Source organism: Flavobacterium sp. UBA7682, from assembly GCF_002482945.1.
Taxonomy (GTDB): Bacteria; Bacteroidota; Bacteroidia; order Flavobacteriales; family Flavobacteriaceae; genus Flavobacterium.
In genome coordinates, this window is record NZ_DLGY01000020.1 from 1 (window position 1) to 57,671 (window position 57,671).

The 57,671-nt window shown below is 37.1% G+C and carries 54 protein-coding genes (1 of these 54 running past the window's edge); 30 read left to right on the plus strand and 24 right to left on the minus strand.

Translation table 11 applies throughout. The annotated features are described in order from the left end of the window. Positions 1-218 precede the first annotated feature (218 nt). Together katG and B3C16_RS04950 are read right to left on the minus strand one after the other, a co-directional pair. A complete protein-coding gene (katG, locus tag B3C16_RS04945; RefSeq protein ID WP_291129415.1) occupies positions 219-2,402 on the minus strand; it encodes a catalase/peroxidase HPI in 2,184 nt (727 codons plus the stop codon). A gap of 188 nt (positions 2,403-2,590) precedes the next feature. Further along, a complete protein-coding gene (locus tag B3C16_RS04950; protein ID WP_291129416.1) occupies positions 2,591-4,567 on the minus strand; it encodes an alpha-ketoacid dehydrogenase subunit alpha/beta in 1,977 nt (658 codons plus the stop codon). A 209-nt stretch (positions 4,568-4,776) separates the two neighbouring features. Between B3C16_RS04950 and B3C16_RS04955 the strand changes: the two genes are divergently transcribed. The 8 genes from B3C16_RS04955 to B3C16_RS04990 all read left to right on the plus strand — a co-directional run bounded on the left by B3C16_RS04955 (position 4,777) and on the right by B3C16_RS04990 (position 10,981). Beyond that, the gene (locus B3C16_RS04955) at positions 4,777-5,727 is read left to right on the plus strand and encodes an isopenicillin N synthase family dioxygenase (protein ID WP_291129418.1); all 951 of its coding nucleotides are present in this window, start codon (positions 4,777-4,779) and stop codon (positions 5,725-5,727) included. Between the two features lie 150 nt (positions 5,728-5,877). Beyond that, positions 5,878-6,210 carry a translation initiation factor gene (locus B3C16_RS04960; protein WP_121314283.1) on the plus strand — a complete coding sequence of 111 codons (333 nt, stop codon included), beginning with the start codon at positions 5,878-5,880 and terminating at the stop codon, positions 6,208-6,210. Between the two features lie 90 nt (positions 6,211-6,300). Further along, complete coding sequence (locus B3C16_RS04965; RefSeq protein ID WP_291129420.1) at positions 6,301-7,167, plus strand: nucleoside phosphorylase; 867 nt, start codon at positions 6,301-6,303, stop codon at positions 7,165-7,167. Between the two features lie 130 nt (positions 7,168-7,297). Then, positions 7,298-7,840, plus strand: coding sequence for a GNAT family N-acetyltransferase (locus B3C16_RS04970; RefSeq protein ID WP_291129422.1), 543 nt, complete (start codon positions 7,298-7,300; stop codon positions 7,838-7,840). 101 nt (positions 7,841-7,941) lie between these two features. Beyond that, entirely contained in the window at positions 7,942-8,793 is an 852-nt protein-coding gene (locus tag B3C16_RS04975; protein ID WP_291129425.1) for a substrate-binding domain-containing protein, read from the plus strand. 17 nt (positions 8,794-8,810) lie between these two features. Continuing rightward, complete coding sequence (locus tag B3C16_RS04980; protein WP_121314287.1) at positions 8,811-9,743, plus strand: transglutaminase; 933 nt, start codon at positions 8,811-8,813, stop codon at positions 9,741-9,743. Positions 9,744-9,810: 67 nt separating this feature from the next. Next, the gene (locus tag B3C16_RS04985; protein WP_121314288.1) at positions 9,811-10,380 is read left to right on the plus strand and encodes a DUF3575 domain-containing protein; all 570 of its coding nucleotides are present in this window, start codon (positions 9,811-9,813) and stop codon (positions 10,378-10,380) included. A gap of 10 nt (positions 10,381-10,390) precedes the next feature. Beyond that, on the plus strand, positions 10,391-10,981 hold the full coding sequence (locus tag B3C16_RS04990) for a hypothetical protein (protein WP_291129427.1): 591 nt from the start codon (positions 10,391-10,393) through the stop codon (positions 10,979-10,981). Between the two features lies 1 nt (position 10,982). Here the strand turns inward: B3C16_RS04990 and B3C16_RS04995 are convergent, their stop codons facing one another. Continuing rightward, positions 10,983-11,648: a uracil-DNA glycosylase gene (locus B3C16_RS04995; protein ID WP_291129428.1), complete on the minus strand. Its 666-nt coding sequence runs from the start codon at positions 11,646-11,648 to the stop codon at positions 10,983-10,985. An 84-nt stretch (positions 11,649-11,732) separates the two neighbouring features. Between B3C16_RS04995 and B3C16_RS05000 the strand changes: the two genes are divergently transcribed. From B3C16_RS05000 to B3C16_RS05010, 3 genes are all read left to right on the plus strand, one after another. Continuing rightward, the gene (locus B3C16_RS05000; RefSeq protein ID WP_291129430.1) at positions 11,733-13,901 is read left to right on the plus strand and encodes an endonuclease MutS2; all 2,169 of its coding nucleotides are present in this window, start codon (positions 11,733-11,735) and stop codon (positions 13,899-13,901) included. A 4-nt stretch (positions 13,902-13,905) separates the two neighbouring features. Further along, positions 13,906-14,328: a thiol-disulfide oxidoreductase DCC family protein gene (locus B3C16_RS05005; protein ID WP_291129435.1), complete on the plus strand. Its 423-nt coding sequence runs from the start codon at positions 13,906-13,908 to the stop codon at positions 14,326-14,328. Between the two features lie 62 nt (positions 14,329-14,390). Beyond that, complete coding sequence (locus B3C16_RS05010) at positions 14,391-14,528, plus strand: hypothetical protein (RefSeq protein ID WP_291129462.1); 138 nt, start codon at positions 14,391-14,393, stop codon at positions 14,526-14,528. Positions 14,529-14,565: 37 nt separating this feature from the next. Here the strand turns inward: B3C16_RS05010 and B3C16_RS05015 are convergent, their stop codons facing one another. The 3 genes from B3C16_RS05015 to aroC form a co-directional block, all read right to left on the minus strand. Beyond that, positions 14,566-15,642, minus strand: coding sequence for a T9SS type A sorting domain-containing protein (locus B3C16_RS05015; RefSeq protein WP_121314292.1), 1,077 nt, complete (start codon positions 15,640-15,642; stop codon positions 14,566-14,568). 62 nt (positions 15,643-15,704) lie between these two features. After that, on the minus strand, positions 15,705-16,961 hold the full coding sequence (locus B3C16_RS05020; protein ID WP_121314293.1) for a dicarboxylate/amino acid:cation symporter: 1,257 nt from the start codon (positions 16,959-16,961) through the stop codon (positions 15,705-15,707). 84 nt (positions 16,962-17,045) lie between these two features. Then, positions 17,046-18,107, minus strand: a complete 1,062-nt coding sequence (aroC, locus tag B3C16_RS05025) for a chorismate synthase (protein WP_291129465.1) — start codon at positions 18,105-18,107, stop codon at positions 17,046-17,048. 212 nt (positions 18,108-18,319) lie between these two features. Here aroC and B3C16_RS05030 point away from each other — a divergent pair, with 212 nt between their 5' ends. Continuing rightward, positions 18,320-18,811, plus strand: coding sequence for a hypothetical protein (locus B3C16_RS05030; protein ID WP_121314295.1), 492 nt, complete (start codon positions 18,320-18,322; stop codon positions 18,809-18,811). A 48-nt stretch (positions 18,812-18,859) separates the two neighbouring features. Here the strand turns inward: B3C16_RS05030 and B3C16_RS05035 are convergent, their stop codons facing one another. Both B3C16_RS05035 and bshA read right to left on the minus strand, forming a co-directional pair. Then, positions 18,860-19,285, minus strand: a complete 426-nt coding sequence (locus tag B3C16_RS05035; protein ID WP_291129470.1) for a hypothetical protein — start codon at positions 19,283-19,285, stop codon at positions 18,860-18,862. After that, a complete protein-coding gene (gene bshA, locus B3C16_RS05040) occupies positions 19,282-20,415 on the minus strand; it encodes an N-acetyl-alpha-D-glucosaminyl L-malate synthase BshA (RefSeq protein ID WP_291129472.1) in 1,134 nt (377 codons plus the stop codon). Before bshA ends, B3C16_RS05035 begins: the two co-directional genes overlap by 4 nt. Before the next feature lie 185 nt (positions 20,416-20,600). Between bshA and B3C16_RS05045 the strand changes: the two genes are divergently transcribed. Then, positions 20,601-20,996 carry a hypothetical protein gene (locus B3C16_RS05045; RefSeq protein WP_291129475.1) on the plus strand — a complete coding sequence of 132 codons (396 nt, stop codon included), beginning with the start codon at positions 20,601-20,603 and terminating at the stop codon, positions 20,994-20,996. Positions 20,997-21,309: 313 nt separating this feature from the next. Here the strand turns inward: B3C16_RS05045 and B3C16_RS05050 are convergent, their stop codons facing one another. The 8 genes from B3C16_RS05050 to B3C16_RS05085 form a co-directional block, all read right to left on the minus strand. Next, on the minus strand, positions 21,310-24,312 hold the full coding sequence (locus B3C16_RS05050) for a glycoside hydrolase family 3 N-terminal domain-containing protein (protein WP_291129478.1): 3,003 nt from the start codon (positions 24,310-24,312) through the stop codon (positions 21,310-21,312). Positions 24,313-24,322: 10 nt separating this feature from the next. Beyond that, a complete protein-coding gene (locus tag B3C16_RS05055) occupies positions 24,323-24,805 on the minus strand; it encodes an ABC transporter ATPase (protein ID WP_291129481.1) in 483 nt (160 codons plus the stop codon). Positions 24,806-24,838: 33 nt separating this feature from the next. Next, positions 24,839-25,630, minus strand: coding sequence for a (Fe-S)-binding protein (locus B3C16_RS05060; RefSeq protein WP_121314301.1), 792 nt, complete (start codon positions 25,628-25,630; stop codon positions 24,839-24,841). An 83-nt stretch (positions 25,631-25,713) separates the two neighbouring features. Continuing rightward, positions 25,714-26,160 carry an LNS2 domain-containing protein gene (locus tag B3C16_RS05065; protein WP_121314302.1) on the minus strand — a complete coding sequence of 149 codons (447 nt, stop codon included), beginning with the start codon at positions 26,158-26,160 and terminating at the stop codon, positions 25,714-25,716. Between the two features lie 134 nt (positions 26,161-26,294). Continuing rightward, positions 26,295-27,602: a (Fe-S)-binding protein gene (locus B3C16_RS05070; protein WP_291129485.1), complete on the minus strand. Its 1,308-nt coding sequence runs from the start codon at positions 27,600-27,602 to the stop codon at positions 26,295-26,297. Between the two features lie 10 nt (positions 27,603-27,612). Beyond that, a complete protein-coding gene (locus B3C16_RS05075; RefSeq protein WP_121314304.1) occupies positions 27,613-28,569 on the minus strand; it encodes an MlaD family protein in 957 nt (318 codons plus the stop codon). Positions 28,570-28,620: 51 nt separating this feature from the next. Beyond that, positions 28,621-29,772 carry an N-acetylmuramoyl-L-alanine amidase family protein gene (locus B3C16_RS05080; protein WP_121314305.1) on the minus strand — a complete coding sequence of 384 codons (1,152 nt, stop codon included), beginning with the start codon at positions 29,770-29,772 and terminating at the stop codon, positions 28,621-28,623. A gap of 31 nt (positions 29,773-29,803) precedes the next feature. After that, positions 29,804-30,925, minus strand: a complete 1,122-nt coding sequence (locus B3C16_RS05085) for an N-acetylmuramoyl-L-alanine amidase family protein (protein ID WP_121314306.1) — start codon at positions 30,923-30,925, stop codon at positions 29,804-29,806. Positions 30,926-31,056: 131 nt separating this feature from the next. Between B3C16_RS05085 and B3C16_RS05090 the strand changes: the two genes are divergently transcribed. The 4 genes from B3C16_RS05090 (at position 31,057) to B3C16_RS05105 (ending at position 36,243) form a co-directional block, all read left to right on the plus strand. Beyond that, entirely contained in the window at positions 31,057-33,726 is a 2,670-nt protein-coding gene (locus B3C16_RS05090; protein ID WP_414655254.1) for a putative LPS assembly protein LptD, read from the plus strand. Positions 33,727-33,749: 23 nt separating this feature from the next. Beyond that, positions 33,750-34,136 carry a RidA family protein gene (locus tag B3C16_RS05095; RefSeq protein WP_291129494.1) on the plus strand — a complete coding sequence of 129 codons (387 nt, stop codon included), beginning with the start codon at positions 33,750-33,752 and terminating at the stop codon, positions 34,134-34,136. A gap of 405 nt (positions 34,137-34,541) precedes the next feature. After that, the gene (locus B3C16_RS05100) at positions 34,542-35,102 is read left to right on the plus strand and encodes a hypothetical protein (protein ID WP_147406870.1); all 561 of its coding nucleotides are present in this window, start codon (positions 34,542-34,544) and stop codon (positions 35,100-35,102) included. A 187-nt stretch (positions 35,103-35,289) separates the two neighbouring features. Then, positions 35,290-36,243 (plus strand): Fic family protein, encoded by a 954-nt coding sequence (locus tag B3C16_RS05105; RefSeq protein WP_291129497.1) that lies wholly within the window; start codon positions 35,290-35,292, stop codon positions 36,241-36,243. Positions 36,244-36,278: 35 nt separating this feature from the next. Here B3C16_RS05105 and B3C16_RS05110 read toward each other — a convergent pair whose 3' ends face one another. The 5 genes from B3C16_RS05110 to B3C16_RS05130 all read right to left on the minus strand — a co-directional run bounded on the left by B3C16_RS05110 (position 36,279) and on the right by B3C16_RS05130 (position 44,483). Further along, a complete protein-coding gene (locus B3C16_RS05110; protein WP_121314312.1) occupies positions 36,279-36,653 on the minus strand; it encodes a methylglyoxal synthase in 375 nt (124 codons plus the stop codon). 108 nt (positions 36,654-36,761) lie between these two features. Beyond that, on the minus strand, positions 36,762-37,613 hold the full coding sequence (locus B3C16_RS05115; protein WP_121314313.1) for a BadF/BadG/BcrA/BcrD ATPase family protein: 852 nt from the start codon (positions 37,611-37,613) through the stop codon (positions 36,762-36,764). A gap of 141 nt (positions 37,614-37,754) precedes the next feature. Continuing rightward, positions 37,755-38,765, minus strand: coding sequence for a type I glyceraldehyde-3-phosphate dehydrogenase (gene gap, locus B3C16_RS05120; protein WP_291129503.1), 1,011 nt, complete (start codon positions 38,763-38,765; stop codon positions 37,755-37,757). A gap of 65 nt (positions 38,766-38,830) precedes the next feature. After that, entirely contained in the window at positions 38,831-39,817 is a 987-nt protein-coding gene (pfkA, locus tag B3C16_RS05125; RefSeq protein WP_121314315.1) for a 6-phosphofructokinase, read from the minus strand. Between the two features lie 142 nt (positions 39,818-39,959). Beyond that, positions 39,960-44,483 (minus strand): translocation/assembly module TamB domain-containing protein, encoded by a 4,524-nt coding sequence (locus B3C16_RS05130; RefSeq protein WP_291129506.1) that lies wholly within the window; start codon positions 44,481-44,483, stop codon positions 39,960-39,962. Between the two features lie 100 nt (positions 44,484-44,583). Here B3C16_RS05130 and tsaD point away from each other — a divergent pair, with 100 nt between their 5' ends. The 6 genes from tsaD (at position 44,584) to B3C16_RS05160 (ending at position 49,884) form a co-directional block, all read left to right on the plus strand. Next, positions 44,584-45,606: a tRNA (adenosine(37)-N6)-threonylcarbamoyltransferase complex transferase subunit TsaD gene (tsaD, locus tag B3C16_RS05135; protein ID WP_291129508.1), complete on the plus strand. Its 1,023-nt coding sequence runs from the start codon at positions 44,584-44,586 to the stop codon at positions 45,604-45,606. Positions 45,607-45,609: 3 nt separating this feature from the next. Further along, entirely contained in the window at positions 45,610-46,320 is a 711-nt protein-coding gene (locus B3C16_RS05140) for a 16S rRNA (uracil(1498)-N(3))-methyltransferase (protein WP_291129509.1), read from the plus strand. A gap of 76 nt (positions 46,321-46,396) precedes the next feature. Continuing rightward, positions 46,397-47,035, plus strand: a complete 639-nt coding sequence (locus B3C16_RS05145) for a DUF4159 domain-containing protein (protein ID WP_121314318.1) — start codon at positions 46,397-46,399, stop codon at positions 47,033-47,035. A gap of 3 nt (positions 47,036-47,038) precedes the next feature. Further along, positions 47,039-48,130: an AI-2E family transporter gene (locus tag B3C16_RS05150; protein ID WP_291129512.1), complete on the plus strand. Its 1,092-nt coding sequence runs from the start codon at positions 47,039-47,041 to the stop codon at positions 48,128-48,130. Between the two features lies 1 nt (position 48,131). Next, entirely contained in the window at positions 48,132-49,310 is a 1,179-nt protein-coding gene (locus B3C16_RS05155; RefSeq protein WP_291129515.1) for a class I SAM-dependent methyltransferase, read from the plus strand. 4 nt (positions 49,311-49,314) lie between these two features. Next, a complete protein-coding gene (locus tag B3C16_RS05160; RefSeq protein WP_291129517.1) occupies positions 49,315-49,884 on the plus strand; it encodes a hypothetical protein in 570 nt (189 codons plus the stop codon). On the opposite strand, the gene B3C16_RS05165 is transcribed toward B3C16_RS05160, so the two are convergent. From B3C16_RS05165 to B3C16_RS05175, 3 genes are read right to left on the minus strand one after another with little or no spacing between them, the layout of a single operon-like run. Beyond that, on the minus strand, positions 49,881-50,555 hold the full coding sequence (locus B3C16_RS05165; protein WP_291129520.1) for a M15 family metallopeptidase: 675 nt from the start codon (positions 50,553-50,555) through the stop codon (positions 49,881-49,883). The genes B3C16_RS05160 and B3C16_RS05165 overlap by 4 nt on opposite strands. Before the next feature lie 3 nt (positions 50,556-50,558). After that, on the minus strand, positions 50,559-51,863 hold the full coding sequence (locus tag B3C16_RS05170) for an NAD(P)/FAD-dependent oxidoreductase (RefSeq protein WP_291129523.1): 1,305 nt from the start codon (positions 51,861-51,863) through the stop codon (positions 50,559-50,561). 2 nt (positions 51,864-51,865) lie between these two features. Then, positions 51,866-52,186 (minus strand): rhodanese-like domain-containing protein, encoded by a 321-nt coding sequence (locus B3C16_RS05175; RefSeq protein WP_121314324.1) that lies wholly within the window; start codon positions 52,184-52,186, stop codon positions 51,866-51,868. 169 nt (positions 52,187-52,355) lie between these two features. Between B3C16_RS05175 and B3C16_RS05180 the strand changes: the two genes are divergently transcribed. The 7 genes from B3C16_RS05180 to trpC all read left to right on the plus strand — a co-directional run. Continuing rightward, complete coding sequence (locus B3C16_RS05180) at positions 52,356-52,814, plus strand: MarR family winged helix-turn-helix transcriptional regulator (protein ID WP_121314325.1); 459 nt, start codon at positions 52,356-52,358, stop codon at positions 52,812-52,814. Positions 52,815-52,819: 5 nt separating this feature from the next. Then, positions 52,820-53,452, plus strand: a complete 633-nt coding sequence (locus tag B3C16_RS05185; RefSeq protein ID WP_291129528.1) for an NAD(P)H-dependent oxidoreductase — start codon at positions 52,820-52,822, stop codon at positions 53,450-53,452. 24 nt (positions 53,453-53,476) lie between these two features. Continuing rightward, positions 53,477-54,040 carry a YceI family protein gene (locus B3C16_RS05190; RefSeq protein WP_121314327.1) on the plus strand — a complete coding sequence of 188 codons (564 nt, stop codon included), beginning with the start codon at positions 53,477-53,479 and terminating at the stop codon, positions 54,038-54,040. A gap of 262 nt (positions 54,041-54,302) precedes the next feature. Further along, positions 54,303-55,697 carry an anthranilate synthase component I family protein gene (locus B3C16_RS05195; protein WP_291129531.1) on the plus strand — a complete coding sequence of 465 codons (1,395 nt, stop codon included), beginning with the start codon at positions 54,303-54,305 and terminating at the stop codon, positions 55,695-55,697. A 9-nt stretch (positions 55,698-55,706) separates the two neighbouring features. Further along, positions 55,707-56,273 (plus strand): anthranilate synthase component II, encoded by a 567-nt coding sequence (locus B3C16_RS05200; RefSeq protein ID WP_291129533.1) that lies wholly within the window; start codon positions 55,707-55,709, stop codon positions 56,271-56,273. 73 nt (positions 56,274-56,346) lie between these two features. Continuing rightward, positions 56,347-57,345: an anthranilate phosphoribosyltransferase gene (gene trpD / locus B3C16_RS05205; protein WP_291129536.1), complete on the plus strand. Its 999-nt coding sequence runs from the start codon at positions 56,347-56,349 to the stop codon at positions 57,343-57,345. Further along, positions 57,342-57,671, plus strand: the 5' end (the start) of a protein-coding gene (trpC, locus tag B3C16_RS05210; protein WP_291129539.1) for an indole-3-glycerol phosphate synthase TrpC. It continues 456 nt past the right edge of the window; only the first 330 of its 786 coding nucleotides appear in the window; it begins with the start codon at positions 57,342-57,344; its stop codon lies beyond the right edge, outside the window. The genes trpD and trpC overlap by 4 nt, the downstream gene beginning before the upstream one ends.

Genomic DNA, 57,671 nt, shown 5'->3' on the forward strand with positions numbered 1-57,671 from the left:
TGATTGTAAACTTAAGGCAGTTTGGCAAAATGGCGGGTTCAGTGCTAAATTGAACATTTGGTTTTCAAATGAAAGTAACTGCTAAATTGAAAGTAAGTGCTTCAAAGTCCGCCACTTCCCCCGCTCGTGCGCGAATCCTTTCGCGTTAGACAACCACAAGTGACTAATAAAAAAAGCAGCTCAATGAGCTGCTTTTTTTATCAATAAACTATAACTATTTAAGCCAAATCATAACGATCAAGATTCATTACTTTGGTCCAAGCGGCCACAAAGTCTTTGACGAATTTTTGTTTGTTATCGTCTTGCGCATATACTTCAGCATAAGCGCGTAAGACGGAATTAGATCCAAAAACCAAATCGGCTCTTGTCGCTGTCCATTTGGTCTGACCGGTTTTTCTATCCACTATATTGTATGAATTTTTGCCTGTTGGATTCCAGGAATTGTTCATGTCGGTAAGGTTCACAAAGAAGTCATTGCTTAACACACCAACATTATTGGTAAACACGCCGTGTTTTGTACCACCATAATTAGTACCTAAAACACGCATTCCGCCAATCAACACCGTCATTTCCGGAGCGGTTAATCCCATCAATTGCGCTTTATCGAGCAACATTTCTTCGGGCTGTACAACGTAATCACTTTTCAACCAGTTTCTGAAACCATCGTGTAGTGGTTCCAATACTTCAAACGAATCGGCATCGGTCATTTCAGGAGTGGCATCTCCTCTACCAGGCTTGAAAGGAACTTTAACTCCGGCGGCTCTTTCAACAGCGGCAGTTCCGCCCAATACAATCAAATCGGCTATACTTACTTTTTTGCTCAATCCGGCTTGTATTTCAGTCAGCTTGGCCAATACTCTTTGCAAACGTTCCGGTTCGTTTCCTTCCCAATCTTTTTGAGGTGCTAAACGAATTCTGGCGCCATTAGCACCACCACGGAAATCAGAACCTCTAAATGTTCGGGCACTGTCCCAAGCGGTGTTAATCAATTCGGTTGGAGTTAAACCGGAATTTAAAAGCTTTCCTTTCAACTCTTCAATTTCAGATTCCGAGAGTGTATAATCAACGGTTGGAATGGGGTCTTGCCAAATCAAATCTTCTTGAGGAACATCGGCTCCTAAATAACGGCTTTTCGGGCCTAAATCACGATGGGTTAATTTGAACCATGCTCTGGCAAATACGTCTTCAAAATAAGGATAATCGTTTTGGAATCTCTCTGAGATTTTGCGGTACTCCGGATCCATTTTCAAAGCCATATCCGCATCAGTCATCATAGGGTTTCTGCGTACGCCTGGGATATGAGCATCAAAAGGTTTGTCTTCTTCATTGATGCTTACCGGTTCCCATTGCGAAGCTCCGGCCGGACTCTTGGTCTGTTGCCAATCGTGGTTCAACAATAAATTAAAATAGGTATGATTCCATTTGTCCGGAAATGTGGTCCAAGCGCCTTCTAATCCGCTGGTTATGGTATCGGCACCATGTCCTTTTCCTTTTGGATTCATCCAGCCAAAACCTTGCGTTTCTAAATCGGCACCTTCCGGACTCTGCCCTAAGGCACTCTCATCAGCATTACCGTGGGCTTTACCTACGGTGTGTCCGCCTGCAGTTAACGCAACGGTTTCTTCATCGTTCATGGCCATTCTCGAAAAGGTTTCGCGCATGTCTATGGCTGTTTTTAAAGGGTCGGATTTACCATCTACTCCTTGCGGATTGACATAAATTAATCCCATCATTACAGCAGCCAATGGATTTTCTAAATCTCTTTGTCCGGAATAACGACTACCCTCGCCACCCGAAGGTGCTAGCCATTCTTTTTCTGCACCCCAATAAACATCTTTTTCCGGATGCCAAATATCTTCACGACCACCGGCAAATCCGAATGTTTTAAAGCCCATTGATTCATAAGCCATATTCCCGGCCAATATCATTAAATCAGCCCAGGATATTTTGTTACCATATTTTTTCTTGATTGGCCAAAGTAATCTGCGTGCTTTGTCAAGATTACCATTATCCGGCCAACTGTTTAGTGGTGCGAATCGAAGGTTTCCTGTATTACTTCCACCACGACCGTCAGCTATTCGATAAGTTCCGGCACTGTGCCAAGCCATACGAATCATCAATCCACCATAATGTCCCCAATCTGCCGGCCACCAATCTTGACTATCAGTCATTAGCGTTTTAAGGTCACTTTTTAATGCTTCAAGGTCTAATTTTTTGAATTCTTCCGCATAGTTAAAATTTTCTCCAAGAGGATTGGTCTTTGTGTCATGTTGGTGCAAAATGTCAAGGTTAAGCGCATTCGGCCACCAAAAACTATTATTTGGAATCTCTGTTCCTTGTTTGACTTGTGCTCCGGAAAATGGGCATTTACCTGCACCATTGGCATTGTGGTTATTTTCCATACTGTAAATAAATTTTAGTTCTGTTATAAGTCAAATTTACCCAATATTATTTATGTAAATCATTTTTTCGATAGATAAAAATTATAGCTAAAGTTAAAATTAATTATACATTTAGAAACAAACTGTTAAAGAAAAAGGCACTAACTATTGTAGTGCCTTTGTATAAAGTTATGGTAAAAATAAATAGTTTAATAAGCTAATAATTCCAATAAAGTTTTTTCAAAACGCTCTTTGGGCAAATATTGGTCTTCCAACGCTTTTACAAAAGGAATAGCAGTTTCTAAACTTCCTACTCTTCGCACCGGCGCATCCAAATGCTCAAAACACTGTTCCATAATCATCGCTGAAATATCACTTGATACGCCACCAAATAAAGTATCTTCCTGGAGTATAATCACTTTACCTGTCTTTTTTACTGAAGTAAAAATAGCTTCAGTATCCAAAGGTTGTAATGAACGCAAATCAATCAAGTCTGCGCTAATATCTGTATGTTTATTCAAAGTCTCCAAAGCCCAATGTACTCCGGCGCCAAATGAAATAACAGTCACTTGACTTCCTTCTTTCAGTAAAGATGCTTTCCCAAAAGGAATCGTATAATAATCAGTCGGTACCTCTTGGTAAACCGAGCGGTACAATTGCTTATGTTCAAAATACATCACCGGATTCGGATCATTTATAGCTGTATTCAATAGGCCTTTGGCATCATACGGAAATGCAGGATAAACGACTTTCAATCCCGGGGTTTTGGTAAACCAAGCTTCATTAGTTTGCGAGTGAAAAGGTCCGGCCTGAGTTCCACCACCACAAGGCATACGAACTACTACATCGGCTTTCTCATTCCAACGGTAATGCTGTTTGGCCAGAAGATTCACAATCGGATTAAATCCCGTGGAAACAAAATCGGCAAATTGCATTTCTACAATCGCTTTGTGTCCATTAATAGACAAACCATTCGCAGCGGAAACCACGGCACTTTCACAGATTGGTGTGTTGCGAACTCTTTCTTTACCAAATTGCGTCACAAAACCATCCGTAATTTTAAAAGCGCCACCATACTCTGCGATGTCTTGACCCATGATAACCAAATTATCATGACGTTCCATTGATTGACGTAAGGCATTTGAAATAGCATCCACGACGCGAATATTCTCAACTGCATCGCCATGATTAAAGACTTCGAACTCATACGGTTCATACATATCATTAAGTTCTTCAGCTAAATCAGCTTCACAATCCGGTTCGGCTATGGTAATCGCCCAATGTTCATCAATTTCTGCTTTAATGGCTTTCTTAATCTTTTCGTCTTCTTCTTCCGAAAGCACACTTACTTCAAGCAGATAATCTCTGTAATTTGAAATCGGGTCTTTAATGGCCCACAGGTCCATTAACTCTTGCGGAACATATTTGGTTCCGCTTGCTTCTTCGTGTCCACGCATTCTAAAGGTCTTAAACTCTAATAAAACCGGACGTGGATTATCAACCATCGACGCTTTTAATGCTGCTATTTTGGTGTATACCTCAAGGATATTATTCCCATCAATGATATGACTTTCCATACCATAACCAAGTCCTTTATCAGCTAAGTTCTCACAACGATATTGTTCATTCGTGGGTGTCGATAAACCATATCCGTTATTTTCAATGACAAATAAAACAGGTAATTCCCAAACAGCAGCAATATTCAACGCTTCGTGAAAATCACCTTCAGAAGTGGCTCCTTCTCCGGTGAAAACTGCAGTAACTTTTCCGTTTTTCTTTAATTTATTAGCCAAAGCAATACCATCAGCCACGCCCATTTGCGGTCCCAAATGCGAAATCATTCCGATGATTTTGAATTCTTGAGTGCCAAAGTGGAATGAACGATCACGTCCTTTGGTAAAACCGGTTTTCTTGCCTTGCCATTGGGAAAACAAACGGTGTAACGGAATGTCTCTTCCGGTAAACACACCCAAGTTTCTGTGCATAGGCAAAATGTATTCGTCTTTGTCTAAAGCGGCAGTAATTCCTACTGAAATGGCTTCCTGACCAATGCCGGAAAACCATTTAGACACTTTCCCTTGACGCAACAAGATCAGCATTTTTTCTTCTATCAATCTTGGTTTAAGTAGCCTTTTATATAAATCTAATAATTGTAGGTTGGATAACTCTTTTCTATCGAAATTCATCTGGTTTATTTTAGCGTTGCAAAAGTATAAAAACAGATTTCAATCGTTGTAGTTTTTTAGGGGAAAGTCAAAGAAATCTATTTGAATGAGTAAAAACTGATACGAGAATTGTTAACAACTTTGAACTTTTCTATTCAAAAATTAGTTACATTTGTAGTTATCGTTGGAGTTTTTCCAACCTGAGTTATTAACAAAAAAGTTTTAGTAGTATGCAACAAATTCCAAGTGTTGACTTACGTGATTTCCTGTCGGATGATCCGGCACGTAAACAAAAATTTGTAAATGAAATCGGAAAAGCTTACGAAGACATTGGCTTCGTAGCACTAAAAGGTCATTTTCTTGATGACAAACTGGTAAGTGATTTATACGCCGAAGTGCGTAATTTTTTCAACTTGCCATTGGAAACCAAAGCCAATTATGAAATTCCCGGAATCGGCGGCCAACGTGGTTATGTGTCTTTTGGAAAAGAACATGCCAAAGGTCGTTCGGCTGGTGATTTAAAAGAATTTTGGCACTTTGGACAATACGTTAGCGAAGGTTCAAAATACGCCAGCGAATATCCTGACAATGTAACCGTTTCTGAATTGCCACACTTCAATGAAGTTGGGAAAGAAGCCTACAGAATGTTAGAAAAAACAGGGGTTTATGTATTGAGAGCTTTGGCATTGTACATTGGTTTAGACGAATATTATTTTGACAACTATATCAAAGACGGAAACAGTATCTTAAGACCTATTCATTATCCGCCAATTACTGACGAACCAAAAGACGGCGCCGTTCGTGCCGCTGCTCACGGTGATATCAACTTGATTACGCTTTTAATGGGCGCTCAAGGTAAAGGATTACAAGTACAAAATCACAATGGTGACTGGATTGATGCTATGGCACAACCCGACGAATTGATGATTAATGTAGGTGACATGTTATCACGTCACACCAACAATAAATTGAAATCAACGATTCACCAAGTAGTGAATCCGCCAAGAGAATTATGGGGAACCTCTCGTTTTTCTATTCCGTTCTTTATGCATCCCGTTAGCAATATGCCATTAAACTGTTTAGAAAAATGTATCGATGCCGATCATCCAAAAGGATTTGAAGACATCACCGCCGGTGAATATCTTAACGAAAGACTAGTTGAACTAGGACTTAAAAAGTAAAAAGTTAATTCAATAATTTCATTAAAGACATTGAGTTAAACACTTGATGTCTTTTTTGGTTTTTTTCGTGTAGCGGAGTACCTAAGTTTCTGAGTGCCTAAGAAAAGAACTCAGCGATTAAGTCACTCAGTCACTTAGCAACTTAAAAAAATGGACTTACAAGAACAATTAAAAAAACTCTTCCCCGACCACGAACCATCAAACGAACCGGAAGCAGTTCGCGAAGAAAATCACGAGCTATTCATTCAGGCAGCGCCCATGATTTGCAAATATGAAAAAAGAAAAGGCAAAGCCACCACCATCATCGAAGGTTACGAAGGCAGCGACGAAGATTTTAAAGTCTTAGCCAAAGAAATCAAAACCAAACTCAGTGTGGGCGGTACTTTCAAAGACGGCACCATCATTATTCAAGGCGATTATCGCGATAAAATAATGAACCTGCTTAAAGACAAAGGCTTCAAAACCAAACGCGTTGGCGGATGATTTAGAAGCAAGAGAAAAGAAAATAGATAATAGAGTTGTCGTTAGAAAGTAAAAACTCATAACTCATAACTCATAACTCATAACTCAATAATGATACAATCCTCTGAATTAATCCTAAACCCCGACGGCAGCGTTTATCACCTAAACCTAAAGCCGGAACATATTGCCCACGACATCATCTTCGTAGGTGACCAAAACCGTGTAGAAAAAATTACACAGTTCTTTGACAGCATTGAATTCTCCACTCAAAAACGCGAATTCAAAACCCAAACCGGTTATTTCAAAGGCAAAAAAATGACCGTAATGTCTACCGGAATCGGACCGGACAACATTGACATTGTCATGAACGAATTGGATGCTTTAGTCAACATCGATTTAGAAACCCGCAAACCTAAAGAACAGCTAACGTCTTTAAACATTGTCAGAATTGGAACTTCGGGTTCATTGCAAGCCGATATTCCTTGTGACAGCTTTGTCATGAGTCGCTTCGGGCTGGGATTAGACAACATGCTTCGCTCCTACCTAATTGATGACATTTCCGAAAAAGCGATGGAAGAAGCCTTCATCACTCAAACCAATTGGGATGCAAGAAAAGGCAGACCTTATGTCATCGCCTGTTCCGAAACACTCGAAAAAAGAATGGAAAGCGATCAAATATTCAAAGGTTTCACCGGAACAGCCGGCGGATTTTACGGACCGCAAGGACGCGTTTTGCGCCTCGAAATTCAAGATGCCGATTTGAACAGCAAAATGGACCGCTTCGAATTTGAAGGCATCAAAATGACCAACTTAGAAATGGAAACCGGCGCCATTTACGGCTTAGGCAAGCTTTTAGGTCACGAATGTTTGTCGCTAAACGCTATTATCGCCAACAGAGCAACAGGAACTTTCAGCGAAGATCCATACAAAGCTGTCGATGCGTTGATTGCCTATGCTTTGAACAAATTGGCAGAATAAATTTTAGGAGCTATTTCCCGCTATCCGCAGTATCTTTTTTTTGTCACATTGAGCGCATCCCGAAGTTTCGGGAGAAGTGCTTTTCTTAAAAAAAAGGATACTTGCTTCTATCGGGGCTAATTAAAAAAAAATGAATTTAATTTTAGAAACAAATCGTCTTTTACTTCGCCCGCTCGAACTTTCCGATGCCGAAGCCATGTTTGCCATGGATAAAAATCCGGAAGTACACAAATACCTTTGGCAAACTCCGGTACAAAAAATAGACGAAGTCATTAAAGTTATTGAATACGTTCGCAGTCAATACGAAAGAAATAATATCGGTCGTTTTGCCACAATTGTAAAAGAAACTAACGAATTCATCGGTTGGACAGGCATCAAATTTGTCGATGACCATGTAGAAAACGGCAATACCAATTTCTACGATTATGGTTATCGCTTAAACCAAAAATTTTGGGGCAAAGGTTTCGCCACCGAAGCTTCAATAGCTTGGCTCGACTATGGTTTCAACCAAATGAAAATAGACAAAATGAATGCCTATACTCATTTTGACAACGGCGCTTCCAACCATATTTTGCAAAAAGTCGGCATGAAATTCATGGAAGACTATCCCGATAAAGACGGCGTCATTTGGAAATGGTGGCAAATGGAAAATCCTGCTATCGCAGATCAATAGAAACGCCCTTTGGGCTACAGATACGCTTCGCTTCAAATAGTTAGAAGCTAACAATTAAAAACAAAGTTCTATCTAATAATCTAAGAAGTCTAAAAATCTAAATGAAAACCGTAAAAATAACAGGCGTTCCCGAACATTTTAATTTGCCTTGGCATTTGTGCATCGAAAGCGGTGAGTTTCTCCAAGCCGGTATCGACTTACAATGGACTGACATTCCGGAAGGCACGGGTAAAATGTGTCAAATGCTACGCGATGGCGAAACCGATATTGCTGTAATTCTGACGGAAGGCATCATAAAAGATATTGTTGGAGGAAACCCAAGTTCAATTGTTCAGGTTTATGTGGAAAGTCCGCTAATTTGGGGCATTCATGTGGGTGCTAATTCATCCTACCAAACTTTAGCCGATTTAGAAAACACCAAAGCAGCAATTTCACGTTATGGTTCCGGCTCGCATTTGATGTCTTATGTCAATGCCCAAAACCAAAACTGGAACACCGAAACACTACAGTTTGAAATCGTCAACACCATTGACGGCGCGGTTGAAGCATTAACGACTAGTAAAGCCGATTACTTTTTGTGGGAACGTTTTATGACCAAACCGTTAGTAGACAATGGCATTTTTCGTCGCATAGCCGATTGTCCAACACCTTGGCCTTGTTTTGTAATTGCGGTGCGAAATGAATTCTTTGAAGACCACTTTCAAACCGTTGATTTGATTTTGGACATCATCAATAACACTACTGCTGATTTTAAAGATATTCCGAGTATTGACAGAACTTTGGCTTCTAAATACAATCAAAAACTAGAAGATATCCAAGAATGGTTATCGCTTACCAAATGGTCGCAAAAACCTTTGGAAGAAAAAGTGTTAAACAAAATTCAAAATCAGTTGTTTGACCTCAAAATTATAGATAAAAAAGGTACTTTTGCTGAAATCGTGAAAGCCGTTTAGCTTTTACCTTTGGCAATATGATCAAAATAGGAAATCTTACTTATCAGCAACTGAAAGAAAAATTCAGGATAAAAAGTCCTTGGGATTTGATTATCATTTTTGTGCTGAACATTCTGATTACCATTCCGATTTTCATCATCGCCCACAACAATTTCATTACACTTGATTGGGCCAATCACATTGACAGAATCTTACTCTTTATTCTTATTCTTGTCGTTATCCAATTTATCTTAAGAGCGCTGCGAAGAGTAACCTTGATTTCTGTTATCCTTTATTTTCTCGTTCTTGGCTACGGTAGTTTATTCAGCGATTATGGATTTGAAAGTGTATTCGAAGACTATCGCACCATGATTTACACCATGAATGATGATCCTTATCCGCAAGACATTATCATCTCAAAACTTTTACCTTTTCCCAATAAGTCCAAAATTTTAGATGCTATCGAATACCAAAATCCGAAAATAAGAAACTTTGCCATCATGGCTACTGCCAAGCATTTTAAGGACGTAAAAGGATATCATGAGTACTTCACCATAATTCAGTCTTTTGCGGTTTTCAAAGAAATCAATTCGAATTGGAATTATGTAAGTGACCCCAAAGGACGCGATTATATTGCCAAAGCAACTGAGTCACTACAATATCTTTCCGGTGATTGTGATGACCATTCTATTTTCATGGCGGCTTGCATTAAATCTATTGGCGGAACGACGCGACTCATTCACACCAAAGGACATATTTATCCCGAATTGTATATCGGAACCCAAAAAGATTTGGAGAAAATAAACTATGCGATAAAAAAAGTTCTTTTCCCTCTGGAAAGTAAAAACAAAACCATCAATTACCATATTGATGAACGAGGTAACATTTGGCTTAACTTAGATTACACCGCCAAATATCCCGGTGGTCCTTTTATGAATGAGGAAATTTTGGGTGCCTTAACGCTGGAATAATTCTTCGGGGTTTAACAATTTCTGACTATTTTATTTACTATATTCGTTTCCTATAAAACAAACCATAATGAAAAAATTGCTTTGCCTATTTCTGTTGATTTCTTTGGGTTCACAAGCCCAAGAAACTACTCCGTTGGACAATAAGAAAAATGAATTCAGAGTCGATGTTTTGTCGGCGCTAGTTTGGCAAAAAGCCAGTTTGAGTTACGAACGATTCTTTGGCGGCAATTTCTCTACCGGTTTCAATGTCAATTTTTCCGACAGCAAACAGTTGAATGAAGATTTTGATAATGGTTACAGAAATAATGTCCCAAAATTTGAATTCAATCCGTATGTGAGATACCAATTGTCTAAAGGCAAAAAAAGTTTCTACTTTGCGGAAGTATTCGGTTCGTATAATGGTGGAGATTACAAAGAAATTATACGCTTAGAAGATGAAAATTTAAACGGTTATTACACTACCAAAAAATCAGAATACACCGATTTTGGTTTGGGCGGTGGATTAGGCTATAAAATGTACCTCAAAGACGCTTTTGTCCTGGAATTTTTGGCCGGATTTGGTTCCAACCTAACCAACCGCGATGAAAGTCCGGATGTGATTTCAAGAGTTGGATTTAATTTAGGCTACCGATTTTAATACAGAAAACATGAAAAAATTATCATACCTCGCTTTACTATTTGTTGCAGCCTTAATGACCAACTGCGATACCAACGATGACACCTTTTACAAAACCATTTATGTAGAAGGCGGCAATAACATCGTTACTTTTCCACCTCAAACGACTTACAATGTTGGTGATTATTTATATGTAAAAGCCGATTTAGCAAGATACATTCCCGAACCGGGTGAAACCAATTTGTTGGATATTTACAGAACAACCGGAAATGCTCCTCAATTTGTATTTTCTTATGTGATTGAACGAAAAATAAACGCTACCGATTGGGAAGTAGTTACGGTAAATGACAACCAATTAGACATCAACGCCGGAAATGCTCAAAATGGCGCTTACGTTTATGCGATTTGCGAATACAACACTGTGGATGAATATTATCGATATGATGTTGGTTTCCCATTATTAACCGCCGGAAATTACCGATTAACCTTTGGTTATAATAGTTCGTCAACCAACAGCGTAGAATTGGTTTCACAGAATTCAACAAAAAACCTGATTGTAAATTTAAATGCCGCCGTGTCTAACCTTGACAGTGGTGGTTATTTTTATTTCAACGTCAATTAAATCACCACTGAATTTCGGTTCTACCAATACTTTTCAAATAAACGTTGGTTTTACTGAAATGTTTGTTGCCAAACCACAATCCGCGATTGGCACTCAATGGTGATGGATGTCCGGTTTCTAAAACATGGTGTTTGTCACGATTAATTTTAGCGCCTTTCTTTTTGGCGAATCCGCCCCAAAGTAGAAACACTACGTTTTCTTTTGTATCAGATATTTTTTGAATCACCGCGTCGGTAAAGACTTCCCAACCCTGATTTTGATGACTTCCTGCTTCACTTTCACGAACCGTTAATGTGGCATTCAGCAATAAAACGCCTTGGTCTGCCCAACGTTCTAAATTCCCCGAAATCGGAATAGGCAAATCTACATCGGCTTGAATTTCTTTAAAAATATTGATTAATGATGGTGGAAAAGCAATACCATCATTCACCGAGAAACACAATCCGTTGGCTTGCCCGAAACCATGATACGGATCTTGACCGATGATTACCACTTTGACTTTGTCGAACGGACAATGGTCGAAAGCGGAAAAGATTTGAGTTCCAATGGGGAAACATTTATGATTGGTATACTCGCTTTTGACAAAATCTGTGAGTTGCTTAAAATAAGGTTTTTCAAACTCGTCTGAAAGTTGGTCATGCCAAGAAGAATGCAATTTGATTAACATCTCATAAAATTTTACCAAAAATACTATTTTCTGTTGCAATATGGATTCTATCCTTTGTAACTTTGAACCAAAGACATTGATTGAATGATATCGATTACAGATAAAACACTAAAGGATTTAGAATTTAATACAATTTTGCAAACCATTTCAGATCGATGTAACACTGAAATTGGCAAACAAAAAGCATTGGAAATTGTTCCTTTTAAAAACAAGGAAACCTTGATGGATGCGCTGTTGCAAACGTCGGAATATTTATCCTCATTTACCAACAATAACGCCATTCCGAATCACGGCTTTGAGAATATTACCCATGACATCAAATTCTTAGCTATTGAAGATAGTTTTCTGGAAGTTGGTAGTTTCAGAAAAATGGCCACGCTTTCGGAAACGGTAAATGTCTTATTGTTATTCTTAAAGAAATTCCACGATTATTATCCTAAATTAAACGAGAAAGCAACGCAAGTTGAATACACTAAATACCTCATTCAAAAAATTGATGAAGTCGTTGACAAATATGGCGAAATCAAAGACAATGCTTCGCCCGATTTAATCAATATTCGCCGAGATATGAGCCTAGTTCGCGGTAAAGTGAACCAAAGTTTTGGTCAGGCATTAAGCCAATACAACGGCTTAGGTTATTTAGATGAAATCAAAGAAAGTTTCGTTGAAAACCGACGCGTTTTAGCCGTTTTAGCGATGTACCGTCGAAAGGTGAAAGGTTCCATTTTAGGCAGTTCCAAAACGGGAAGCATTGCTTATATCGAACCCGAAGCGACTTTGCGTTATTCACGAGAATTGAGCAATTTGGAATACGAAGAACGAGAAGAAATTACCAAGATTTTAAAGAAGCTATCCAATGACATTCGGCCGTTTATCGACTTGTTAAAACAATACCAAGATTTTCTGAGTGATATAGATGTGGTTTCAGCTAAAGCCAAATATGCACGTAAAATCAATGCGATTTTGCCGAACATTATTGAAGAGAAAAGATTATTTTTCAGAGATGCCTTCCATCCTATTTTGTTTTTGAACAATTTGGAGAAAAAGGAGAAAACCTTTCCGCAAACTATTGAATTAAACAATAACAGTAGAATTATAGTGATTTCAGGACCGAATGCCGGTGGAAAAACCATTTCGCTCAAAACCGTTGGTTTGCTACAATTGATGTTGCAATGCGGAATTTTGATACCGGTGCACGAACGCAGCGAAACGTTTTTGTTTGATAGAATTCTGACTGACATTGGAGACAACCAATCGATAGAAAATCATTTGAGCACGTATAGTTATCGCTTAAAGAATATGAATTACTTCTTGAAAAAGTGCAACGCCAAAACCTTATTCTTAATAGACGAATTCGGAACCGGTTCCGATCCGGAATTGGGCGGTGCTTTGGCAGAAATTTTCTTAGAAGAATTCTACCATCGCGAAGCATTCGGAATTATTACCACGCATTATTCTAATTTGAAGATTTTGGCGAATGAATTGCCTTTTGCCTCGAATGCCAATATGCTTTTCGATGAAAAATCATTGGAACCGATGTACAAATTGATCTTAGGTCAAGCCGGAAGTTCGTTTACTTTTGAAGTCGCCTTGAAAAATGGTATTCCATATGGCTTAATCAATCGCGCCAAAAAGAAAATTGAAGGCGGGAAAGTACGTTTTGACAAAACAATTGCCACTTTACAAAAAGAACGTTCTAAACTAGAGAAAACCTCGTTAAATCTGAAAGAAGAAGAAACCAAAGCCCGTGAAGGGCGCCAAAAGATGGAAGGCATCAATGCTAAGATTCAGGATAAATTGGAGCGTTATCAGGAATTGTATGATGCGAATCAGCGTTTGATTTATATGGGACAAAAAGTGGATGATCTTTCGGAGAAATATTTCAACAATAAAGACAAAAAAGTATTGATTGGCGAGTTATTGAAAATAGTAGAAATCGAAAACTCTAAACGCAAAAAAGCTACTGTTAAAGAGAAAAAGGAAATTGAAATTATTCAGAAAAAGGTCGTTGAAGAAGTCAAAGTCAAAGTAGAAGAAATTCGTACCGCAAAGAAAGAGAAGAAAATCAAAGCCCAAAAACAAGAAGCTGAAAAGCCGAAAGTGACTCTAAAAATCGGAGACCGTGTTCGAATGGTTGACGGAAAATCCGTTGGCACTATTGACAAAATTGAGAAAAATAAAGCGGTCGTAAATTATGGTATCTTTACTTCGAAAGTGAGTTTGGAACAATTAGAATTTGTACAAGCAAAATAGCATCATGGAAATAGCAGATTTACCAATAGACAAAAAAATTATTCTCTTTGACGGCGTTTGCAATCTTTGCAATTCGTCCGTACAATATGTGATTAAACATGATTCAAAAGATGTTTTCCGGTTTGTTCCTTTGCAATCAGAATTAGGTTTAAAAATCATAAAGCACATTGGCATAGACACGACAAATACTGATAGTATTATCATGTATGAACCCACGAAAGCTTACTACTATAAATCGGAAGCGGCTTTGAAAATCATAAAAGAGTTTGGTGGAGTTTACCGCTTGCTTCAAATACTGACCATCTTACCCAAATTTATTTCAAATAGTGTTTACGATTATGTTGCCCGAAACCGTTACAAATGGTATGGGAAACAAGAAGCATGCATGATTCCTACGCCGGAACTCAAGGCAAAATTCTTAGGATGATATTTATCATAATTATTGTTAATTTATCAGTTTAAATTTGACAAACCTAAATTCGATAAATCATGACTTCATTAAATTTTTCGCTTTACTCTTGGGACAATGGCGCCTTTATTATGATTGGCATTTTCGCCTTAGTCATCATTGGTATCATTTCAGCTGTCTTCTTTATGATGAATAGTAAGAACAAAAAAAACGACTAAGTCTCCTTAGTCGTTTTTTTTATTTAGAAGTGTAAAATTATTGTTTTACAATTTTCTTAGTAGCAGAAACTCCTTCGCTTGAAGTTATTCTCATAACATAAACTCCTTGAGACAAATCAGATAAATCAATTTGAATCTCATTGCTATTGTTTGAGATTGTTTTAACAACTCTTCCATTGATATCAGTCATTTCAACTTTATTGATTGAATAATCATAAGAAGAAACTTTCACGAAATCATTAGCAGGGTTTGGATAAACTGAAAATGCATTAGCACGGCTAACAACTTCATCAGTTCCTAATAATGTATCTGTAGAAGAAGCTCTCATCACAAAATTATCAAACAAAGCCTCATCAGCAACTACATTTCCTGTACCGGCGGCAACAACAAAATCCATTTCTCCAGGTTGTTTACCTGCAGTTATAACTGGGAAATTTACATTACCATTAAATGTTACATTAAAATCTGGTCCTTTCCATTTAATTTCACCAGTTACTGTATTAAAACTAAAACCTAATCTTACCCATGTATTCTCTGTTAAAACTATTTGAGTTGCAGCCGTAGCTCCTAATCCAAAAGAATAAGTACCTGTTCCGGGAGTTGATGTCCAATGTCCAAAACCTTGAACCATATTTGAGTAATTAACAGTATTAACCACTGCATTACTAGCTATTCCAATTCCTGCCAATACCAGTGCTGGTGTATCATCACTATAAATATAAACTCTAAACCCATTGAGACTTGTTGATGCACCTAATGGATTAAAATCAAATTCAACTTCAATAATATCATTATCCTGTGTTCGTCCTGCCCAACTATCAATTAATCCGTCTTTCCACATAAAGCGAGTTCCAGTTGCAGCATTTGATCCAGTTAATTGTAATGATTGTCCATTTGGATCACCATCAAGACTTATAATTTGATAATTACTGTTGCTTCCATTTGTTCCTCCTGCACCATTAGCCGTAAACCAACCACCTTGTCCAGGTGTAACTCCTGTTAAATTTGTTCCTATATCACCAAGATTCAATCCTTCAAAATCATCACTTTGAAGCACCTGTGCACTTACAAATGAAGACGATGCAATTAATAAAGAAAGTAAAAGTTTTTTCATAATTATTATTTTTTAGTTTTAAAAGTCCAAATGTATAAAGTATTTCCTAAAAGAAATAAACTTTAACTATCTTTTTCCCATTTCCCTACTACAGTCGTGGCGAGAGCATTTCCTAAAACGTTTGTTGCACTTCTGAACATGTCACAAAAATGATCAATTGGAAGTATTAATGCAATTCCTTCTATTGGAATATCGAACATTCCGCAAGTAGCAGCAACCACCACTAAACTCGCTCTGGGAACACCTGCAATTCCTTTACTGGTAAGCATCAAAACTAATAGCATTGTCATTTGGGTTGGTAAATCGAGATGAACACCATAAGCTTGTGCAATAAAAATACTGGCAAAAGTCATGTACATCATGCTTCCATCAAGGTTGAAAGAATATCCTAACGGCAACATGAATGATACGATTTTATCTTTAACGCCTAATCGTTCTAACTCTTCCGTTAATTTTGGAAAAACAGCTTCACTACTGGTTGTCCCAAAAGCTATGATTATCGGACCGGTAATTCGTTTTAATAAAGTGGTCATATGTCCTTTTAAGAACAAATAACCTATCAGCAAAAGCACCACCCAAAGCGATGAAATCCCGACCATAAATGAACCGAAGAATTTAGCATAAGTAATCAACAATTCTTGTAAATCTCTAATAGCAAAAACACCGGCAATAGCGCCAAAAACACCTAATGGCGCAAACTTCATCACATAATTTACCATTTTAAGAATAATATGTGAAATGACGTCCAAAACTTTAACAACCGGTTTAGCATGATCACCAATAGATGCCGCTGCCAATCCAAAGAAAATAGAGAAAATCACAATTTGAAGAATTTCATTAGTGGCCAATGCCTCAAATACACTTTTAGGAATAATGTGTTCTACAAAATTCTGAGTCGAAAAACTTTTGGTTTTATCCGTCACTTCAGTTGCTGTTGAAACATCCACACCGGATAAATTTAAGCCAACGCCGGGCTGTAAAATATTAACCCAAAACAATCCTATTAATAAAGATATAAAGGAAGCCGTAAAAAACCAGCCCATGGCCTTTCCTCCTATTCGCCCAACCGATTTTATATCACCCAGTTTCGCAATTCCAACAACTAAAGTTGTAATCACTAACGGCGCAATAATCATTTGAACCAAACGAATAAAAATGGTGGCCAACATTTTTATTTTATCACTGAAATTTTTGGCGAATTCTGTGTCAAAATTATTGTGAATATAAATACCTAGAATTGCTCCAAGAAGCATGGCAATCAGAATTTGAACAGTAAGATTGGAGAAAAAAGACTTCTTTTGAGTATGGATTGTATTCATTTTATTCAGGTTTGAGTCTCAGTCTTCAGTCTCTATTTTCAGTTTAATCTAACTGCCAACAAATTACTGAATACTGAATACTATTTATAGGTATGTTTTGTTTATCAAATAAAAATCGGCTAACACTAAGGCAGCCATAGCCTCGACTATCGGGACGGCTCTTGGTACCACACAAGGATCATGTCGGCCTTTGCCTTGTTGTTCTACTATACTATTTTGATTGGTTAGCACTTCTTGTTTTTGGATTAAAGTCGCCACCGGTTTAAAAGCCACTCTAAAATAAATATCCATACCGTTAGAAATTCCGCCTTGGATTCCGCCGGAAAGATTGGTTCTCGTAGTACCATCTTCGTTGTATAAATCATTGTGCTCACTGCCTTTCATTCTCGCACCACAAAATCCGCTGCCAAATTCAAACCCTTTAACCGCATTGATAGATAACATGGCTTTGCCTAATTCGGCATGAAGCTTATCAAACACGGGTTCACCCAAACCTATGGGCACATTTTGAATCACACAAGTAATGGTGCCACCAACAGTGTCGCCTTCTTTACGGATTTCTTTGATGTAATTTTCCATTTTCTCCGCTGTCGCCAAATCCGGACAACGAACGGCATTGCTTTCTGTTAAAGAAAAATCTAAATCCTGATAAGGTTTGTCAATAAAAATATCACCTACAGAAGATACAAAAGCATTGATTTTTATAGCACTTAAAACCTGTTTAGCAATAGCGCCGGCTACAACACGACAAGCAGTTTCCCTGGCCGAACTTCTTCCACCACCGCGATAATCTCGAATGCCGTATTTTTTCTCATAAACATAATCGGCATGACTTGGTCGGTAACTATCTTTAATGTGTGAGTAATCCTCTGATTTTTGGTTGGTGTTGGGAACGATAAAACCTATGGGTGTTCCTGTCGTTTTACCTTCAAAAATTCCGGAAAGAAATTGTACTTCATCTTCTTCTTTTCTTTGGGTCACTATAGTGGACTGACCCGGTTTTCTGCGTTGCATTTCGAGTTGGATTGCCTCCATATCAATTATCATTCCGGGAGGACAACCATCAATAACTCCGCCAAGTGCTTCACCGTGAGACTCTCCAAAAGTAGTTAATCTGAAAAGTGTTCCGTAACTGTTTCCGGCCATTATTCAATGTTTTAAACAAATATAGTTTTTTGAAATTATTTACCGAAATTTGATATGAGATTATTTGATATTTAGGAAAATCGAAATTCTATAACTTTTAACAGATATTATGTAAACCCTTAACAAATTAAACACCTACCTTTGTTTTAGTAGAATTGTTACTACAATTTCGATTTTATTCTTTAACAAAAACAAAAATTAATTCAAGAATTATGAAAAAATTATTTCTAAGTGCCTTGATGCTAGTAGGATTAGCATTCAGCACACAAGCTCAAGACATTTCAAAGAATGCATTAGGATTGCGTTTAGGAGACAATGATGGTTTTGGTGGTGAGATATCATACCAAAGAGGTTTAGGAAGCAATAATCGTTTGGAATTAGACTTAGGCTGGAGAAACAGTAAAAATGTTGATGCTTTCAAATTGGTTGGTTTGTACCAATGGGTTTGGAATATTGATGGTGGTTTTAATTGGTATGCCGGTGTAGGTGGTGGTATCGGAAGCTGGAGTTATGACCAAGGTGGTTTTAGCGATAGTGGAACAATCCTTTTGGCTGCCGGAGATATTGGTATAGAATACAACTTCAAAGAAGCGCCAATTCAAATATCTTTAGATTTCAGACCTGAGATTTATTTCAACTCTGACGATTACAGAGAAGATAGTTTTGGTCCGGACATCGCTTTAGGTATTCGTTACAAATGGTAATCCATATTACGTAATATAAAAAATCCCACCTTAATCGGCGGGATTTTTTTATTTAATCACTATTGGTTTCTTCGAATTGATCTTGATAATCGTATAAGGAAAAGAAATATTCTCGTCGGCTAAATCCGGTTCAGTACTCTTTTGACTGTCTTTGACATAAACTTCAATATTAGTAGCGGTTTCAATTACTTTTTCCACTTTAATTCTGTTGTAACTTTCCTTTGTTGGTCCCGAGTTCAGAATAATAAAATTACTGTTGGTCGTATCGTCCTTGCTTATTTTTTTACGCAAAGTTTCATCTCCTAATAACATCATGATTTCCTTTGGCTCAGTCAAAATTTCATAAAATTTGATGTTAGCACCGCCATCGTCATTAGTGGTTAATACTTCATACAATTGTTTGCTTACCGGTGCTTTCGTAGAAGAACAAGAAGCTAAAAACAATACTAAAAGGGCCGGAATTACTTTTCTCATTTGGTGTTATTTATGGCTTGAAGGTACAGATTTTCATATAACGGAAGTATTTTTTTGATATCAAATTGTTTGGCTACATCTAAAGCATTGGCTCTAAACTGACTTAAAGTTTCGTCGTCAGCCAATATTTTCAAAGCATTTTCGGCCATATGGTCTACATCGCCAACATTACTCAGGTAACCTGAAACACCATCAAAATTCACCTCAGGCAAACCACCGGAATTGCTCGATATTACCGGAACACTCCATGCCATTGCTTCCAAAGCAGCCAAACCAAAACTCTCAGTTTCTGACGGTAGTAAAAACAAATCGGAAAAGGATAAAATTTGGTCAATTTCGTTGCTGTTGCCAAAGAAAATCACTTTGTCTTGGATGCCCAATTCTTCACACAACTGTTCCGCTTTGGCTTTTTCAGGCCCATCGCCTACCATCATTAGCTTGGCCGGTATTTTTTGTTGGATTTTATAAAAAATCTTAATGATATCCGGAATGCGTTTTACCCTTCGGAAGTTACTGATGTGTGTCACGATTCGCTCTTCTTTTTTCGCCATGACCGAGCGCTGACAAGAGATTAAACTCTCGTTGCGTATTTTATCCAACTCAATAAAATTGGGTATAACGTGAATTTCCTTTTTTATATTGAAATGTTTATGCGTATCGTCTTTCAAACTTTGGGAAACCGAAGTCACTATGTCCGATTTATTGATACTAAAAGCGACTGCCGTTTTATATACCGGATGATTGCCTACCAAAGTAATATCGGTTCCGTGCAATGTGGTCACCATGGGAATCTTGATGCCTTCACTTTTCAACATTTGCTTGGCCATATAACCGGCATACGCATGTGGAATGGCATAATGCACGTGTAACAATTCGATTTTGTATAATTTCACCATATCAACCAACTTACTGGACAACGCCAATTCATAAGGTTGGTAATGAAACAAAGGATATTCAGGAACGTTTACTTCGTGGTAATGCACATTGGGGTTTAAAAGCGCCAAACGCACCGGTTGTCTGTAGGTTATAAAATGGATTTCGTGACCGCGATGGGCCAATTCCAGTCCGAGTTCTGTGGCAACGACACCGGAACCTCCAAATGTAGGATAACAAACTATTGCTATTTTCATACTGTGTTTTTCGTATCACGAAATTAAGGAAAAATAAAGCGCTTTATCCCTAAGGACTGTTAAAATGATTTTCAAATAAAAACGCTGCTTTGACTGCTTGTGGTATTTTTAGTATATTAGCTAAGGAAATGGAATGGATATACTACCTAATTTAGCTACCATTTTCATAACTTATACATTTAAAAATGAAATATCTAAAAATATTGGTCTTCCTACTTTTTGCTTTCACCACTACTAACATTGTAGCTCAAAAAACCAGTGCAGAAAAGATATTGGGTTGTTGGACTTTTAAAAAAATAGAATTTAATGGCAAATATGATTTTTCAGAAGAGCTGATTCAGCAAACTCAAAACACTGTGGTGTGTTTTAATGCTAATGGAAAATTCATTACAACCAATGCTAAAAAGAGCTCTGAACCCATTAATGGCAGTTATAAAATTGCTGACGATGGAAAAACATTAAGTCAAAAAAGAGATTTGTCGGACGAAGGTTTTGATGAGGATGCTGAAATTGAATTTCTGAATGATGAGAATCTTATTTTTAAACTTGAATTCGGAACTATGTATTTTGAGCGAAAATAAAAACCGAAGTTAACAACCGTTTACATCAATTTCCTGTCTTCGGATTTAGCTTATTCTCCCAAATAAAATTCTCATATTCCTACAAAAATTAAAACCATCCGCATCAGTCGTCAAAATGATGCTGATGAATTAATCAACTGAGCCTGATGAGTTGGGCAAATGATGCTGATGAATTGAACAACTCATCAGGTACTTCCTGAAGCCTTGTATTTACTAGTGTTCCCAAAGGTAAAAATGGCTTTTTCCAAATTAACAGTCGGCCTTTTCGATTTTGGTATTTTGTAGGAAGAATTTTGGCGGTTTCAGCCTACTATTATTTCTCCATAATCGCTTCCTGAATCACTTTCTGAATGTCTTCGCGGATGTTTTCTTTAGAAAGTGTGTTGGGCAAATTAGAATCCGGGAAAGTTCTGTTGGATAAGAAGATATAAACGATTTCCGTTTCAGGATCAGCCCAAGCAATGGTTCCCGTAAAACCGGTATGGCCAAAACTCGACATCGAAACACAACCACAAGTTGGCCCGGGACCATTAATTTGCGGTTTGTCAAATCCTAAACCACGACGATTACCTTCTGCGCAATAATGGCAAGTATTGAAGGTTTCAAAAGTTGACGTAGAAAAATATTGTACGTTACCGTAACTTCCTTTTTGAAGGTACATTTGCATCATTTTGGCCACATCCAACGAATTCGAAAAAATACCGGCATGCCCGCCTACTCCATTTTCCATCGCCGCTTCCATATCGTGAACATAGCCTTGAATGGTATCGTGACGGAAATAAGAATCGATTTCAGTTGGCGCAATCACACTTTTGTCAAACTTCTGCAAAGGATTGTATAAAGTGTTATTCATTCCTAAAGTCTTGTAGAAATTGTCGTAAGTCAATCGGTCTAAAGATTTTCCGGTGGCTTTCTCTAAATATTTTTTGAGGATGATAAATGTAAAATCACTGTATTTGTATTCCTTTTTGTCCATTAATGGGCTGTTGATGATTTGTTTCATGATGCTGTCATGGTAATCATCACGGAGGTACAAACTATCGGAAACTCTTTGGGTAAATCCGGCAGTATATATTTTTCGATAGTATTTTTCCATTGGTTTTTTATCGGCATCAACTGTAGCTTTATAGAACGGAATCCACGCTTGCATTCTGCCGTAGTGTGACATCAACTCTTTGAAAGTCATGTGTTGCTTATTGGAACCTTTAAACTCAGGCAACATTTCGTCAAGCTTTGTTTCTAAAGTCACTCTTTGATGGTCGTATAGTTGCATGACGTTAGGCAATGTTGCTACCATTTTGGTCAAAGAAGCCACATCATACAAATCGGTATTCTTGACTCTGGTTTTGTTTTCATAAGTATGGTGACCAAAAGATTTTTGGTAAATGACTTTGCCTTTACGAGCTACCAAAACCTGCACTCCAGGTGTCATTTTACCGTCTATGGCTTTGTTGGCTATCTTTTCGATTTGGTTCAATTTTTCTGAACTCATGCCAACATTTTCCGGTGTACAGAAACCCAAACGATCCAATTTGTCTGTGGCAAAACCATCGCCGGCTTTGAAAGTGCTATTGATGGAAACCGGTAACATTCCTTTAGCAGCTATAGCACCAAAAATCAACTCGGCTGAAACTTCTTGAGCAATATCGCCATTCTGATAAGAAACAATTACGCCTTCGATTTCCTCAAAATTTACAATTCTGGAAAGCGAATACGGTTTGGCAAAACAATCGATAATCACTTTCTTTTTGGCAGCAATAGAGTCGATTAATTGTAATTCAGGAACCGTCAATTCAGGTGAACGCCACCAAGACTTATCCGATTTGTGGTAACCAATGATTACGGTTTCATAATCTGTTAGTTTGGTCATCAATGAATCTAAATTGGCATCAGCGACTTCGGTAACTTCAGTATATTTTTTCAACGTAGAAACAAAAGAGCTGTTGGCATCATCGCCTAGTTTCACGTAAGCAATCTTTTGGTTTAGATTTCTAATCGGCAATACACCATCATTTTTCACTACGGTAACGGCATTTTCATACAGTTCGTATTGCAAACTTTCATTTGACTTCGGATTCAAATCTTTGGCTAAGTTGATTCCTTCTACAGGCTCGTATTTGCTTAAACCGGCTTTGAATTTGTAACGTAAAATCTTCTTCACTGATTCCGCCAAACGATTTTCAGAGATAATACTATCTTGGTAAGCTACGCAGATTTTCTCTACAGCCAGCGGTACGTTTTCGGCAAAAAGGAGAACATCATTTCCGGCTAAAAAAGCTTCTAAGTCGATATCTCCCGGTTTTTTGAAATTACTGGCGCCTTTCATATTCAAGGCATCGGTAAAAATCAAACCATCAAAAGCCAATTCTTTTTTGAGTAAATCAGTAACTACAGGCTGTGAAATAGAGGTTGGATAATTCTCTCTCGGCTCCAAACTTGGCACATTCAAATGCGCTACCATAACTGAAACCAAACCTTCATCAAACATTCTCTTATAAGGATACAACTCTACTTTTTTAATGTGTTCCAAAGTTGCATTGACTACCGGCAAAGCGTGATGCGAATCGGTTGAAGTATCGCCATGACCGGGAAAATGTTTTCCCGTCGAAAAAATACCTTGTCCTTGTACGCCTTTCATTAAAGCGATGGCATGTTCGGTTACATTGACTTTGTTTTCGCCAAAAGAACGATAACCTATAATAGGATTTTTAGGATTAGTATTGATGTCTAAAACCGGTGCGAAATTGAAATGCACACCCATTCTTTTGCTTTCTTTGCCCATGGCCACACCAACTTTCTCTACCAATTTCAAATCTCGAATAGCGCCTAATGTCATATTGAAAGGATAACGAAAAGTAGAATCCAAACGCATGCTCATTCCCCATTCGGCATCAATTCCGATGAACAAAGGCACTTTGGCTAAGGATTGGTATTGGTTGCTGAGTCGAGACTGGCGTTTTGGTCCGCCTTGAAAGAAAATCAAACCACCGATTCTATAATCGCAAACCAATTTTTCGATTTCGGCTACATGCGCTGCATCTTTGTTAGAATAAGCGGCCACCATAAACAATTGTCCTACTTTTTCTTCAAAAGTAAATTGATTGTAGATACTGTCAACCCATTTAGTTTCAGCTTCGGTTTCAGGGAAAAAGTTTTTTCGTTCGGTTTGAACATAGGAAACACTATCTTGATCCGGAATCGCTGTTTCGGTCTTAACCAAAGGCACATTGGTCTTATTACTTTTGGTGGAAGAACAATTGGTTACCAAAAATAACAGTGCCGCGAATAAGCCTATTCTGAACAAAAAATATTTCATTAAATAAAGTTTAAAAGAAACGACTGTGCCAACTTTCGCCAGCCGGAACTTCCCAATTGTCGTTGAATTCTTCAATAGAATTGACTAAATTATTGAAAACAATAGTATTGGCAGTTACTGCTTTCTCTTTGGCCATTCGTTTGAAATCAATCAGCGATTTGTGGGCGATGTGTTCACCGTTTTTGAACGTTACGTTCATTTTATCAAGTAAATCTACTCCATATTTTTGTTCTAAACTTTGGATAAAAGCTACCGATGAATCAATGGAACAACCTGTCGCTTGTTGCACTTCTTGATTTACGGCAAAAATGACAAATCGGTTGTATTTTAATAAATAAGAAGCTTCCAAACCGGTTCCGTGAGCAGACCAATTTTCGACAAATGCTTTGATATCATTCTCGATTTCGGTCATCTCTTCGTCTGAAAATTTGCGATTGGATTGGTAAATCCAAATTTTGGAATCTTCGGGTAAATTTTCAAATGGAACGTACATGGGAATTGTGAATTATAAATTATGAATTACGAATTATAAATCTTGAGCGTTAGCAATTAATTCAGCGATGTCCATTACTTTGACATTGGCTTCTTTTTCTTTGGCTTTGACACCATCAGTCATCATTGTGTTACAAAACGGACAACCTGCTGCAATGATTTCCGGTTGGGTTTCTAAAGCGTCTTCCGTTCTTTCGATGTTGACCTCTTTGTTTCCGGGTTCGGCATCTTTGAACATTTGGGCACCACCGGCACCACAACACAAACCATTGGCACGAGAACGCTTCATTTCGACCAATTCAGCATCCAATTTTTGGATTAAATCCCTTGGCGCTTCATAGATATTATTGGCACGACCTAAATAACAAGGATCATGAAATGTGATGCGTTTGCCTTTAAATTGTCCGCCTTCGATGGTTAATCTACCGGAATCTAATAATGATTTCAGAAACTCAGTATGGTGAATCACTTCGTAAGTTCCGCCCAATTCAGGATATTCGTTTTTTAAAGTATTAAAACAATGCGGGCAAGCCGTTACGATTTTTTTTGCTTCGTAAGCATTCAAGACCTCGATGTTCATCATGGCTTGCATTTGGAACAAAAACTCATTTCCGGCGCGTTTAGCCGGATCGCCTGTACAACTTTCTTCGGTTCCCAAAACGGCAAACTCAACATTAGCACGGTTTAAAATACGCACAAATGCTTTGGTAATCTTTTTTGCTCTGTCATCAAAACTGCCGGCGCAACCTACCCAAAATAACACTTCGGGTTGTTTGCCTTGAGCCATCATTTCTGCCATTGTTGGCACGTTTAATACTTCTGACATTTTTATATATTTTTAGATTGCTAGAATGTCAGATTATTAGATATATTACTATCTAATAACCCAAATGTCCAATAATCGAATTATTATTCATGGTGCTCGTCGTCGAACACTTGAATGGTTACTTCTTTGTCTACTAAATCGGTGAATTTTCCTCTGTATCGGGTGGCTTTTACCAAGTGATTGTCAATCCAGTGGTAGTTTCCGCCGCGTGGTTTTCCGAACAAGATTCCGTGGTATTTGAAACCGTGTTTTTTTAACCAAATCTCAGTATATTCTCTGTGTGCTTCTGTACGCGATGTAAAGAAAAATATAATATGTCCTTCATCGAACCATTTGTTTAAAGTGACCAATGCATCCGGATAAACCTCTGCTGTCAGCATTCTTTCAGGCTCTTCATTTGGGATATCGTCACAAACGGTTCCGTCGATATCAATTAGGTAATTCTTAATTCCTTCGGGTAAAATAGGACTTAAATGCTGTCCGTTTTCAGTGATGCTTTGCAAGTTTTTGTCAATGTCTTCCGCTTTCATTTTTTTACTTTTAATAATGTTTCAAATTCATTCGACAAATCCTCAAGCCTCACAATTATGAGAATTTATCAGGGTCATAATGGATACAATAAATTACATCCTAATTCAGATGCGATAAACGCATCAATATTTGTTTATACTTCGTCTTTCCAGTTTAATCGGTCTTGTTGGTTGTATTGCCAAGGCGCACCGTTGTTTTCGATATTAGTCATCATCGCGTTTAATGATTGTGGCGCTGCACTTTGCTCCATTACTAAATACCTTCTCATGTCCATGATGATGGATAACGGGCTGATATTAACCGGACATTCTTCTACGCAAGCGTTACAAGATGTACACGCCCAAAGTTCTTCGGGAGTGATGTAATCATTCAACAACGATTTGTTATCGGGAACAAAAACCCCTTTATTAGCATCGATATTTTTCCCTACTACTTCCAAACGGTCACGCGTATCCATCATGATTTTACGGGGCGACAATTTTTTTCCGGTTTGATTCGCCGGACAAGATGAAGTACAACGACCGCATTCGGTACATGTATAAGCATTCAAAAGTTGCACCCAATTCAAATCTTGCACATCGGAAGCACCAAACTTACTCGGCACCGCGTTTTCATCCAACGGTTGCGCGGCAAAAGGATCAGCATTTGGATCCATCATTAGTTTTACTTCTTTGGTAACACTTTCTAAATTGTCGAATTTGCCTTTGGCATTCAAATCGGCGAAATACGTATTTGGAAATGCTAAAAGAATGTGCAAATGTTTAGAATAATATAAATAGTTCAAGAAAATCAAGATTCCAATAATATGCAACCACCAAGCGGCTCTTTCAATAATTATAACAGCTTCTAATGAAAAAGTATCCGGTGACGGTGCTAAAAATTGTGAAATGATATTTCCACCATTCATTTTATCAGGATATAAATCGAAAGCATTCATGATTAAAAACAACGACATCAACACGATTTCGAAATAAAGGATTGTATCGGCATCTTTCTTTGGGGCGCCTTTCAAATCGGAACTCGTGAATCTTTTTAATTTGATTACATTTCTACGAATCCAAAACGCCACGACTGCTACTAAAACCAATACGGCTAACACTTCAAACGAACCAATTAAAACACCATAGAATCCACCTAAGAAGGAGAAAACTCGGTGTGTTCCAAACAAACCGTCGATGATAATTTCTAAAACTTCTAAGTTGATAATTACGAAACCAACATAAACAATGATGTGCAAAAATCCCGCGATTGGTCTTTTCACCATTTTGGATTGCCCTAAAGCAATCATTGCCATATTTCTCCAACGGTCTGAAGGATTATCGGTGCGATTGACATCATGTCCCAAGTTGATATTGCGTGTTAGTTTTTTTACGTTTTTGGCAAAAAAACCAATTCCCGCAATGAGAATGATAGCAAAAAGTATGTTGTCAATATACATCATGGCTTAGATTTTACTTTTTATTGATGGTGTCGTTTACTGGTGCTTTGTACGGTTTGTTTTTCTTTCCAAACAAAGAAACATTTACATATCTTGTTGGGTTCAAACGCAAATCTTGTAAAAGCAATTCGAGTTCTTTAGAGCTTTTGGCGAAATTATTATACAAAGCTTCATCTTTGGCCAATTTGCCTAAAGTTCCTTTTCCTGCTTCCATATCAGCCATGATTTTATCAACACTGGCTAATGTTTTCTCAAGGTTTTTAACTGTTTGTCCTATATTGGCTTTCGCCAAAGAATCAGACATGGTTTTTAAATTAGCGGATGTTTTGTCAAAATTGGATACCGTTGAAGCAATTTTAGTCTTGTTTTCTGCCAACATTTGATTCACACTGGTCGAAGCTTGTTTAAATTCGGCCAAAGTTGCATTTAGGTTTTCTAAACTGCTCCTTAAATTCTGTTTGGTTTTTTCATCCAAGACTTGGTTTACGCTGACCAACATGGTGTTGGCGTTTTGCAACACTTTATCGAGTTTTTCTTTAATGGGTTTGATTTGATTCGAAACTTCCTCTGTCAAACCCAATTTGTTGGCCGACTTGAAAAAATCACCGGAAACGGCTATTTCTGAGGTTTCTGTATTGGGTAAAATAGCGATTTGTTTTCCGCCGATTGGTCCGGGAGAATACAATTCTGCCACACTGTTTTTAGGGATTTTAAAATCGCCGTTGATTTGCAATTCTACCAAAGAAGTCCAGTCTTTCTGTAATTCGATAGAATTTACTTTACCAACGACTAATCCGTTAATAACAACCGGTGAAGAAGTCGCCAATCCGTCAACATTACTATATTTCACATAATATTTATGGTAGCTTGACAACAAGTCTCTTCCTTTTAAGAAACTATAACCCCAAATGAACAATAAAATAGAAGCAATAACTAAAATTGCCGTCTTGATTTCTCTAGTGATTTTCAATGCTAATTGTTTTTTGGCAAAGTTAAAATAAAATACTAAAACTACTTATTATTATTGCTTTAATGCTTCTTGCACTGAAACTTTTTTTCCGTTTTTGAAGGCGATTACAAAAGCTGATGTAAAACCTTTGGCTTTGGCTTCCGCCAATAATCTTTTAGCTTCGTCATAACTAGTGGTTTCTCCATACATGTATTTGTATAAAGAACCTTCGCTTGAAACCGAGATATTGTTTAACCCTTTGAAATTACTTGGTACCGTTTCTAATTTGGTACCACTGGCTGATAGTTGCACTTTGAATGTGGCTACGCCGGAATTTACAACAACTTCAGGTTTTGGCTCTACCTTTTTGATTTCCGGATTTTTCACGACCGGTTTTGTCGTTGCCTGTGAATCAATTTTTACCGTTTCGATTTTTTGAGAAGGTTTAACATCCTCAGCATCACCTGAACCGTAAAACTCTTTTTTATAATTGATAATGGCATTGGCTATGGCTTCAGCATATTCATTTTGTCCTGCTTCAGAATCTAATCTTGCGCCTTCTGCCGGATTGGAAATAAAGCCCATTTCTATCAATACTCTTGGCATGTAAGCTTTGTGCAATACCATAAATGGCGCTTGTTTAACTCCGCGGCTTTTGCTGCTCACATCGTCTATAAAATGGCTCTGGATTTTTCCGGCTAAAGCAATACTGTTTTCCAAATATTCTTCCTGCATTATGGTCAAGCCAATCATGCTCTCTGGAGATTTTGGATCATAGCCTTTGTACTTTTGTTGGTAATCTTTCTCCATCGTGATTACTTCATTCTCTTTCTTTGCTGCTTCAAGATTGGAAGCATTTTTCGACATACCCATTACATAGGTTTCAGAACCACAGGCGGCCGAATTTTTGTTGGCATTACAATGAATGGAAACAAAAATATTAGCATCAGCTCTGTTGGCGATATTGGCGCGCTCAATCAAATCGACAAAAGTGTCATTCTTTCTCGTGTAAATCACTTCTATCCCGGATTTGCTTTCTAAAATCTTCCCGACTTTAAGCACTACTGCCAAAGCAATTTTCTTTTCTATATGTCCGTTGTAAACCGCACCAAAATCATGATCGCCGTGACCGGCATCAAGTGCTACTTTAAATTGACCCGATTGGGCAAAGGCCAAATTGGAAATAAATAATAAAATCGTACCTACTAACGTAATTCCTTTCATTGGTTTTATCAATTTCAAAATATCTAATAAATTATTTTATGGCTGCCGTTTTTCCGTTTACAGTGGTAACAATAAACGCATCAGCAAAGCCATTTCTTTTGGCAATTTCATTTAACTTTTTGGCTTCCTCTAGACCGGAGCAACTTCCGTAAAAATACTTATATAAACTATTTTCAAAGGTAAATGAAATATTTTTCAGCCCTTTAAAATCGGACGAAGTGATGTCTCTTTTTTTGGAAGTCGCAAACAATTGGATTTTATACAAGCCTTCTTTTGAATCAGCAGTTGAATTTTCTTCTGTCTTAATTGCAATTGTTTCTTTTACTTCCTTTACATCGGGCATATCCAAATACTTTGCATTCTCATTATTATTGTAGGCTTCATTTAAGTACTCTTTTTTATACTTTATGATAGCGTCTGCGATTTGTCTCGCCATTTTATTTTGGCCTTCATCTGAATTTAAAAACTCACCTTCTTCTTTATTAGACAAAAAACCCAATTCAATTAAAACACTTGGCATGTAAGCCGCATCCAAAACCCATAAAGGTTGCTGTTTCACACCTCTAGATTTGCGTTCTAAATTATGGGTGAAATTATCCTGAATCTTCGTTGCTAAATCGATGCTGCTATTCAAGTTTTCTTCTTGCATCATCGTCAAGCCAATCAACGACTCGGGTTTTTTCGGGTCAAATCCTTGATAGGTTTCTTTGTAATTGTCTTCTAATAAAATAACAGAGTTTTCGCTTTTGGCTACTTCTAAGTTCATACCACTGCGAGACAAACCCATCACAAAAGTTTCTGTTCCTGCAGGCGTCTGATTGGCCACCGAATTACAATGGATTGAAACAAAAAGGTTGGCGTTAGCTTTGTTAGCCACTTTGGGTCTATTCACAAGCTCTATAAAAACATCTGTTGTACGTGTGTAAATTATCTTGATATTCTTATCGTTTTCTAACAGTTTACCCACTTTCAAAGTGGTTTTAAGTGCGATTTCTTTTTCTACAAAACCATGGTAAGAATTGCCGGGATCTTTTCCGCCATGACCGGCATCTAGTATCACTGTGAATGCTTTATTGGTTTGTGACCATGCCAAACTACAAACGAACAACATCGAAACCATCGAGAAAAGAATGTTCTTATTATTTAATTTCATTTGTAAAAGTTAATTTTAATTAAAACCCGGCGGTCATAAATGTAATATTTACCTATTTTTGACCGAAAATATTGTTTAAGTTTGCCACGTCAAAAACCAAGCCATATTTCTACAAAAATAGCATTAAACCTTTGCAAAGAAACTTATTTAATATCGTTTTTTTAACAATTTTCCTAACATTGGGAAACGCGAAAACATATTCACAAGACTTACCTCCAAAAAGCAATCCTTTCCCAGCTAAAAACCAGACAGATAGCACTAAAATTGAATTAAAAGACTTGACTAAAGTGATTGATTCAACTAAAAAAGACAGTATAAAACCTAAGAAAGCGCTATTAGATGGTAAAATCAGAAGGAAAGCCCTCGATTATGAGAAGTTAGACCAAAAGAAAAAAACAATCACGCTTTACAACAAAGCCGAAGTTTATTATCAAGATATCGAATTGAAATCGGGTATCATTGTCATTGATTACCAAAAAGATGAAGTTTACGCCGGAAGAATCAAAGATTCGCTAGGCAATCTTTCCCAAAGACCGGTTTTTAAACAAGGTGCTAATGAGGTTGAACCGGATTCTATTCGCTTTAATTTAAAAACCAAAAAAGCTTTGGTCTGGAATTCAAGAAGCCAGCAAGGTGAAATGAACATCAAAGCTGCGATTACCAAAAAGGAAAACGACTCTGTCTACTTTATGAAAGGTGCTCGTTTTACCACCGCCAAAGACATTGACAATCCGGAGTATTATTTCCAGACCGACCGAGTAAAACTGGTTCCAGGAAAAAAAGTTGTGGTGGGCATCACCAATATGGTAATTGCCGATGTACCAACACCAATTGCGTTACCGTTTGCCTTTTTCCCAATGTCTGACAAAGCGCGTTCGGGTTTGATTATTCCAACCTACAACGACAGTAATACTCGTGGTTTTTCGTTGCAAAATGGCGGTTACTATTTTGCCTTGAGTGATAATTATGACTTGGCCATTTTAGGCGATTATTATACCAATGGTAGTTATGGTTTTCGATTTGAATCGTCTTATGCCAAAAAATATAAGTTCCTCGGAAATGTGAACATTCGATTTGAAAATTTAATCCAAAGCGAAAGAGGTTATCCCGACTATTCTAGAGCCAACAATTATAACATTCAATGGTCACACTCTAAAGACGGAAAGTCGAATCCGAACTCAAGATTTTCTGCTTCGGTAAACTTAGGAAGTAGCCAGTATTTCCGCCAATCTTTAAATCAGATGAACGTGAGTTCAGGGTTGAATAATACTTTGAGTTCTTCGATTTCGTATTCTAAGACGTTCAATTCCGTTCCGCAAGTCAACCTCTCATTGACTGCAACCCATTCGCAAAATACCAATACGGAACAAATCAATATGACTTTGCCTACTTTGCAATTGAGTGTCGATAGGATTTTCCCGTTTGCGCCAAAAGAAGGTATCAAAAAAGGATTTTTCAAAAACATCAATCTACAATATAACCTAAGAGGTGAAAACAGAATTGAAACCACTGATTCACTTTTCTTCAAATCTGAAATGTTCCGCGATGCTAAAGTAGGTTTCCAACACAGTATTCCGTTGAGTACCAACTTTAAAATTTTCAAATACTTTAGTGCTTCTACTTCGGTGAATTATAATGAGGTTTGGTATTTAAAAACCATCAGAAAAGAATATGACGCCAATACAAATGAAGTAGTTGACACAGACATTCAAGGGTTTGATGCTTTTAGAACCTATTCGTTTTCTGCAGGTCTAGGAACTACGATTTACGGAACTTTTAATTTTGGCGAAAATAAAAAAATTCAAGCGATTCGCCATGTCATGAGACCCAACGTTTCTTACAGTTACACGCCGAGTTTTGAGAAATATTATGACACCTATGATCCGAATGGCAGCGGCACAATGCTAAAAGAGTACACCCGTTTTGATGGCGGTATTTTTGGTGCACCGGGGAAAAATATGTCAAACAACGTTGGCTTTAACCTGAGTAATACTTTTGAAGCTAAAGTAACCGATAAAGATTCAACCGCAACAGAACCCAAGAAAGTCATGTTGCTAAACAACCTGAATTTCTCAACCAGTTATGATATCACAGCCGATTCCTTGCGCTGGTCACCAATGCGTGTTAGTGGTGGAACACAGATACTGAATCAGAAGATGAATATCAATTTTGCCGCAACGCTTGATCCGTATGCCATTAACAATTCGGGACAAAGAATCGATACTTGGAATATTGACAATGGCGGAAGTTTGTTCAGAATGACAAGCGCCAATATGACTTTGAACTACTCTTTTTCGAGCAAAGACATGAATGGTGATAAAGAGAAGAAAAACGAACAAGGGAAACGAAATGGCGGTCGCGAAGATGACTTATTTGGAACCAACACCGATTTGAGTGACCGACGCCAGAGCCAATTTGAGGAAGATGAGGGCGAAGAAAAACCACCGACAGAGTTTTTTAAATATGAATTGCCTTGGGACATGACTTTAGCCTATTCCCTAACCTATTCTAATAACAACCGAGAACAAAAAATCACCGGAAATTCGGTAATGATTTCGATGAATACCGATTTGACGCCTAAATGGAAAATTGGGGTATCTACGGGTTACGACTTTGTACAAAGAGGTGTGACTTTTACCCAATTCAGATTTGAAAGAGATTTGTTGAGTTGGCGTATGGATTTCAACTGGGTTCCTTTTGGTGACAGTGCCTATTGGGGATTCTTTATCGGAATCAAATCGGGTGTGTTGAGCGATATCAAATGGGATAAACGTTCGCTTCCTGATAGAACTCTTAGATAGTTATGAATTATAAATTATGAGTTATGAGTGATAAAAAAATCATTTTTACAGACAAAGCGCCGGCGCCGATTGGACCTTATAACCAAGCGGTTTTAGTGGGCAATACTTTATACACTTCAGGACAAATTGCCTTGAATCCGACTACGATGGAATTGGTTTTAGACGATATCGAAACCGAAACCAAACAAGTGATGGAGAACATGAAAGCGGTCTTAGATGCAGCTGATATGACTTTTGACCATGTGGTAAAAACAACCATTTTTATTATGGATATGGGTGATTTTGCCCGAATCAATTCGGTTTACGGCAGTTACTTTAATGAAGCTACTGCTCCGGCTAGAGAAACGGTTCAAGTGGCAGGTTTACCGAAAGGCGTGAATGTGGAGATTTCGATGACAGCGATTAAATAGTATTCAGTGTTCAGTTTAAAAATAGACGAATCCTTTATTGTAAAAAACGATAAAGGATTTTTTTTGTAAAAAAAACAACTTTACAGCATTTCCAAGCCTTCGCAGCCATCAAACGAGCTTCGGACTCCCTCAAACGAGCTTCGGACTCGAGCAAGAAAGCTTCGGACTCTCACAAACAAGTTTCGGACTGTGGCAGAAATGCTTCGGACTCCAGCAAATGAACTTCGGAAGACCACAAACGCATTGCGGACATCCATTTTTTATCTTCTGACTGTCGCAAACGAATATCGGACTCCCGAAAAACAATAAAGGAATGATAAGTATAGAATTTTTATATATTTGAGAAAAACTTATTTGGGTTTAGTACTTATTGATAAGTTAGGGGCAAGTTTAAACACGTAATACTTGAAAAGAAAATTTGAAATACTAGACGGTTTACCTGCACATGGAGATATGTACATTTCAATTCCCGAAAATGGTTACAAACAATTTTCAGAAGGATTGGCAGTAAAGTTCATTAGAAAAGATAATAGTGAATGGGTTGGTAATTTTGAAAGAGGAAATTCTCAATTAAGGTTTGCTTCTGAAATAAAAGATAGTACAAACATTCTAATTATTGCTTTTGGAATTTGTTACATTATCGATATTGAAAATGTAAAACCAATCATTGAATTTGGACTTGACTATAAAGAGGTTTTTGAATATAAAAATCTTTTTGTTTTGATTGGCGAGTGTTCTATCTCAGTGGTAGAAGATATTGATAAAATTAACCATTTTGAGCACTTATGTTTCGATGGAATTACTAATGTAGAGTTAGGTGATGGAATTTTAAGAGGTGTACTAAATGAGTTTTGTCAATCTACAAAAGGTCTTGATAAGAGCAATTTCACTCTAAACCTTGAAACATTCGATTTTAATGAAACTCCACAAATCGTGTTAAACAAAAAGTGGTGGAAAATTTGGTAAAAACATGCTGCTAACAGCCGTTTGCAGCAACTGCTCGCTTGGGCTTTTCCCGAATTCTCCTTGGCTCCGAAGCATCCATAATTAATCTCCGTACCGAGATCGAGATTACAATCCACGACGTTGGCAACAATAATTTTGAACGCTCACGGAAAAAACCTATCTTTGATACTATCAAATGATATTATCAATGAAACCGCCTTACGACATTACTCCGAAAATTTTAAAACTAATAAGTTCGATTTCAGAGAAAATTGGAGCTGTTAATGCTAATTATCTTAGTAAGCAATCTCCACAACTTCGCAAACAGAATAGAATTAAAACAATTCATTCCTCTTTGAAAATTGAAGGCAATACATTAACGGAAGAACAAATCACAGCATTAATTGAAAACAAAAGAGTGATTGGACCAGAAAAAGATGTTTTAGAAGTTTTAAATGCTATCAAAGTGTATGAAAGATTAGAAAGCTATAAATTCTCTTCCGACAAGAGCTTTTTAAAAGCGCATCTCAAATTAATGAATGGATTAATTGAAAGTGCCGGAAAATATAGGACGCAAGGTGTTGGAATAATTAAAGGAACAAAGATTGAACACATCGCACCACCTTTTGAAAATATTCCATATCTAATGAAAGATTTGTTTGAGTATCTGAAAGATTCAGAAGAATTGACCTTAATAAAAAGCTGTGTGTTTCATTACGAAATGGAATTTATTCACCCATTTTTAGATGGAAATGGAAGAATGGGAAGACTTTGGCAAACTTTGATTCTAATGGCTGAATATCCGGTTTTTGAATTTTTACCCTTCGAGAATTTAATCAGCAAAACTCAGGATGAATATTATAAATCTTTAGCTTTAAGTGACAAGTCCGGAAAGTCAACTGTCTTTATTGAATATATGCTGGGTGTTATTGATAAGTCACTGGAAAGCTTACTCAATTACAATAATAGGGTTTTAAAAGATATTGATCGTTTGGAATATTTTTTAAACCTAGGCATAAAAGAGTTTAACCGAAAAGACTACATGAACATATTTAAAGATTTGTCATCTGCAACGGCAAGCAGAGATTTGAAAAAAGGAATTGAATTGACTATGTTTGAAAGTATTGGGAATCTCAACAAAACTAAATATATAGTAAAATAATTACTGTTGCTAATATCCGTTTTACGCAATTACCTTCACTTCACCTCATCCAATCCCAACAATAATAACTGCGCCGTAGCTTCATTAGTCGCTAAAGGTATATTGTGTACATCGCAAATTCTAATCAGCATGTTGATATCCGGTTCGTGTGGATGGCTCGAGTTGGGGTCTTTGAAGAATAAGACCATTTTGGTTTTGCCTTCGGCTACACGTGCCGCAATTTGAGCATCGCCGCCCATTGGTCCCGAAAGCATTCGCTTTACTTTGATGCCCACGGCTTCTACTTTTCCACCGGTTGTTCCGGTAGCTATGAGTTTGATGTTTTCTTTTTGCAATAGGTCTTTGTTCTTATTGATGAACTGAACCATATCGGCTTTTTTTCCATCATGTGCTATAATAGCTATTTCCATAAAGATTGTATTTTGGTGCAATTTAGAATTTTAACCGCAAAGGTCACTGGGTTTTACGCAGAGGACGCAAAAAAAACCTCAAAATGAATTATTCTGAGGCTTTTAATATTATTTATTTAAGATGTGATACGCAATCAAACCGTCTATTGGTCTTCGGAGTACGTTGCCTATTTTGATGTCGTATTTGGCTAAAGTTTGCTCTAATTCGTCTTTCAAATAAAATGCTATTGAACCCACGAAATGCACCGGAACGTCTTTGCAATTGTCAAACTGCATGATGTAGTTTTTGACAAAAGATTTCAATTCCTTTTTGATGATTTTTTTGCAAAAAGGATTGTCTTTGTGCTTGATAATAAACTTAGCGAAAGTCGCTAAATACGCGTTTGGATTGGCTTCTTTGTATAAATTAGATTTGATATAATCTGCATCTAAATTGTATTCTTCTTCAAATTCTTTGGCCAAATCTGTCGGCATACTATTAAAATAATACCCGCGAAGTAAATGCCTGCCAAAACGGTTTCCGGAACCGTCATCCATAGCAATATAGCCTAAGGACTGTACTTTTTGGTGCAACACTTTCCCATCAAAAAAACTACAGTTAGAACCCGTTCCTAAAATACAAACAATTGCTTGCTCGTCTTTGGGCGTCGTAGCATAAACTGCAGCGTAAGTATCTTCATGAACCGAAACTACAGCATTTTTAAAATATTCTTCAAACACTTTGGTTAGGAAGTTTTTCATCCTGTCGGTACCGCAACCGGCGCCATAAAAGAACAAATGCGTGGCTTTATCCTTATTGTGTTCGATATCAAACTTATCATCGAGACGGGCAATCACTTCTTCTTTGTCTAATACTTCAGGGTTGAGGCCTAAAGTTTGGGTCGTGAAAAGCACTTTTCCGTTGTCATCAATTGCAATCCAATCGGCTTTGGTCGAGCCACTGTCAACTAATAATTTCATAATTAATTAGGAATTACGAATTAGGGATTACGAATCTGAAGTTGAATTCAAATTATAAAACTTAATTCTTTTATTATCTTGGTTTAGTTTAGGTATAAAAAATCCCGCCATCAGCAAAGATAGCGGGATTTTGTCATTTAATTATTTTAAGCCTGCGATGTGCACTGATAAATCAATTAATTTACTTGAATAACCGTATTCGTTATCGTACCAAGAAACCAATTTGAAGAACGTTGAGTTCAAACCAATTCCGGCTTTAGCATCAATAATCGAAGTTCTTGGATCAGAAACAAAGTCTTGAGAAACTACGTCATCTTCAGTATATCCTAAAATCCCTTTTAGTTCATTTTCAGACGCTTTTTTCAATACCGCCATGATTTCTTCATACGAAGTTTCTTTGGCTACTTTCACGGTTAAATCTACCACAGAAACGTCAACCGTAGGCACACGGAAAGACATACCGGTTAATTTTCCGTTCAAAGCCGGAATCACTTTTCCAACAGCTTTTGCAGCACCTGTTGAGGAAGGAATGATATTTACGCTGGCAGCACGTCCGCCTCTCCAGTCTTTTCTGGATGGTCCGTCAGCAGTCATTTGAGTCGAAGTAGTGGCATGAACAGTTGTCATCAAACCTTCCACAATTCCGAAATTATCGTTGATTACTTTGGCCAATGGCGCTAAACAGTTCGTTGTACAAGAAGCATTAGACACTACAGTATCTGTTGCTTTAGCTTCAAGATGATTGACACCCATCACAAACATTGGCGCATCAGCTGAAGGCGCTGAAATGATTACTTTTTTGGCACCACCATCAATGTGTGCTTTGGCCGTATCGATTGTGGTAAAGATTCCTGTACATTCTGCTACAACATCAACGTCAATGGCTGCATCATCCCATTTGATTAGTTTTGGATCTCTTTCTGCTGTAACTCTGATGAATTTATCGTTTACGTATAACTGACCGTCTTTTACTTCTACTTTTCCGGCAAAACGACCGTGAACTGAATCGTATTTTAATAAATAAGCCAAATGATCTACATCTAATAAATCGTTGATGGCTACTACTTCTACATTATCTCTATTAAAAGTTTCTCTGAAAACTATTCTTCCAATTCTTCCGAAACCGTTAATACCTAATTTTACTTTTGACATTTTTCTTTTATTTTCTATTTATATTTTATTAATTTTTAAACTAAAAATTGTTATTGAAATTGTTATTAAGTTGACATAATATCAGAAACCCTCAACAACTCTCTATCGATTTCACAATGTCCTTTAATGGCTTGTTCTAATGGGGTTAACGCTACTTTATCGGCTAACAAACCAACCATAAAATTGGTTTTGCCTTCGAGTAAAGATTCGACTGCTTTTACGCCCAATCTTGACGCCAAAACTCGGTCAAAACAAGATGGTGCGCCACCGCGTTGCATGTGACCTAGCACCGAAACTCTTACGTCATATTCCGGTAAATTGGCTTCTACGTAATCTTTTAGTTCGAATACGTTCTTCCCTATTTTATCACCTTCAGCAATCACGACTATACTCGATGATTTTCCGGAAGCCTTACTTTTCTTTAAAGAATCTAACAAACGTTCTAATCCTAAATCTTCCTCGGGAATCAGAATCTCTTCTGCTCCTGCTCCGATTCCGGCATTTAGCGCGATGTGACCGGCATCTCTTCCCATTACTTCGACAAAGAAAAGTCGGTTATGAGAACTCGCAGTATCACGAATTTTGTCGATTACTTCCACTACAGTATTTAATGCGGTATCATAGCCTAAAGTATGACTGGTTCCGAAAATATCGTTGTCAATCGTACCCGGAATTCCCATCACCGGAAAGTCAAATTCGTTATTAAAAACTTCGGCACCGGTAAAAGAACCGTCACCGCCGATAACCACCAAAGCGTCAACGCCGGCGTTTACAAGATTTTGATGGGCTTTTTGTCGGCCTTCAACCGTCATGAATTCTTTTGAACGCGCTGATTTTAAAATAGTCCCGCCTTTGTTTACAATATTGTTTACACTACGCGGACCCATTTCTTTAAAATCGCCTTCAATCATTCCTTGATAACCTCTGTAAATCCCTATACACTCAATTTGGTGATAGGCACAAGTTCTTACAACAGAACGGATGGCTGCATTCATTCCCGGAGAATCTCCACCGGAAGTTAGTACGCCAATTTTTTTTATGCTTTTAGACATTTTTATCTGATTAAAATGTAAAATTAGCAAAGATGAAGTAGTTTCTCGCCCATATTATTAATATATTAATAAAACAGGTGGAATTCAATCGTTTTCGTTGATAAGTTTTTCGCTAACTCTAGTAGAGAGGGGAAATCAAAGGCTAATCCTCAGTAGGAATAGCTTCTTTATTTTGGACCGGTGTTGGTTTTTTCTTGTCCTTGTCCGACTTCATTCGAATACCATCAGGAAACATTTCTGAATCTTGATCGGCGTGGTTTTGGGTTTTGGCGCGATCAATTTTGGCGTTTTTAAAAATCTTGTTGATTAGTTCTTTCATGGTATCAAAATCAACTTCATAAGACATTCCGATGCCTTGTGTATAACCAATACCTTGACCTATATAAGTTATATCGTTTTCTTTATTGAATACCCTTAAATTGAGCGTTCCGTCATCGTTTACTCTGTATTGCACTTCAACATCACCAACAATTGCGGTTTCAGAAATACCACCAACCGGCACACCTACTTTTCCGTTTACGGTAATTCGGTCATTGATTTTGGAAGAAACGGTAACTCCAAATCTGGCGTCAGTTTCTTGACCGGTTCCGGTTCTGTCTGACACTACATATTCCGGTGCAATAGAGATTTTATCATCATCACCCGAAAAAATATCTTTGAAAAGACTACTCGCTTTTTCAAACAAATTGTTAGACAATTGGTTTTGATTTACACCTTCTTGACTCAAGAAGCTACCGGTAGAAAGTAAGTACAAAGCTTGTGTCTGACGTTTGTCTTTATCATCTAATTGGTATTGGATTTCAGATTTAAGGGAACTTGCCACTGTTGGGAAATTGATATTAAAATCAGGTTCCGGATTAGCCAGATTACCTTTAACCGCAATAACCACTTCCACATCCACTTTCTTATTGAACGATGGATTGTCAATCAACACCGCAGGATTGGCTGAAGTTTCGTAAACGGCTTCCAAATTGAGCGTTGCTGCCATTGGATCACCGAGCCAGTTGATGGAACTTCCTTTTTTAACATTGAATTTTTTATCAATTATTCCACCGTATTTAAAATTATATTCCCCTTCTAAAGCGATGAAATCTCCAAACATTTGGAATTTTCCGGTAGTATTAATTCTAAAAAGCAATGTTCCATAACCTTTGCCTTTCATCCCGTGTCCGGAATTTCTATCCAAAATCACTTCGATATCGGCGTTTTTATTAATTTCAAAATTGAAGTCTAATTCCAGACCGTTGTACTTTTTATTTTGGGCAATCTTATCATTTCCTTTATTGGCTTTTTCGGCCGGAGTTATAAAATGAATAAAACTATTCTCTTCCACAGATTCCGCTTCGTTGATTGGGATTTTAATATCTGTTCCTTTGGCCGATTCCGCATTCACCGTAATCATCAAACCATCCGTTGGTCCTTTTATAGAAGCTGAACCATCCATAAAAGCCATTCCGTAGTAAGCCGCATCTTCAGAATCTTTGGTATTTAATGCCAAAAGGCGTTCGGTATTAATTGCCAAATCCAATTGCCAATCGCCAAATTGTTTGTGTTTGATAAAACCACTAATATTTCCTTTGGTATCAAATTCGGTATCAGTAATAGTCGTTTCCCGGATGATAAACTTGTTTTCGGTTACATCAACAATCGAATTGTTGACAAACTGGTAATCGGTATTTAAGTAAGGAATCTTCAATCCGGCCTCATTAATGTACAATCGTCCATTGTAATCCAAGCTATTTACATTGCCGTCAATTCGGGCATTACCGGTCGCAAATCCACGAATGTTGGTAATAACATCTCCTCCTATTTTACTTAAAACGCCTAAATTGAACTTATCAAAACTCAAATCAACATCTAACAAAGTCTGACCATCTGCAATTTCTATACTACCATCTGCATTAAAAGAATCAACATTCTCATTTTCCAAATTGGAATCCAAATAGAATTTGGTCAACGTTTCATCTCCTTTAATATCTAAACTTAAATTTCCTAAAGCAATTCCGTTAACCGATAAACTGTCAATTTTCAGCATGGACGTAGGCTGAAAAATGGTATTGGTTTGCTTGAAATTAACTTTTCCATTCAAATTACCATCAAAGCTGAATTTCTCCACATCGGGTGTGACTTTATTCAAATTGACATTGTTGAATGTGAGTTCCAAATCTTTGTTTTGCTTACCACTTATCAGACCTATAAAGTTGATTTTTTGATTCTCATGCGATATAACAAAGTCCTCGAATGAAAAATTGGACATCTTTTTATCAAAGACAATTTTGTTGCTTTGGTCATCTTCTTCCTCATTTAAAAACCACAAATAATCTTTGAACTGCAATTCCGATTTACCAAAACCAACGACATTATTATTGTCACTATTAATGGTGTGATAAAAGTTTAAATTGTAAAAATCAAGTCCTTTTTTACCGCCTTTAAATTCGGTTCTGAAATGCAAAGTATCTTTAGAAAAAGTATTAATCATGCTAAAATCCCGAATCTTGTAATGCTTGGTTTTAATAGAATCCATTTGAACGTAGGCGCCATATAAAGGATTTTTATTGTCAACTTGAACCAATACATTTTCAAAAGTGTTCTCGTAAGCTATTATTTTAGGCGAATTGAAATTCAGATTAAAATTCTTGGTATCAGAAGCAATATTCCCTTTTAAATTTGTATTTGGTCCTAAAGTAATATCGGGATTAAAAATTTCAATGATTTTACTGTTAATGGCAAAATTGAATTTCAAATATTGATTAGGCAAAACCTTATTAGACTTATAATTGGAATAAAAACTTCCTAAGGAATTCTCTATCATTTTTTGCACTTGATTCAACTTGTATTTTCCAACCACAGAACCTTCAATAGCTTCGGGAGCATTAATGGTTATGTCTCTTTCTCCTGTAGCATCAAAACTTGAATTTAGTTCTAAGTAATCTAAAAAATAAATGTCTTTTTTGTTTTGATAAGAGGAATTGGTCAACACTAAATTTCCTCTCAGATTGTCAAGCGAACTTCCGGTAGCATTTACCACAATATCACCTCTAAAAACGGAAATGGAGTCTTTGATAAAATTCAGTTTTACTAAATTAGCATAGTCAATTTTGGAATGAAAATCATAGATATTTTCCTTTTCGGACAAATCGACCGTTCCGTCAAAATCCATAAACAAGTTGGGGTCATTCACATTGACTTTTCCTTTGAAAATGGGTTGTTTAAAAGAGCCGTCTACTAAAATTTTAGTGTAGTTATAACCATTATAGTTCACTTGAAAAACATCTCCAATGAATGAAGTGTTCAGGTATTTTTGGGTAAATCCTTTTCCGCTAATCTCTAAATCAAGACTCACTTTCCCAATACTATTGTCATTAATCAAACTACCAACATCAAAATTATCCAGTATAACATATCCGTTATACTTAGCATTGTCAATGTTATTGAGGTCAGACATTTGTAAATCCGATTCAACCAAACCCAAAGCCGTGTTCATCACAAAATCGGCATTAAGATATTCTTGGGTTACTTCAGCGGTTCCGACAAAGTGAAATTGACCTAACTTCTGCAAAGAGGTTGGTAATTTTTTCCCGAGTATATTAGGCAACAGTTTGGTTAAATCATTGTAATTAGAAGATATTTTATCAAAATCTCCTTTCATATAAAATGATCCCGGTGCACGAGGAAAAAGGTTTTTGAAATTGACATCACCTTTAATAATTGAATTTTTACGGTCACGCAAATACATGTTCGTAGCATAAAAATCATTCATCGTTCCTTTGATTTTTGTATTCAAATAGAACTTTTGATTTTTATCTAATTCTTTGTAAAAATAACGGATATCATTCGTTGATAAAGTCGCGCTGTCAATGGCTACTTCAAATTTCACTTTGTTGTTAAAATCACTAAAATCTCTATTGTCTCTATTGTATTTCAATACAACTTCTCCCTTCAAATAAGATTCAGGAGTTCTGACTTCCAGCTTTTCTAACCTAATATTTTTCTTGGTGTAAGTAAAATTAGCCAACAAATTATCAATCTTAGCACCGCGATGGTCATGAAAATTCATCTTTGCGATATTGACGGTCACATCCGGTCCACTGATTTTAAAATCTTTTAAATGAGCATTCAATTTAGTGAAATCAACATCTTTAGGATTAATGCGATTTTCATCAATCATTGTAAATCGGCTGTTTTTCAAAAAAATGTTTTTTGAGGTCATCAGAAACTTACCGCTGCTTTTTTTGCCATCATCAAAAGCCGCTATAAACAAATCTAAGTTGGTTTCCTTTTCTTTCTTATAGGTTTTAATTTGAAGGTAAAATTGATCTAATTCCAAATCTCCAAAAAGTAACTTTCCATTAATCAACTTATTCAAGTCGAGAATACTGGTTTTAATACGCTTAGAATAAATCAAAGTATCGTTGTGATGGTCTAAAACGATTACCGTTTTCAGCTTAACACCGCCAAAAAAAGTAATGGCTACTTTATCAATATAAATTTTGGTTCCATAATCTTCATTGAGTTGATCGGTAGCATAAGTAGCGATTTTCGTCTGAACATACGGCAAGGACAAGGCAATAACAACCGACAGCAAAAGCAATAGCAGCACAGCAATGGTGCGCAAAACAATCTTTCTGACTTTTTTTAATTTGCTATCTTTTTTATTTTTTTCCAAATGGTGTATGACTTAGGAAAGAAAATTACCTTTGCAAAAAAATTGTTATTTTCGATTTTTTTGTAGGCTTGTCAAATATAAATCAAAATTTGTGCCTTTTATGCATACTGAAGAAGTTTTTATTCTGGCTATTGAAAGTTCGTGCGATGATACCGCAGCGGCCGTTTTGCGTGGTGATAAGGTACTATCCAATGTCGTTGCCCGGCAAAGTATTCACGAAGAATATGGCGGTGTCGTTCCTGAATTAGCCTCGAGAGCGCACCAACAGAACATCGTTCCCGTGATTGATGTCGCTTTAAAAAAAGCCAATGTGACCAAAGAACAGCTGTCAGCCATTGCTTTTACCCAAGGTCCGGGATTGATGGGTTCACTTTTGGTAGGTTCTTCTTTCGCAAAATCCTTGTCGATGGCGTTGAATATTCCGTTGATTGCCGTGAACCATATGCATGCGCATATTTTGGCTCATTTTATTGACGAAGAAGGTTTTGACAAACCGACATTTCCTTTTTTGGCGTTGACCATTTCGGGTGGCCATACCCAAATTGTAAAAGTAAATGGCTTTTTCAATATGGAAATTATAGGAGAAACTACCGATGACGCTGTGGGAGAAGCATTCGACAAAACCGCTAAAATATTAGGCTTGCCTTATCCGGGCGGACCATTGATAGACCAATTTGCCAAAGAAGGCGATCCTAAAAAATTCCCTTTTACCAAACCTAAAGTGGATGGATTAGACTTCAGTTTCTCCGGCTTGAAAACGCAAATTCTGTATTTTGTTCAGAAAAATGTCTTGACAAACCCGAATTTCATTGAAGAAAACAAGCATGATATTTGTGCTTCAGTGCAAAATGTGATTATCGAAATTTTGATGGACAAATTGAAATTGGCTGTCGCCGAAACCGGAATCAATCAAATCGCGATTGGCGGCGGTGTTTCGGCAAACTCCGGAATCCGTACAACATTAAAAGCGGCCGAAGGAAAATATGGATGGAAAACCTTTATCCCAAAATTTGAATACACGACCGACAATGCCGCCATGATAGGTATTGTGGGCTACCAAAAATATTTACACGACAAATTTACCGATTCGACTGTCGTTTCTAAAGCAAGAATCGAGTTTTAAACTATGCAATTATTCTATAATCCGTCAATCAGCGAAACAGCGACTTCTTTTGTTTTTGACAAAGAAGAAAGCAAGCATATCATCAAAGTCTTGCGAAAAAAAGAAGGCGATACTTTATTGGTCACCAATGGATTTGGGTTTTTATTTACTACAGAAATTTCAATTGCATCTGACAATAAATGCACAGTCAAAATCAATTCGTTTGAGCAACACGAAAAGCCTAAATTTCAATTGCATTTGGCTGTGGCACCAACCAAAATGAACGAACGCTACGAATGGTTTTTAGAAAAAGCGACTGAAATCGGTATTCAAGAAATCACACCAATTATCTGCGAACATTCGGAACGAAAAATAATTAAGACCGATAGATTTCAGAAGATTTTGGAAAGTGCAATGAAACAATCTTTGCATTATTATTTGCCCAAATTAAACGAACCAGTCCCTTTTAAGGAGTTTCTAAAAAAGGAAAACAACAGCCAGAAATTCATCGCCCATTGCGAAGAAACCGATAAAAAATCATTGAAAAATGAATTGAAAACCAACGAAGATGTAACCATACTCATTGGTCCGGAAGGCGATTTTTCTGTTAAAGAAATAGAATTGGCACTTGAGCATCATTATATTCCTGTATCTTTGGGTCAAACAAGGTTGAGAACTGAGACTGCTGCTATTGTAGCTTGTCATTCGGTGGTATTTAAGAATGAAAATAATTGATAATTGATAATTGATAATTGATAATTGATAATTGATAATTGATAATTGATAATTGATAAATAATGATTTTTAGTTTATGAAAAGACTTTTTTTTCTTTTTCTCGTTATTACTTCAACTGGTTTTTCCCAAGAAATAGCCCTTTTAAAATATAATGGCGGCGGCGATTGGTATGCCAATCCTACTTCATTACCTAATTTGATTAAATACTCTAATCAAACAATCAATACTAACATCAAAGCCAAACCGGCAACCGTTGAACCCGGAAGTCCTGATATTTTTGGTTATCCATTTGTACACATGACAGGTCATGGTAATGTTGTTTTCAGCGATGCCGAGATTGTAAACTTGAGAAACTACTTGCTCTCCGGTGGATTTTTGCATGCTGATGACAATTATGGTATGGACCAATACATTCGCAGAGAAATCAAACGCATTTTCCCCAATAACGATTTAATTGAAATTCCGGCCAATCATGCCATTTTTCAAAAGCCTAATGTTTTTGCTACAGGTTTACCCAAAATCCACGAGCACGATAACAAACGCCCGCAAGCTTTTGGTATTTTTATAGACAATCGCTTGGTGTTGTTGTATACTTATGAATGCGACTTAGGTGATGGTTGGGAAGATCCTGAAGTTCACAACAATCCTAAAGAAGTACGTGAAAAAGCACTGAAAATGGGCGCTAATATTTTAAATTACATTTTTAATCATTAAACCATGATGACTTCAAAAACTATTGCCATTGGAATTATAAAAGCTGTTGGAATTATAGTTTTAGCCGCTTTGGCACTGTATTTTTTATACCAAATTCAGTCCGTAATTATTTATTTAGTCGTTGCTTTTATTTTAACCCTAATTGGAAATCCGATACTCGACTTTTTCAAAAGAAGACTAAAATTCAACCACATCTTTGCTACGATTGCTACCTTAACCATTTTCGTCCTGCTTATTTTTGGCTTAATCTCAATGTTTATTCCACTAATTTTAGCACAAGGTGAAAATTTATCGCTTTTAAATACTGCCGCGATTGAAAAAAGCACTCTTGAATTAATCAATAAAATAGCCATTTTTCTTGACAGCCATGGTATTGATTCCTCTCGCCTTTTTAAAGAAGCGAACATCAGTTCTAAGTTGAATTTCAATTTCATTCCTAATTTATTCAACAGCATCATCACCACCATTAGCAATTTCGGAATCGGATTGGCCTCGGTCCTATTCATTACTTTTTTCTTTCTTAAAGACCGTTTGGTATTCATCATGAGTGCCAAAGATTTAATGCCGGATGCGCAAGAAGACAAAATCTTAAATTCATTACACAAAATCAATCATTTGTTATCGCGCTATTTCATTGGACTGCTGTTACAATTGTTAATCGTATTCATTTTATACTTAATTGTATTGCTGATTTTTGGAGTAGATAATGCCTTGCTTATCGCTTTTTTATGCGCTATTCTGAATATTGTTCCTTACATCGGACCGCTGATTGCTTCAGTTGTTGCCGCCATTTTAACCATGTTGGGCAACTTAGGCGGTGATTTTCAAAGTCAAATTCTGCCTTTGACGCTTTATGTAATGATTGGTTTTTGGATAGTCCAATTAATCGACAACAATGTTTCTTCCCCGATGATTTTCTCTCAAAGTGTCAGTTCACATCCTTTGGAAATTTTTCTCGTCGTATTGATTACAGGCTTCCTTTTTGGAATAGTTGGGATGATTGTTGCCATACCTTTTTACACTATACTAAAGGTTTTTGGCAAAGAATTTTTCCCCGAAAACAAAATCATCAAATTGTTAACCAAAAACATTTAGTATGGATCAATCCATATTGACTGAAGAAATTCAAAGTTTTATCCATAACAATATTGACGCCGATATCAATCAATTAGCGCTTCAAAAGAATAAATTTCCTAATACAGATTGGACTTCCATTTTAAATCAAATTGCGGCCAAACAAAAGGCAAAAACCAAATTACCAACTTGGTTCAACACTGCAAATATCCTTTATCCTTCTAAGATTTCTGTAGAACAAACTTCTTCCGAAAGAACAGCTGAATACAAATCACAATTGGTTTCCGGAAAAAGTCTAATCGATTTAAGCGGCGGTTTTGGCGTAGATGATTTTTATTTTGCCCAAAAAGTGAAACAAGTTGTTCATTGTGAAATCAACGAAGCCTTGTCTGACATTGTAAAACACAATTTTGAACAACTGAAAGCGTCCAATATTGAATGCTTTTCAGGCGATAGTTATGAAATTCTAAAAAGCAGGAACGAAAAACCGGATTGGATTTACATCGATCCTTCACGAAGAAATGAAGCCAAAGGAAAAGTGTTTATGCTTACAGATTGTCTTCCGAATGTGCCAGAAAATCTCGATTTTTATTTTGGTTTTGCATCCAATATCATGATTAAAACGGCGCCTTTATTGGATATAACCGCCGGATTGTCGGAATTAAAAAATGTAAAAGCGATTCATATCGTTGCTTTGGAAAATGAAGTCAAAGAATTGCTTTGGGTTTTGGAGAAAGATTATACCAAAACCATCAAAATGGTTACGGCTAATCTTCTGAAAAATGAAACTCAAGAGTTAAGATTTGAGCTCGATGCAGAAAACCAAGCCCATTTTGGTTTACCCCAAAAATTTTTATACGAACCCAATGCGGCCATCATGAAATCTGGCGGATTTGACATGGTTTCGAGTCAGTTTAAACTTGACAAGTTGCACCAACATTCGCACTTGTATACTTCGGAAGCCTTAATTGATTTTCCCGGTCGCCGTTTTGAAATTCAGCAAGTCATTGGTTACAATAAAAACGAAATGAAACCATTCCTGGAAAATCAAAAAGCCAATATCACCACGAGAAACTTTCCCGATTCGGTCGAAAACATTCGCAAAAAATGGAAAATCAAAGATGGTGGAAATTTGTATTGTTTTTTCACAACTGATGTGAATAATAATAAAATAGTTTTACTTTGCAGCAAATTATCATAAACCCATGAACAATCTGATTTTAGCTTTATTTTTACTTTTAAATATTACGGCATTTGCCCAAAAACCTTGTGAAATTGACAATGATATTAAAGATAGTTTAGGCACCTATAAATCAACCAAACAATACATTATTTTTGAAAGAAGTTTTGCTGGTAACTCGACTGATATTTTCTTTTCTTTATCCAATGACAATGGGATTCTTGGGCTTGAAATACAAATTTTACAACGCAGTCAAGACTTTATCAAAGCCATTTGTTTTGACGCTGGTTCCAAAATCTACTTACAGCTCAACAATGGTAAAATCGTGACGTTATTGTATGCCGGAAAAGATACTTGTGGTAATTTGTTGCGCGATGAAAACAATAGCAACAACCGAATTACTACCGGTAATTTTGTATTTTCTAAAGAAAATTTTGAAGAGTTAAAGACATCACCGGTTACTTTTATGAGAATAAAATATGCCGGAGAAACCATAGATTATCCCTACCGAACTGCTTTTGTTTCCGAATTGGACAAAAAAGTTTATGAACCGGAAGGTTACTTCATGAACTTCTTAAAGTGTGTTGACAATTAGTCTTCGCAGCGCCATTTTTGGTTAGACACTTTATCGGCCGAACTGTTATTCAAATTGTAATGCCACCATTCTGAATCGAAAGATTTGAAGTTGTGTTGGAGCATGATTTCCTTTAAAAACTTACGATTGGCCAAAATTTCTTCGGAAAGCTTACCATAATTGTGACTTGCTTCTTCGCCAAAGAAATCAAATGATGTTCCCATATTCAATTCAATTCCAAGTGAATCGACTAAAGTGATATCAACCGCACCGCCTTTGTTGTGAATTGAACCCTTTTTAGGATTGGCTACATAGGTCGGATTGGGAACAATTTGCCACATCTTTTTTTGAATCGCAATCGGACGATAACAATCGTATAATTTTATTTTAAAACCTTTGGCTAAAAAAGCTTTGTTGGCTTCCAATAAAGATTTAACGGTTTTTACACGCAAAAAACATTCGCCACACGGATAAACCTTTTCTTTTAGAAAATTGTCCGAAGTCGCATATTTCATATCAAAAACAAAATCGTTGCTGTAATTCTTTAAGTTGACAAAAGCATTGTCGTTGGTTTCTTTGGTAATATCTAATAAAATAGGTGACTTTTTGGCATCGAGATAAGTTGACTTACAAGACACGAGCGTGAGCGAACTAGCGAGGCAAATCAACAATAAAAAGGCAACTTTTTTCATCGGCTATATTTCATCACTGGTAAACGTAGTAAAACTTCTTTTCTTATACGGGCGAACAATCAATCGGCCTTCACGATCAAAACGAATGTAATTGTAAACCCAATTGGTGAAAACCACCGCTTTGTTTTTGAATCCGATTAAAGAGAATAAATGCACAAACATCCAAACAAACCAAGCAAACACACCACTAAAATGATAGTTAGGCAAATCAACTACGGCTAAATTTCTTCCAATCGTCGCCATCGAACCTTTATCGTTGTATTCAAAAGGCTTCATGATTCTGCCACTGATTAATTGCACCAAATTATCGCCCAACAATTTTCCTTGCTGCATTGCCGGTTGTGCCATCATTGGATGGCCTTGAGGATATTCCTTGGTTTCCATAGAAGCGATATCGCCTATGGCAAAAATATTGTCATAACCTTTTACTTGATTGAATTCGTTTACCCGAATGCGTTCTACTCTTTCCACTAAAGATTTGGCATCCAAACCACGAATGGCAGCACCTTGCACTCCGGCTGTCCAAATCACTGTTGCCGTTTCAAAAGCTAAATCGGTGTTGGTAGAAACTGTTCTTCCGTCATAATTGGTGACACGAATGTTTTTCCAAACTTTAACGCCTAATGCTGTAAGGAATTTTTCCGCTTCAACAGAGGATTTTTCACTCATCGTGTTCAGCACTCGGTCGTCACTTTGAATTAAGTTGATTTCCATTTTGGAAATGTCCAAATCGGGATAATCTTTTTGGAGTATGGCTTTTTTCATCTCTGCTAAAGCTCCGGCAAGTTCTACACCTGTTGGTCCGGCTCCGACTAAAACAAAATTGATTAATAAGTTTTTTTCCGTTTCGTCTTTCAATAAAACCGCTTGTTCAAAATTCTCTAAAATTAAACTGCGAATGTTCAAGGATTGCGGAATGGTTTTCATCGACATCGAATTGCGTTCGATTTCTTTGTTGCCAAAATAATTGGTTTTAGAACCGGTGGCAATTACCAAGTAATCATAATGTAAATCGCCTATTTCGGAAATTACTTTTTGTTCTTTGGAATCAATTTCTTTGACAGAAGTTAGTCGAAAGTAAAAATCATCATATTCCTGAATCACTTTCCGAATCGGATAAGCAATAGAACCTGCTTCTAAACCACCTGTCGCCACTTGGTACAGTAAAGGTTGGAATGTATGGTAATTGTGTTTGTCCAACAAAACGACTTGGACATTTTTATTTCTGAGCTTTTTAGCCAATGCAATACCGGCAAAACCGCCACCAATAATGACGACACGAGGTTTATTTGACGCTGGAATATTCATGATTAACCTTCTGTAGAAAAAGCCACATCGCCTTTCCAATTCATAAAACCGCCATCGAGGTTAAAAGTGTTTTCAAAACCCATTTGGTTCATAATCTGACAAGCTTGAGCACTTCTGGCTCCGGCTTTGCAATACACATAGTAATTTTTAGATTTATCTAATTCATCTACAGCATAAATAAATCCTTGACCTTTATAAATATCTATATTAATCGCTTTGGGAATAAACCCTTCGCTGCATTCATCAGGTGTTCTTACGTCTAAAATTACGGCATTCTGATCTCTGTCTAATTGTGCTTTCCAGTCTTGTTGTGATAAATTCATGTGATTCTTTTTTGATTAACAAATATACTTTATTTAATGACTTAAAATTCAATGTAAAAACCCTAATCTACTCCCTTACTTTAAATTTTAACAAAAAAATAACGAAACACTTGTATATACAAATATAAAATACTTTACATTTGTACCTACAAATATTACAATTGTAATTATGAGAATTGAGGAAGTTATAAAATCGACCGTTGCCTTAGATGATGCCAAAAAAGTCATTCTAAATATCATGTACACTCAAAATGTGATCAGCGATAAATTCAACGAGATTTTAAAACCTTATGATTTATCTGGCGAACAATATAATGTTTTGAGAATTTTACGCGGTCAAAAAGGAAATCCGGCCAACATGTGTGTCATTCAAGAACGCATGATTGCAAAAAACAGCAACACTACTCGATTGATTGACAAATTATTACTAAAAGATTTTGTCACTCGTGAAGTTTGCCCGGATAATCGAAGAAAAATTGAAGTTTCAATTACCCAAAAAGGTTTAACCGTTTTAACCGAATTAGATCCAAAAGTAAAAGAACACGAACAACTATTTGCCGCCAATTTAACCCAAGAAGAACTTGAACAACTGAATACTTTATTAGAAAAATACAGAAAAATCAAATAACAGCTATGAATAACTTTATAAAAAACGCTAATTGGCGTTACGCCACCAAAAAATTTGATGCTACCAAAAAAGTATCAAATGAAGATTTAGAAATTCTAAAAGAAGCAGTTCGCTTGAGCGCTTCTTCTTATGGATTGCAACCGTACAAAATAATTTTTGTGGAAAACCCTGAAGTAAGAGCAAAATTACAACCCGTAGCTTGGGGACAATCTCAAATTGTAGAAGCTTCTCACCTGTTAGTGTTTGCTAACATTACTGATTTTGGTGATGCTCAAATTGACGCTCACATCAATAATATAGCCGTTACCCGAGGTCTACCATCAGCCTCCTTAAAAGGTTACGGTGATTTCATGAAATCAAAAATCACTACACTTCCGATAGAAAACAGAAATGTTTGGACGGCTAAGCAAACTTACATCGCCTTAACTAATTTATTGAATGCGGCAGCAGAATTAGGGATTGATGTTACCCCAATGGAAGGTTTTGAACCGGAAAAGTTCAATGAAATTTTAGGACTCGAAAAATTAGGTCTAAACGCATCATTAGTAGCAACCATCGGCTACCGTCATTCTGAAGATGACACTCAAAACTACGCCAAAGTGCGTAAATCAAACGAAGAATTATTTATCAATTTATAATCTATAACTAAAATTAATTTACAAATGAAAAACTTAAAAACAATTGCGATTGCCTTATTAGTAGCTTTCGGGACGACAGCAGCTACAGCACAAAACAAGAAGATTGATGCTTCTAAAAGTACTATCAACTGGGTTGGTAAAAAAGTAACCGGTGAACACAGCGGAACTATCAACTTTCAAGAAGGCATGTTGATTTTCAAAGGCAAAAAAGTAACCGGTGGAAACTTCACTGTTGATATGACTTCTATAAATACAACCGATTTAAGCGGAGAATGGAAACAAAAATTAGACGGTCACTTAAAAGCAGATGATTTTTTTGGTACTGAAAAATTCAAAACAGCTACTTTAAAATTTACTACAATCGCTGACAAAGGAAACGGTTTGTACACCGTTACGGCTGATTTAACGATCAAAGGCATTACAAACCCTGTAACATTTGATTTGACTGTAAAAGGAAACACAGCTTCAACCAAGTTAACTATTGACAGAACTAAATATGACATCAAATATGGTTCAAAAAGTTTCTTTGACGTAGGTGACAAAGCTATTTATGACGATTTCGAATTGGCGATCAGCTTACAATTCTAAACTGGGAATCATTGCTATGAAATCAAAACCTCGGAAAAATTTTCGAGGTTTTTTTATTTTTATGTTTGAAATCTAAAAACACTTACCTACATTTGTTTCATACAAAAAATGAAAATGAACAACATTTTAAACAATACTTGGTGGTGGAATAGTTTACGTCGAACGTCGTGAAATAGTCTACTATGAGTATATTTTAAAATCTAAATATCCGAAAAGGCTTGTCATTCACGACAAGCCTTTTTTTTATGCTAAAAATTGAACTATGAAAATTTATCAACTCCATACCAACTTCAAACAAATCCTTGCCGATACGATTACTCCGGTGAGTATTTATTTGAAAATCAGAGACAAATTCCCAAACAGCATTTTGCTAGAAAGTAGTGATTATCACACAGCCGACAACAGTTTTTCATACATCTGTTGCAATCCAATCGCTTCCATCAAACTGGAAAATAATAGTATGACAAAAACCTTTCCCGACGGAATTTCAGAAGAAACAGCTATTTCTATTGATACTAATCTTCCAAAAGTGATTGAAGATTTTGCTTCTCAATTTCAACCCGAAAAGAACAACTTTAAGTTCATCAACAACGGTTTGTTTGGTTATATCAGTTACGATGCAGTACAGTATTTCGAGAAAATTGAGATTACCAAAAAAGCCCATGACTTATCCATTCCCGAATTGTTTTACGCCGTTTACCAAAACATTATTGCCATCAACCATTTCAAAAACGAAGCGTATATCTTTTGCCATAGCATTGACAACACCAATAACATCAAGGAAATCGAACAATTACTGCAAACCAAAACCTTCGCGAGTTACTCTTTTACTAAAGAAGGCGAAGCTATTTCTAATTTAACCGATGTAGAATTCAAAACCAATGTGGCTTTAGCCAAAAAACACTGTCATCGCGGCAATGTGTTCCAATTGGTTTTATCAAGACGATTTTCGCAAGCGTTTAAAGGCGACGAATTCAATGTTTACAGAGCACTTCGCAATATCAATCCCTCGCCCTATTTGTTCTTTTTTGACTATGGAAACTTCAAGATTTTTGGGTCTTCGCCCGAAGCGCAACTCGTTATCAAAAACAACCACGCCGAAATTCATCCGATTGCCGGAACTTTCAAGCGAACCGGCAATGACGAGCAAGACGCTAATTTGGCCAAAAAACTATCCGAAGACGCCAAAGAAAACAGCGAACATGTCATGTTAGTCGATTTAGCCCGAAATGATTTAAGCCGAAATTGTACCGAAGTCAAAGTTGAGAAATACAAAGAAGTGCAATTCTTTTCACACGTCATTCACCTCGTTTCTAAAGTCACCGGAAAATTAACCGGAAGTTCTATAAAACTGGTGGCCAATACCTTTCCGGCTGGTACTTTAAGCGGTGCTCCAAAACACAAAGCGATGCAATTGATCGAAAGTATTGAGAATACCAACCGAACTTTTTACGGCGGCGCGATAGGTTTTATGGACTTTGAAGGCAACTTCAATCACGCAATCATGATTCGGACTTTTTTGAGTAAAAACCACCAACTGCATTACCAAGCCGGTGCCGGAATCGTAGAAAGTTCAACCGAAGAAAACGAAATGCAGGAAGTTTATAATAAATTGGGCGCACTAAACAAAGCGCTGGAATTAGCAGAAACCATTTAACTTTACAACATGAAAATAGCCGTTATCGACAACTACGACAGTTTTACCTACAATTTGGTTCATTATCTCGAAGATTTGGACGGAAAAGTAACTGTTTTCCGCAACGACGAGTTAGAACTGGAAGAACTCGAATTATTCGATAAAATTCTGCTGTCACCTGGTCCCGGAATTCCCGACGAAGCCGGATTATTGAAATTGATTATCGCCAAATATGCCGCAACCAAAAGCATTTTAGGCGTTTGTTTAGGCCAACAAGCCATCGGAGAAGTTTTTGGCGGAAGCCTGACGAATCTAGACAAGGTCTATCACGGCGTAGCGACCAAAGTAAACCAAACGGTTACTGACGAATCACTATTTAATGATTTACCTGCCGAATTTGAAGTCGGGCGCTATCATTCTTGGGTAGTCAATACCAATGATTTTCCGGAGGTTTTAGAAATCACTTCTACAGATGATAATGGCGAAATTATGTCTTTGCGCCATAAAACCTTTGACGTAAAAGGCGTGCAATTCCACCCTGAAAGCGTGCTCACGCCTCACGGAAAAACCATTTTAAAAAACTGGCTTATCGCTTAGTTTGCTGTCTGCTCAACGTCGACGGTAAACTTTTACGCTGTCGATTGTCGGCAGTTCACTAAAACTAAGTATCATGAAAACCATCTTAAACCGATTAATCAATCACGAAACCCTAACTGCAGCAGAAGCCAAAACCGTTTTGGTTAACATCTCTTCAGGGCAATACAATCCGAGTCAAATTGCGTCATTCCTAACGGTTTACATGATGCGAAACATCACCATCGAAGAGCTTTCCGGCTTTCGTGAAGCGCTTTTAGAGCTTTGCATCGCCATTGACTTTTCCGCCTACAATACCATCGATTTATGCGGAACCGGCGGCGATGGAAAAGATACCTTCAACATCTCAACTTTAGCGTCATTTGTCACAGCCGGTGCCGGAATTCAGGTCGCCAAACACGGTAACTACGGCGTTTCGTCTATTTCCGGTTCGAGCAATGTGATGGAAACTTTGGGTGTAAAGTTCAGTAACGAGAGCAGCTTTTTAACTAAATGCTTAGAAGAGGCCAATATCGCCATCCTACACGCACCGTTATTCCATCCGGCGATGAAAAACGTTGGGCCGATTCGAAAAGAATTAGGCGTCAAAACCTTCTTTAACATGCTCGGACCCATGGTGAATCCATCATTTCCCAAAAACCAATTGGTGGGCGTTTTTAGTTTGGAACTCGCACGCATGTATGCTTATTTGTACCAAAACACTGCGGTTAACTATTCAATTCTGCATGCTTTAGACGGCTATGATGAGATTTCACTCACCGCAGATGCCAAAATCATTACCAAATCTTCTGAAAGTATTGTCAAGGCAGATGATTTTAATCTATCCAAATTGGCTTTCGAAGACATCAAAGGTGGTACCACCATTGAAGAATCGGCCCATATTTTTATGAATATCATCTCCGGAAATGGTACCGAAGCACAGCAAAATGTGGTTTGTGCTAATGCCGCTCTGGCGATAGCAACGGTTGAAAACACCAGTCTTTTAAACGCTTTCGCAAAAGCTAAAGAAAGTTTACAGTCCGGAAAAGCCTTAGAGAAATTGCAAAAACTCAAACAAATCAGTCAAGCATCATGAACCTACTAGAACAAATCATAACAAGCAAAAAAAGAGAAGTAGCTTTAAAGAAAAGCGGCGTCTCCATTAACCAATTGGAAAACAGCGATTTATTCAACACCAAAACCAATTCGTTAAGCAAATCAATCATTAACTTACCTTTTGGAATTATCGCCGAACACAAACGCCGTTCACCTTCGAAAGCGACAATCAATCACAATTTGTCTGTGGAAGAAGTGGTAAAAGGCTATGAAAACGCCGGCGCAAGTGGGATTTCGGTTTTGACAGACAGCCAGTATTTTGGTGGTTCATTAGAGGATTTGGTCTTGGCGAAAGCTTCCGTAAAC

Excerpts from the sequence above, each read along its gene's own strand:
- B3C16_RS05010 (WP_291129462.1), top strand. The coding sequence starts at position 14,391 with ATGACTTCATTAAATTTTTCGCTTTACTCTTGGGACAATGGCGCCTTT.
- B3C16_RS05110 (WP_121314312.1), bottom strand. The coding sequence starts at position 36,653 with ATGGAAATAGCTATTATAGCACATGATGGAAAAAAAGCCGATATGGTT.
- B3C16_RS05195 (WP_291129531.1), top strand. The coding sequence starts at position 54,303 with ATGAAAATTTATCAACTCCATACCAACTTCAAACAAATCCTTGCCGAT.
- B3C16_RS05060 (WP_121314301.1), bottom strand. The coding sequence starts at position 25,630 with ATGTCAGAAGTATTAAACGTGCCAACAATGGCAGAAATGATGGCTCAA.
- B3C16_RS05200 (WP_291129533.1), top strand. The coding sequence starts at position 55,707 with ATGAAAATAGCCGTTATCGACAACTACGACAGTTTTACCTACAATTTG.
- B3C16_RS04965 (WP_291129420.1), top strand. The coding sequence starts at position 6,301 with ATGATACAATCCTCTGAATTAATCCTAAACCCCGACGGCAGCGTTTAT.
- B3C16_RS05165 (WP_291129520.1), bottom strand. The coding sequence starts at position 50,555 with ATGAAAAAAGTTGCCTTTTTATTGTTGATTTGCCTCGCTAGTTCGCTC.
- B3C16_RS04990 (WP_291129427.1), top strand. The coding sequence starts at position 10,391 with ATGAAAAAATTATCATACCTCGCTTTACTATTTGTTGCAGCCTTAATG.
- B3C16_RS04970 (WP_291129422.1), top strand. The coding sequence starts at position 7,298 with ATGAATTTAATTTTAGAAACAAATCGTCTTTTACTTCGCCCGCTCGAA.
- B3C16_RS04980 (WP_121314287.1), top strand. The coding sequence starts at position 8,811 with ATGATCAAAATAGGAAATCTTACTTATCAGCAACTGAAAGAAAAATTC.
- B3C16_RS05005 (WP_291129435.1), top strand. The coding sequence starts at position 13,906 with ATGGAAATAGCAGATTTACCAATAGACAAAAAAATTATTCTCTTTGAC.
- B3C16_RS04960 (WP_121314283.1), top strand. The coding sequence starts at position 5,878 with ATGGACTTACAAGAACAATTAAAAAAACTCTTCCCCGACCACGAACCA.
- B3C16_RS05170 (WP_291129523.1), bottom strand. The coding sequence starts at position 51,863 with ATGAATATTCCAGCGTCAAATAAACCTCGTGTCGTCATTATTGGTGGC.
- aroC (WP_291129465.1), bottom strand. The coding sequence starts at position 18,107 with ATGGCCGGAAACAGTTACGGAACACTTTTCAGATTAACTACTTTTGGA.
- B3C16_RS05180 (WP_121314325.1), top strand. The coding sequence starts at position 52,356 with ATGAGAATTGAGGAAGTTATAAAATCGACCGTTGCCTTAGATGATGCC.
- B3C16_RS05095 (WP_291129494.1), top strand. The coding sequence starts at position 33,750 with ATGAGTGATAAAAAAATCATTTTTACAGACAAAGCGCCGGCGCCGATT.
- B3C16_RS05070 (WP_291129485.1), bottom strand. The coding sequence starts at position 27,602 with ATGATGTATATTGACAACATACTTTTTGCTATCATTCTCATTGCGGGA.
- bshA (WP_291129472.1), bottom strand. The coding sequence starts at position 20,415 with ATGAAAATAGCAATAGTTTGTTATCCTACATTTGGAGGTTCCGGTGTC.
- B3C16_RS05045 (WP_291129475.1), top strand. The coding sequence starts at position 20,601 with ATGAAATATCTAAAAATATTGGTCTTCCTACTTTTTGCTTTCACCACT.
- B3C16_RS05085 (WP_121314306.1), bottom strand. The coding sequence starts at position 30,925 with ATGAAATTAAATAATAAGAACATTCTTTTCTCGATGGTTTCGATGTTG.
- B3C16_RS04975 (WP_291129425.1), top strand. The coding sequence starts at position 7,942 with ATGAAAACCGTAAAAATAACAGGCGTTCCCGAACATTTTAATTTGCCT.
- B3C16_RS05175 (WP_121314324.1), bottom strand. The coding sequence starts at position 52,186 with ATGAATTTATCACAACAAGACTGGAAAGCACAATTAGACAGAGATCAG.
- B3C16_RS04995 (WP_291129428.1), bottom strand. The coding sequence starts at position 11,648 with ATGTTAATCAAATTGCATTCTTCTTGGCATGACCAACTTTCAGACGAG.
- B3C16_RS05160 (WP_291129517.1), top strand. The coding sequence starts at position 49,315 with ATGAACAATCTGATTTTAGCTTTATTTTTACTTTTAAATATTACGGCA.
- B3C16_RS05140 (WP_291129509.1), top strand. The coding sequence starts at position 45,610 with ATGCAATTATTCTATAATCCGTCAATCAGCGAAACAGCGACTTCTTTT.
- B3C16_RS05190 (WP_121314327.1), top strand. The coding sequence starts at position 53,477 with ATGAAAAACTTAAAAACAATTGCGATTGCCTTATTAGTAGCTTTCGGG.
- tsaD (WP_291129508.1), top strand. The coding sequence starts at position 44,584 with ATGCATACTGAAGAAGTTTTTATTCTGGCTATTGAAAGTTCGTGCGAT.
- B3C16_RS05150 (WP_291129512.1), top strand. The coding sequence starts at position 47,039 with ATGATGACTTCAAAAACTATTGCCATTGGAATTATAAAAGCTGTTGGA.
- gap (WP_291129503.1), bottom strand. The coding sequence starts at position 38,765 with ATGTCAAAAGTAAAATTAGGTATTAACGGTTTCGGAAGAATTGGAAGA.
- B3C16_RS05105 (WP_291129497.1), top strand. The coding sequence starts at position 35,290 with ATGAAACCGCCTTACGACATTACTCCGAAAATTTTAAAACTAATAAGT.
- B3C16_RS05000 (WP_291129430.1), top strand. The coding sequence starts at position 11,733 with ATGATATCGATTACAGATAAAACACTAAAGGATTTAGAATTTAATACA.
- B3C16_RS05155 (WP_291129515.1), top strand. The coding sequence starts at position 48,132 with ATGGATCAATCCATATTGACTGAAGAAATTCAAAGTTTTATCCATAAC.
- B3C16_RS04950 (WP_291129416.1), bottom strand. The coding sequence starts at position 4,567 with ATGAATTTCGATAGAAAAGAGTTATCCAACCTACAATTATTAGATTTA.
- B3C16_RS05115 (WP_121314313.1), bottom strand. The coding sequence starts at position 37,613 with ATGAAATTATTAGTTGACAGTGGCTCGACCAAAGCCGATTGGATTGCA.
- B3C16_RS05055 (WP_291129481.1), bottom strand. The coding sequence starts at position 24,805 with ATGTACGTTCCATTTGAAAATTTACCCGAAGATTCCAAAATTTGGATT.
- B3C16_RS05145 (WP_121314318.1), top strand. The coding sequence starts at position 46,397 with ATGAAAAGACTTTTTTTTCTTTTTCTCGTTATTACTTCAACTGGTTTT.
- B3C16_RS05185 (WP_291129528.1), top strand. The coding sequence starts at position 52,820 with ATGAATAACTTTATAAAAAACGCTAATTGGCGTTACGCCACCAAAAAA.
- B3C16_RS05030 (WP_121314295.1), top strand. The coding sequence starts at position 18,320 with ATGAAAAAATTATTTCTAAGTGCCTTGATGCTAGTAGGATTAGCATTC.
- B3C16_RS04985 (WP_121314288.1), top strand. The coding sequence starts at position 9,811 with ATGAAAAAATTGCTTTGCCTATTTCTGTTGATTTCTTTGGGTTCACAA.
- katG (WP_291129415.1), bottom strand. The coding sequence starts at position 2,402 with ATGGAAAATAACCACAATGCCAATGGTGCAGGTAAATGCCCATTTTCC.
- B3C16_RS05080 (WP_121314305.1), bottom strand. The coding sequence starts at position 29,772 with ATGAAAGGAATTACGTTAGTAGGTACGATTTTATTATTTATTTCCAAT.
- B3C16_RS05015 (WP_121314292.1), bottom strand. The coding sequence starts at position 15,642 with ATGAAAAAACTTTTACTTTCTTTATTAATTGCATCGTCTTCATTTGTA.
- trpD (WP_291129536.1), top strand. The coding sequence starts at position 56,347 with ATGAAAACCATCTTAAACCGATTAATCAATCACGAAACCCTAACTGCA.
- B3C16_RS05050 (WP_291129478.1), bottom strand. The coding sequence starts at position 24,312 with ATGAAATATTTTTTGTTCAGAATAGGCTTATTCGCGGCACTGTTATTT.
- B3C16_RS05035 (WP_291129470.1), bottom strand. The coding sequence starts at position 19,285 with ATGAGAAAAGTAATTCCGGCCCTTTTAGTATTGTTTTTAGCTTCTTGT.
- B3C16_RS05020 (WP_121314293.1), bottom strand. The coding sequence starts at position 16,961 with ATGAATACAATCCATACTCAAAAGAAGTCTTTTTTCTCCAATCTTACT.
- pfkA (WP_121314315.1), bottom strand. The coding sequence starts at position 39,817 with ATGTCTAAAAGCATAAAAAAAATTGGCGTACTAACTTCCGGTGGAGAT.
- B3C16_RS05065 (WP_121314302.1), bottom strand. The coding sequence starts at position 26,160 with ATGAAAGCGGAAGACATTGACAAAAACTTGCAAAGCATCACTGAAAAC.
- B3C16_RS04955 (WP_291129418.1), top strand. The coding sequence starts at position 4,777 with ATGCAACAAATTCCAAGTGTTGACTTACGTGATTTCCTGTCGGATGAT.